Origin of the sequence: Nonomuraea sp. NPDC001636 (assembly GCF_040298265.1) — a bacterium.
Lineage (GTDB): Bacteria > Actinomycetota > Actinomycetes > Streptosporangiales > Streptosporangiaceae > Nonomuraea.
Genome location: NZ_JBEOZT010000012.1, coordinates 53,857 through 109,223 on the forward strand (window position 1 = coordinate 53,857; position 55,367 = coordinate 109,223).

56 protein-coding genes (2 of these 56 only partly in view) are annotated in these 55,367 nt (G+C 73.7%); 21 read left to right on the top strand and 35 right to left on the bottom strand.

The annotated features are described in order from the left end of the window. A protein-coding gene (locus ABT158_RS22940; protein WP_352356408.1) for a toll/interleukin-1 receptor domain-containing protein crosses the window boundary here: on the bottom strand, positions 1-94 show its 5' portion. The gene continues 2,648 nt to the left of window position 1, outside the view; only the first 94 of its 2,742 coding nucleotides appear in the window; it begins with the start codon at positions 92-94; its stop codon lies beyond the left edge, outside the window. Between the two features lie 140 nt (positions 95-234). On the opposite strand from ABT158_RS22940, the gene ABT158_RS22945 reads away from it, so the two are divergent. Further along, complete coding sequence (locus tag ABT158_RS22945; RefSeq protein ID WP_352356410.1) at positions 235-3,117, top strand: hypothetical protein; 2,883 nt, start codon at positions 235-237, stop codon at positions 3,115-3,117. A 53-nt stretch (positions 3,118-3,170) separates the two neighbouring features. Here ABT158_RS22945 and ABT158_RS22950 read toward each other — a convergent pair whose 3' ends face one another. The 18 genes from ABT158_RS22950 to ABT158_RS23035 all read right to left on the bottom strand — a co-directional run bounded on the left by ABT158_RS22950 (position 3,171) and on the right by ABT158_RS23035 (position 19,879). Next, positions 3,171-3,809 carry an NAD(P)-dependent oxidoreductase gene (locus tag ABT158_RS22950; protein WP_352356412.1) on the bottom strand — a complete coding sequence of 213 codons (639 nt, stop codon included), beginning with the start codon at positions 3,807-3,809 and terminating at the stop codon, positions 3,171-3,173. A gap of 65 nt (positions 3,810-3,874) precedes the next feature. Next, positions 3,875-4,273 carry a VOC family protein gene (locus ABT158_RS22955; RefSeq protein ID WP_352356414.1) on the bottom strand — a complete coding sequence of 133 codons (399 nt, stop codon included), beginning with the start codon at positions 4,271-4,273 and terminating at the stop codon, positions 3,875-3,877. Continuing rightward, positions 4,270-4,887 carry an SRPBCC family protein gene (locus tag ABT158_RS22960; RefSeq protein ID WP_352356416.1) on the bottom strand — a complete coding sequence of 206 codons (618 nt, stop codon included), beginning with the start codon at positions 4,885-4,887 and terminating at the stop codon, positions 4,270-4,272. Before ABT158_RS22960 ends, ABT158_RS22955 begins: the two co-directional genes overlap by 4 nt. After that, on the bottom strand, positions 4,874-5,212 hold the full coding sequence (locus ABT158_RS22965; RefSeq protein WP_352356418.1) for an ArsR/SmtB family transcription factor: 339 nt from the start codon (positions 5,210-5,212) through the stop codon (positions 4,874-4,876). The genes ABT158_RS22960 and ABT158_RS22965 overlap by 14 nt, the downstream gene beginning before the upstream one ends. A 32-nt stretch (positions 5,213-5,244) precedes the next feature. Further along, positions 5,245-7,284, bottom strand: coding sequence for a prolyl oligopeptidase family serine peptidase (locus tag ABT158_RS22970; RefSeq protein WP_352356420.1), 2,040 nt, complete (start codon positions 7,282-7,284; stop codon positions 5,245-5,247). A gap of 86 nt (positions 7,285-7,370) precedes the next feature. Then, a complete protein-coding gene (locus ABT158_RS22975; RefSeq protein WP_352356422.1) occupies positions 7,371-9,629 on the bottom strand; it encodes an exo-alpha-sialidase in 2,259 nt (752 codons plus the stop codon). 131 nt (positions 9,630-9,760) lie between these two features. Next, a complete protein-coding gene (locus tag ABT158_RS22980; RefSeq protein ID WP_352356424.1) occupies positions 9,761-10,366 on the bottom strand; it encodes an energy-coupling factor transporter transmembrane component T family protein in 606 nt (201 codons plus the stop codon). Then, complete coding sequence (locus ABT158_RS22985) at positions 10,363-11,037, bottom strand: energy-coupling factor ABC transporter ATP-binding protein (protein WP_352356426.1); 675 nt, start codon at positions 11,035-11,037, stop codon at positions 10,363-10,365. The genes ABT158_RS22980 and ABT158_RS22985 overlap by 4 nt, the downstream gene beginning before the upstream one ends. Continuing rightward, a complete protein-coding gene (locus ABT158_RS22990; protein ID WP_352356429.1) occupies positions 11,034-12,158 on the bottom strand; it encodes a thiolase family protein in 1,125 nt (374 codons plus the stop codon). Before ABT158_RS22990 ends, ABT158_RS22985 begins: the two co-directional genes overlap by 4 nt. A gap of 1 nt (position 12,159) precedes the next feature. Next, positions 12,160-13,500, bottom strand: a complete 1,341-nt coding sequence (locus ABT158_RS22995; RefSeq protein WP_352356431.1) for a class I adenylate-forming enzyme family protein — start codon at positions 13,498-13,500, stop codon at positions 12,160-12,162. Beyond that, complete coding sequence (locus ABT158_RS23000) at positions 13,500-14,093, bottom strand: biotin transporter BioY (protein ID WP_352356433.1); 594 nt, start codon at positions 14,091-14,093, stop codon at positions 13,500-13,502. Before ABT158_RS23000 ends, ABT158_RS22995 begins: the two co-directional genes overlap by 1 nt. 61 nt (positions 14,094-14,154) lie before the next feature. Next, positions 14,155-14,799: a DNA/RNA non-specific endonuclease gene (locus tag ABT158_RS23005; protein WP_352356435.1), complete on the bottom strand. Its 645-nt coding sequence runs from the start codon at positions 14,797-14,799 to the stop codon at positions 14,155-14,157. 175 nt (positions 14,800-14,974) lie between these two features. Beyond that, entirely contained in the window at positions 14,975-16,273 is a 1,299-nt protein-coding gene (locus ABT158_RS23010; protein ID WP_352356437.1) for an alpha-amylase family protein, read from the bottom strand. 78 nt (positions 16,274-16,351) lie between these two features. Further along, the gene (locus tag ABT158_RS23015; protein ID WP_352356439.1) at positions 16,352-16,882 is read right to left on the bottom strand and encodes a GNAT family N-acetyltransferase; all 531 of its coding nucleotides are present in this window, start codon (positions 16,880-16,882) and stop codon (positions 16,352-16,354) included. Positions 16,883-16,902: 20 nt separating this feature from the next. Then, complete coding sequence (locus ABT158_RS23020) at positions 16,903-17,463, bottom strand: helix-turn-helix domain-containing protein (RefSeq protein WP_352356441.1); 561 nt, start codon at positions 17,461-17,463, stop codon at positions 16,903-16,905. A gap of 29 nt (positions 17,464-17,492) precedes the next feature. After that, entirely contained in the window at positions 17,493-17,777 is a 285-nt protein-coding gene (locus ABT158_RS23025; RefSeq protein WP_352356443.1) for a DUF6204 family protein, read from the bottom strand. Between the two features lie 12 nt (positions 17,778-17,789). Next, complete coding sequence (locus ABT158_RS23030; protein ID WP_352356445.1) at positions 17,790-18,428, bottom strand: TetR/AcrR family transcriptional regulator; 639 nt, start codon at positions 18,426-18,428, stop codon at positions 17,790-17,792. 47 nt (positions 18,429-18,475) lie between these two features. Beyond that, a complete protein-coding gene (locus ABT158_RS23035) occupies positions 18,476-19,879 on the bottom strand; it encodes a LysR substrate-binding domain-containing protein (RefSeq protein ID WP_352356447.1) in 1,404 nt (467 codons plus the stop codon). A gap of 70 nt (positions 19,880-19,949) precedes the next feature. Between ABT158_RS23035 and ABT158_RS23040 the strand changes: the two genes are divergently transcribed. Beyond that, positions 19,950-20,321, top strand: a complete 372-nt coding sequence (locus ABT158_RS23040; protein ID WP_352356449.1) for a YybH family protein — start codon at positions 19,950-19,952, stop codon at positions 20,319-20,321. Here ABT158_RS23040 and ABT158_RS23045 read toward each other — a convergent pair. Beyond that, entirely contained in the window at positions 20,318-20,716 is a 399-nt protein-coding gene (locus tag ABT158_RS23045) for a sensor histidine kinase (protein ID WP_352356451.1), read from the bottom strand. The two genes, ABT158_RS23040 and ABT158_RS23045, sit on opposite strands and share 4 nt — an antisense overlap. Positions 20,717-20,860: 144 nt before the next feature. After that, positions 20,861-21,814, bottom strand: a complete 954-nt coding sequence (locus ABT158_RS23050; protein WP_352356453.1) for an SDR family NAD(P)-dependent oxidoreductase — start codon at positions 21,812-21,814, stop codon at positions 20,861-20,863. 65 nt (positions 21,815-21,879) lie between these two features. On the opposite strand from ABT158_RS23050, the gene ABT158_RS23055 reads away from it, so the two are divergent. The 6 genes from ABT158_RS23055 to ABT158_RS23080 all read left to right on the top strand — a co-directional run bounded on the left by ABT158_RS23055 (position 21,880) and on the right by ABT158_RS23080 (position 26,792). Beyond that, positions 21,880-22,455 (top strand): TetR/AcrR family transcriptional regulator, encoded by a 576-nt coding sequence (locus ABT158_RS23055; protein WP_352356455.1) that lies wholly within the window; start codon positions 21,880-21,882, stop codon positions 22,453-22,455. Between the two features lie 79 nt (positions 22,456-22,534). Further along, positions 22,535-23,458, top strand: coding sequence for an endonuclease/exonuclease/phosphatase family protein (locus ABT158_RS23060; protein WP_352356457.1), 924 nt, complete (start codon positions 22,535-22,537; stop codon positions 23,456-23,458). Positions 23,459-23,603: 145 nt separating this feature from the next. Beyond that, complete coding sequence (locus ABT158_RS23065) at positions 23,604-24,500, top strand: hypothetical protein (protein WP_352356459.1); 897 nt, start codon at positions 23,604-23,606, stop codon at positions 24,498-24,500. A 157-nt stretch (positions 24,501-24,657) separates the two neighbouring features. Then, positions 24,658-25,512 carry a hypothetical protein gene (locus ABT158_RS23070; protein WP_352356461.1) on the top strand — a complete coding sequence of 285 codons (855 nt, stop codon included), beginning with the start codon at positions 24,658-24,660 and terminating at the stop codon, positions 25,510-25,512. Continuing rightward, positions 25,509-26,432, top strand: a complete 924-nt coding sequence (locus ABT158_RS23075; RefSeq protein WP_352356463.1) for a hypothetical protein — start codon at positions 25,509-25,511, stop codon at positions 26,430-26,432. The genes ABT158_RS23070 and ABT158_RS23075 overlap by 4 nt, the downstream gene beginning before the upstream one ends. A gap of 63 nt (positions 26,433-26,495) precedes the next feature. Next, the gene (locus ABT158_RS23080) at positions 26,496-26,792 is read left to right on the top strand and encodes a hypothetical protein (RefSeq protein ID WP_352356465.1); all 297 of its coding nucleotides are present in this window, start codon (positions 26,496-26,498) and stop codon (positions 26,790-26,792) included. Positions 26,793-26,835: 43 nt separating this feature from the next. Here ABT158_RS23080 and ligA read toward each other — a convergent pair whose 3' ends face one another. From ligA to ABT158_RS23095, 3 genes are all read right to left on the bottom strand, one after another. Further along, the gene (gene ligA, locus ABT158_RS23085) at positions 26,836-28,911 is read right to left on the bottom strand and encodes an NAD-dependent DNA ligase LigA (RefSeq protein WP_352356467.1); all 2,076 of its coding nucleotides are present in this window, start codon (positions 28,909-28,911) and stop codon (positions 26,836-26,838) included. 70 nt (positions 28,912-28,981) lie between these two features. Continuing rightward, positions 28,982-32,125: an AfsR/SARP family transcriptional regulator gene (locus ABT158_RS23090; RefSeq protein WP_352356469.1), complete on the bottom strand. Its 3,144-nt coding sequence runs from the start codon at positions 32,123-32,125 to the stop codon at positions 28,982-28,984. 76 nt (positions 32,126-32,201) lie between these two features. Then, positions 32,202-33,014 carry an SDR family NAD(P)-dependent oxidoreductase gene (locus ABT158_RS23095; protein ID WP_352356471.1) on the bottom strand — a complete coding sequence of 271 codons (813 nt, stop codon included), beginning with the start codon at positions 33,012-33,014 and terminating at the stop codon, positions 32,202-32,204. Between the two features lie 121 nt (positions 33,015-33,135). On the opposite strand from ABT158_RS23095, the gene ABT158_RS23100 reads away from it, so the two are divergent. Beyond that, on the top strand, positions 33,136-33,738 hold the full coding sequence (locus ABT158_RS23100; protein WP_352356794.1) for a TetR/AcrR family transcriptional regulator: 603 nt from the start codon (positions 33,136-33,138) through the stop codon (positions 33,736-33,738). 22 nt (positions 33,739-33,760) lie between these two features. On the opposite strand, the gene ABT158_RS23105 is transcribed toward ABT158_RS23100, so the two are convergent. After that, complete coding sequence (locus ABT158_RS23105; RefSeq protein WP_352356473.1) at positions 33,761-34,654, bottom strand: alpha/beta fold hydrolase; 894 nt, start codon at positions 34,652-34,654, stop codon at positions 33,761-33,763. A 53-nt stretch (positions 34,655-34,707) separates the two neighbouring features. Between ABT158_RS23105 and ABT158_RS23110 the strand changes: the two genes are divergently transcribed. Further along, entirely contained in the window at positions 34,708-35,244 is a 537-nt protein-coding gene (locus ABT158_RS23110) for a helix-turn-helix domain-containing protein (protein ID WP_352356474.1), read from the top strand. A gap of 21 nt (positions 35,245-35,265) precedes the next feature. Here ABT158_RS23110 and ABT158_RS23115 read toward each other — a convergent pair whose 3' ends face one another. From ABT158_RS23115 to ABT158_RS23150, 8 genes are read right to left on the bottom strand one after another with little or no spacing between them, the layout of a single operon-like run. Further along, positions 35,266-36,126 (bottom strand): phosphotransferase family protein, encoded by an 861-nt coding sequence (locus tag ABT158_RS23115; RefSeq protein WP_352356476.1) that lies wholly within the window; start codon positions 36,124-36,126, stop codon positions 35,266-35,268. A gap of 59 nt (positions 36,127-36,185) precedes the next feature. Further along, the gene (locus tag ABT158_RS23120; RefSeq protein WP_352356479.1) at positions 36,186-37,172 is read right to left on the bottom strand and encodes a BadF/BadG/BcrA/BcrD ATPase family protein; all 987 of its coding nucleotides are present in this window, start codon (positions 37,170-37,172) and stop codon (positions 36,186-36,188) included. Next, a complete protein-coding gene (locus tag ABT158_RS23125) occupies positions 37,172-38,194 on the bottom strand; it encodes a hypothetical protein (protein ID WP_352356481.1) in 1,023 nt (340 codons plus the stop codon). Before ABT158_RS23125 ends, ABT158_RS23120 begins: the two co-directional genes overlap by 1 nt. Then, entirely contained in the window at positions 38,191-38,937 is a 747-nt protein-coding gene (locus ABT158_RS23130) for a sugar isomerase domain-containing protein (protein WP_352356483.1), read from the bottom strand. Before ABT158_RS23130 ends, ABT158_RS23125 begins: the two co-directional genes overlap by 4 nt. A 10-nt stretch (positions 38,938-38,947) precedes the next feature. Beyond that, positions 38,948-39,751, bottom strand: coding sequence for a carbohydrate ABC transporter permease (locus ABT158_RS23135; protein ID WP_352356485.1), 804 nt, complete (start codon positions 39,749-39,751; stop codon positions 38,948-38,950). After that, complete coding sequence (locus ABT158_RS23140) at positions 39,748-40,632, bottom strand: carbohydrate ABC transporter permease (protein WP_352356487.1); 885 nt, start codon at positions 40,630-40,632, stop codon at positions 39,748-39,750. Before ABT158_RS23140 ends, ABT158_RS23135 begins: the two co-directional genes overlap by 4 nt. Beyond that, positions 40,623-41,858 (bottom strand): ABC transporter substrate-binding protein, encoded by a 1,236-nt coding sequence (locus tag ABT158_RS23145; RefSeq protein ID WP_352356489.1) that lies wholly within the window; start codon positions 41,856-41,858, stop codon positions 40,623-40,625. The genes ABT158_RS23140 and ABT158_RS23145 overlap by 10 nt, the downstream gene beginning before the upstream one ends. A 9-nt stretch (positions 41,859-41,867) precedes the next feature. Continuing rightward, entirely contained in the window at positions 41,868-42,731 is an 864-nt protein-coding gene (locus ABT158_RS23150; RefSeq protein WP_352356491.1) for a MurR/RpiR family transcriptional regulator, read from the bottom strand. A gap of 112 nt (positions 42,732-42,843) precedes the next feature. Between ABT158_RS23150 and ABT158_RS23155 the strand changes: the two genes are divergently transcribed. The 4 genes from ABT158_RS23155 (at position 42,844) to ABT158_RS23170 (ending at position 47,578) form a co-directional block, all read left to right on the top strand. Further along, a complete protein-coding gene (locus ABT158_RS23155) occupies positions 42,844-44,484 on the top strand; it encodes a bifunctional metallophosphatase/5'-nucleotidase (RefSeq protein ID WP_352356493.1) in 1,641 nt (546 codons plus the stop codon). 189 nt (positions 44,485-44,673) lie between these two features. Next, a complete protein-coding gene (locus ABT158_RS23160; protein WP_352356495.1) occupies positions 44,674-45,843 on the top strand; it encodes a hypothetical protein in 1,170 nt (389 codons plus the stop codon). Beyond that, on the top strand, positions 45,840-46,976 hold the full coding sequence (locus ABT158_RS23165; protein WP_352356497.1) for a sensor histidine kinase: 1,137 nt from the start codon (positions 45,840-45,842) through the stop codon (positions 46,974-46,976). The genes ABT158_RS23160 and ABT158_RS23165 overlap by 4 nt, the downstream gene beginning before the upstream one ends. Continuing rightward, positions 46,973-47,578: a response regulator transcription factor gene (locus ABT158_RS23170; protein ID WP_352356499.1), complete on the top strand. Its 606-nt coding sequence runs from the start codon at positions 46,973-46,975 to the stop codon at positions 47,576-47,578. The genes ABT158_RS23165 and ABT158_RS23170 overlap by 4 nt, the downstream gene beginning before the upstream one ends. A gap of 25 nt (positions 47,579-47,603) precedes the next feature. On the opposite strand, the gene ABT158_RS23175 is transcribed toward ABT158_RS23170, so the two are convergent. Continuing rightward, the gene (locus tag ABT158_RS23175; RefSeq protein WP_352356501.1) at positions 47,604-48,713 is read right to left on the bottom strand and encodes an FAD-dependent monooxygenase; all 1,110 of its coding nucleotides are present in this window, start codon (positions 48,711-48,713) and stop codon (positions 47,604-47,606) included. Between the two features lie 93 nt (positions 48,714-48,806). Here ABT158_RS23175 and ABT158_RS23180 point away from each other — a divergent pair, with 93 nt between their 5' ends. After that, on the top strand, positions 48,807-49,394 hold the full coding sequence (locus ABT158_RS23180) for a TetR/AcrR family transcriptional regulator (protein ID WP_352356503.1): 588 nt from the start codon (positions 48,807-48,809) through the stop codon (positions 49,392-49,394). Here the strand turns inward: ABT158_RS23180 and bla are convergent. Next, entirely contained in the window at positions 49,387-50,322 is a 936-nt protein-coding gene (bla, locus tag ABT158_RS23185) for a class A beta-lactamase (RefSeq protein ID WP_352356505.1), read from the bottom strand. The two genes, ABT158_RS23180 and bla, sit on opposite strands and share 8 nt — an antisense overlap. 110 nt (positions 50,323-50,432) lie before the next feature. Here bla and ABT158_RS23190 point away from each other — a divergent pair, with 110 nt between their 5' ends. The 6 genes in view from ABT158_RS23190 to ABT158_RS23215 are tightly spaced (at most 60 nt apart) and all read left to right on the top strand, a layout consistent with a single transcriptional unit that may run on beyond the window. Then, positions 50,433-51,023 (top strand): TetR/AcrR family transcriptional regulator, encoded by a 591-nt coding sequence (locus ABT158_RS23190; protein WP_352356507.1) that lies wholly within the window; start codon positions 50,433-50,435, stop codon positions 51,021-51,023. Continuing rightward, positions 51,020-51,775, top strand: a complete 756-nt coding sequence (locus ABT158_RS23195) for an ABC transporter ATP-binding protein (RefSeq protein WP_352356509.1) — start codon at positions 51,020-51,022, stop codon at positions 51,773-51,775. The genes ABT158_RS23190 and ABT158_RS23195 overlap by 4 nt, the downstream gene beginning before the upstream one ends. Further along, entirely contained in the window at positions 51,760-53,517 is a 1,758-nt protein-coding gene (locus ABT158_RS23200; RefSeq protein WP_352356512.1) for a hypothetical protein, read from the top strand. Before ABT158_RS23195 ends, ABT158_RS23200 begins: the two co-directional genes overlap by 16 nt. A gap of 60 nt (positions 53,518-53,577) precedes the next feature. Continuing rightward, complete coding sequence (locus tag ABT158_RS23205; RefSeq protein WP_352356514.1) at positions 53,578-54,111, top strand: PadR family transcriptional regulator; 534 nt, start codon at positions 53,578-53,580, stop codon at positions 54,109-54,111. Continuing rightward, positions 54,108-54,836, top strand: a complete 729-nt coding sequence (locus ABT158_RS23210; protein ID WP_352356516.1) for an ABC transporter ATP-binding protein — start codon at positions 54,108-54,110, stop codon at positions 54,834-54,836. Before ABT158_RS23205 ends, ABT158_RS23210 begins: the two co-directional genes overlap by 4 nt. Before the next feature lie 5 nt (positions 54,837-54,841). Then, positions 54,842-55,367, top strand: the 5' portion of a protein-coding gene (locus ABT158_RS23215; RefSeq protein ID WP_352356518.1) for an FtsX-like permease family protein. It continues 1,277 nt past the right edge of the window; the window shows 526 of its 1,803 coding nt (coding positions 1-526); the start codon lies at positions 54,842-54,844; its stop codon lies beyond the right edge, outside the window.

Below are 55,367 nucleotides of genomic sequence, written 5' to 3' on the forward strand. Positions count from 1 at the left end.
GCAGAGCGGGACCGAGCAGCCCGTCGGCGGCCCGGCTGTAGGAGATGAAGGAGTCGTACGGAATCGGCGTCGAAGTCCCGCGGATGCCAGGCACGTTCACGATGATAGAGACGCGCGGCTTGAGTACCCGGTTACTCAAGCGCCCTGTTTCGCGCCTTCGCATACTGAGCTGGATGCACAGTCTGGAGGGGACGCGGAATGAGAAGCATTCGTGCGTTAGCCGCATCGTTACTGGTGCTGGCCTGGTTGGCGTATCTCGGTCCGAGCCCGGCCCAGGCGGCGACCGTGGAGGTCACCGTCAGCCTGTACCGGGTGGTCGAGCTGTCGTGCGACGAGGGCGCGGGCGAGTCCTGCGGCAACGACTACTACCCCAAATTCAAGATCGGGAACGAGGCCCTGTACGACGGCGAGGACGACTACTGCTGCGCCCACGGCCCCGACTTCCGGACCAACTGGGTCCACAAGGCCAAGGTCGACACCAGCCAGAATCCCGTCGACATCCACCTGGAACTGTGGGACCAGGACGACCTGAGCCAGAACAACGTCATCCACTGGGCCAAGAACGGCGATTACCTGGATCTCAAGTTCGACCTGGACACGTGCGTCTTCACCGGCGGCGGCCTGACCGCCGAACAGGGCGCCGGCGCCCTGACCCTGTCGGGGGAGAGCGAGACCACCGGCCCCGACTCGGCCCGCGGCTTCTTCACCATCACCACACCCGCCTGCATCACGCTGGCCAGGACCACGGGCGGCGCCGCCGACAGCGACGGCGACGGCATCATGAACGCCTGGGAGACGCCGGGCGTGGGCTACGACGTCAACAACGACAACCACGTCGACCTGGCCCTGGGCGACCCGCCGTACAACGCGCTGCCCTACCGCAAGGACCTGTTCGTCGAAGCGGACTACATGAAGGACAACGAGCCCGACTGGTTCGGGCTCGGCGACGTCGTGGACGCCTTCGCCAGAGCACCGGTCGACCCCTATCACCCCGACCCGGCCCATCCGGCGGCGACCAAATACCTGGGCGTCACTCTCCACGTGCTGAAGGACGAGGAACTGCCGAAGACGTCCAACATCCGGTTCGAGAGGTCCGATCCGGTACTCGTGGACTTCAACGAGCTGAAGAACGGCGAACCGGCCGGCCCCTGCACAGGACACTTCGGCACCCTCGCCGACCGCAACGACGGGAACTGCGCGAACATCCTGAAGGCCAAACGCGACGTGTACCGCTACATGATCTTCGCCGAGAGCTACCTCGAAGATCCCGACTCCTCGGGCAACTCCGAGTGGTACGCCGTCGGCCCGCAGGGCGGCAACGACTTCATCGTGACGCTCGGCACGTGGGGCGTCCAGGCGATCAACGACGTCGGCGGACTGAGGGCCGCCCAGGCCTCGACCTTCATGCACGAGCTCGGGCACACGCTCAGCCTGGGCCACGGCGGCGACGAGGAGGTCAACTGCAAACCCAATTACCTGAGCGTGATGAACTACGCGCTCCAGTTCCCCGACATCGACCTGACCCGGCCCATGGACTACAGCAGCACGGCCGCCGGCACCGCGCTCGGCACCACCGACGCCACCCGGCTCGTGGAGAAGCACCTGAACGAGAACCTCGGCGTGCGCGGAACGCCGCACCCCGACCGCTCCACCGTGTACGGGATCAAGGGCAAGCCCCACGTCGAGCCCGCCGGCAGCGGCCCGATCGACTGGAACGGGGAGAAGGGCAACACCGAGGGCGACATCCCCGCCGACCTCAACTACATCGAGTCCATCGGCCTGCCGGGCAAGGGGTGCAACATCCCCGATGACACCCAGACGCTGCACGGCTACGACGACTGGGCTCACCTGCAGTACAACCCCAGGCTCAACGCCGACGGCTTCAACGACGGGGTGCCGCGCAGCACGCTCCACGAGATGACGGAGGCGATGGTCCTGGCCCTGTCGCAGCAGGCCGACCTGAAGGTCACCAAGTCCGCCGACCAGGCCGAAGCCGACGGCGGGGACACCGTGACCTACACCGTGGACGTCACCGACCTCGGGCCGGGCAAGGCCACCGCCGTCTCGCTCGCCGACACGCTGCCCGACGGCACCACCCGGCAACGCCCGGTGCCCGACCTGAACAAGGACGACGTGCACACCGTCACGCCGAAGTTCGCCTACCAGGTGCCGTGCGACACGACCGACGGCACGGTGCTCACCAACACCGTCACGGTGACCGGGAAGGACACGAACGGCGTGCCCGACCCGTACACCAGCGACAACACCGCCCGCGCCACGACCACGGTGCGCGCCCCGGTGATGACGGTGAACGAGACGGCGACGGCCACGGTCAACGCCGGTGAGGCGATCACGTACACCCTCGCCTACGCGAACACCGGCGGTGGCGGCGCCTCCGACGCCGTCGTCACCGGCACGCTGCCCGCCGGCGTCTACTACAGCAAGGCGCTCGACCTGGGCGCCGGGCCGAAGCCGGACTCGGTCACGCTCAACGCCGACGGCACCAGGACGCTGGTCTGGAACGTGGGCGCCCTGCCCGCCAGGTCCGGCGAACGGACCATCGTCTTCACCGCGCGGCCGACGCTGCTGGCGACGGCGGGCACGGCGTACGCGGGCGAGGTGTCCGTGACCTACAAGAACACCGGCGGGGCGTGCACCTTCGACCCGGTCTCGGACTCGGCCACGACCACGGTCACGGCCGTTCCGCCCACCAGGGACCCGCTGTCCAAGGGCTACTGGAAGAACCATTCAGGACAGTGGACGGCCGAGTACCTGGCCCGCATCCAGGCCACCGACCAGCGCTACGACGGCGACCGGAGCGGCGCCCTGTCGGCGGCCGAGATCGACTCCGCCTTCCACGACGCCAACGGGCCCAAGACCGTGCTGCGCGAGCACGCCCTGGGCACGTACTTCAACCTGGCGACCAGGCGCGTCAACGCCGGGACGGCGATCGACTCGGCGACGACCAGGCGGCTGGGCCTGGGCACCGTACGCGCCGCGATGATCTACGCCCAGGAGACGATGGCGCTGCCGATCGACTCCGGCACCTCGGCTCGCTACAGCGACATCATCGGGGTGCTCGACGACGTCAACGCCAACAAGATCGAGGTGTACTGACCCGACCCGGACGGCCACCACGCGCGTCGCGTGGTGGCCGTCCGGGCCTCGCATCAGGTGGCCACCGAGACGACGTGCCCCGCCGAGGCCGGGTCGGCGGCCAGCTTCAGCATGCAGGCGGCCAGGTCGGCGCGGGTGGTGGAGCGGCCGCCGCGCAGGTTGAGGTCCAGGGCGGTGCGGTAGCGGCCGGTGGGCCCGCCGTCGAGCAGGCGGGAGGGGCGCACGATCGTCCAGTCCAGGCCCGAGGCGCGCAGCAGGCGCTCGGACTCGGCCAGGTCGGTGTAGGAGTTCTTCAGCAGCGGCCGCAGTATCAGGGGCTTGAGCACGTACCGGGTGAACGGGCCGTCACCGGCGTCGGCGACCATGCCCGCGGCGCTCACCAGCAGCACCCGCCGGGCCGGGACCCGCGCCATCGCCTGGAGGATCGAGCGCATGGCGGTGGTGTGCACGGTCGTCGGGCCGCGCCCGCGCGGGCCGAGCGCGATCAGCACGGCGTCCCCGCCCTTGACCGCCGACGCGACGGCCTGCGGGTCGGCCAGGTCGGCGGTCACGGTCTCGACCCGGTCGCGCAGCCCGGCCGGCAGCCGGGCGGCGTCGCGGACGACGGCGGTGACCTCGTGCCCCAGGTCGAGCGCCTGCCGGGCGAGCTCCAGCCCCGTGCGGCCGGTCGCACCGAAGATGACGAGCCTCATGTCGTGCCCTTCACGAGTAGGGTGGGTGAACACTTACTCACCCTACTCGCCGCCCGGGGTGACCCTCAGGCCAGGTTGAGCTGCCAGGAGACGCCGAAGCGGTCGTTGACCCAGCCGAACTTGGTGCTGAAGCCGTACGAGCCGATCGGCATCAGCGGCTGGCCGCCCTCCACCAGCGCCGCGTAGAGCCGGTCGATCTCCTCCTCGCTGTCGCACGCGACCCAGATCGACATCGAGGGGGTGAAGCCGAACGCGTGCCGCTCACTGCTGTCGATGCACATGTACTCCTGGCCGGCCAGGGTGAACGTGGCGTGCATGACGGTGCCCTCGGGCCCCGGCCCCTCCGGGCCGTAGTGGGAGACGGCCACCACCTTGGAGTCCTCGAACAGCGAGACGTAGAAGTTCATCGCCTCCTCGGCGTCGCGGTTCTGGAACATCAGGAACGTGGTGGTCTTCTGGCTCATGACTGGTCCTCCGTCGGTAGGTAGAAAGCGGTGGTGGCGGCGACCGCGGCGGCGGCGGTCCCGGGCGGCGCCCCGGCCTCCTCGAAGGCCGCGCCCCACGCCCGGCTGCTGGCCGTGATGTAGCGGCGGCCGTCGGCGGTCAGCTCGAAGCCGGACTTGTCGGGCATCGGCAGCCCGGCAAGATGCAGCCGCAGGCCCAGGAGTGCGAGGTCCCAGCCCACGCCGACCGCCCCTGGCCCGAACCGGCCCCACATCTCCGGCGGCACCTCGGCGGTGTGGCGCAGCTCGAACCGGGTGCCCCCGTCCTCGGCCGACAGGCGCACCTCGACCTCGGAGAAACCGGGGTCGGGCCCGAACAGCCAGCTCACCCTGAGGTAGGAGGGCGGCTCGCAGGCCAGGATCTCCCCGCCCGCGTTGCCCTCCAGCTGGTACGTGCCCCCCAGCCGCAGGTCGCCGGAGACCGGCATGAACCAGCGGGCTATGCGCTCACCGTCGGTGCAGGCGTCCCAGACGTCCGCCACCTCCGCGTCGTAGTGGCGGGTCAGGGTCACGGACTTGCGCTCGCCGTCCGTCAGCTCGCGCCTGATCCGGGATATCTCGTCAAGGCTGTCCATCGTGCTTCTTTCTTCTGCCCCGCGCCAGCTCGGTGGCCAGCGCGTCGAGGCGCTGCTCCCAGAAGCCGCGGAAACGGTCGAGCCAGAGGTCGACCTCCCGCAGCGGCGCGGGCTCCACGGCGTAGAGCCGTCGCGTGCCCTCGGCCCGCACACTGGCGAACCCGTTGTCGCGCAGCACCTTCAGGTGCTGGGAGACCGCCGGCTGTGAGACGCCGAACTCTCGCTGGATGACTGCGGTGACCTCGCCGGAGCTCTGCTCGCCGCCGGCCAGCAGCTCCAGGATCCGGCGGCGGACCGGATCTCCGAGGACGTCGAACGCGTGCACGACCTCAGTGTTTCAGGATCGACTTATATAAGTCAAACCTGGGATAGGTGGTGGCGGATGAAGTCCAGCTCCAGCAGCAGCAGGTTCTCGGCCACGTCCTCCTGGGGGGCCATGTGCGTCACGCCGCTCAGCGGCAGCACCGTGTGCGGACGGCCCGCGGCCAGCAGCGCCGCCGACAGGCGCAGCGTGTGGGCGGCGAAGACGTTGTCGTCGGCCAGGCCGTGCACCAGCATCAGCGGACGGGTCAGGCCGGGCGCGTCGGCCAGCAGCGAGCAGCGGTCGTAGGCCTCCGGATGCTCGTCGGGATGGCCCAGGTAGCGCTCCTGCCAATGGGTGTCGTACAGGCGGGGATCGGTCACCGGGGCGCCCGCCACGGCCACGTGGAAGACGTCGGGGTGACGCAGCACCGCCGCCGCCGACAGGTAACCGCCGTAGGACCAGCCGCGGATCGCCACCCGGCCCAGGTCCAGGTCGGGATGGCGGGCGGCGGCGGCCCGCAGCGCGTCGGCCTGGTCCTCCAGCGCGGCGCTCAGCTTGTCGAACCGGACCGCGCGCTCCCAGGCCGGCCCCCGGCCCGGCGTGCCCCGGCCGTCGGTCACCAGCACGGCGAAGCCCTGCTCGGCGAACCACTGCTCGATCGCGAAGCCGTCCAGGCCGCGCAGCACCCGAGCCGCCGTCGGCCCGGCGTACGGCGACAACAACACCGGCAACCGCCCCGACCCCGGCACGTGCCCGGACGGGAACAGGATCGCCGTACGCAGGTCGCGCTTGCCCAGCGACACCAGCTCCACCCGCGGCCGCAGCACCGGGACCGCGCCGTGCGAGGCGATCGTCCGGCCGCCCACGCTCACCCGCACCCCGTGCTCCTCCAGGGAGCGGCGCACCACGACCGTCGCCCCGCCCGCGCGCGTGCCGGTGTGCACGCCGGGCTCGGCGGTCACCCTGACCAGGCCCCCGGCCCTGGACCAGGTCCACAGGTGCCGTTCGGTGGGCTCCTCGCAGCAGTGGAGGAGCACGGTGTCGCCGTCGACGGCGAGCACCGCCAGCACCTGCAGGCCGGGCGGGGTCACCACGTCCTGGCCCACCATCAGGCGGCGGGTGTCGTCGCGGTCGACCGTCCAGACCAGCTCGCCCGCGGCCGTGCGCGACGGCACGCCGGGCACCAGCTCCAGCCAGGCGTCGTCGGTGTCCTCGCGCACCGGCGTGGTCGCCCCGGTGGCCGGATCGACCTCCAGGACGCGGGTGGTGCGCTGGTCGCGGCTCTGCACCAGCACCAGCAGGCCCTGGCCGGTCCACGACACCGCCGCCACGTACTCGAAGGCCGCGCGGTCCCACACCACCCGGGTGCGCCGCCCCTCCAGCGTGACCAGCCACAACGACACGTCGGCGTTGGCCGTGCCGGCCGGCGGGTAGGCCATGGTCCGCGGCGGGCGGCCCGGCTCGGCGGGCTCTGCCAGGCACCACTTCTGCACCGCGGCGTTGTCCACCCGGGCGGCCAGCAGGCGGCTGCCGTCGGGCGCCCACCAGTAGCCGCGGTGCCGGCCCATCGACTCGCCCGCCACGTGCTCGGGCAGCCCCCACGTCACGTCGGTGCCGTCGGGGACCAGCAGCGGCCGCTCCCCGACGTGCAGCGCGCCGCCGGAGACGAACGCGACGTGCTCGCCGGTGGGGTCCAGCCGCGGGTCGGAGCCGGTCAGGCCGAGCGCGGTCACCTCGCCGGTCAGCAGGTCGACGGTGTGCAGCGCGCCGTCGGCCGCGTAGACGGCCTTGGTGACGGCCGCGTCGGTGGCGTAGGCGACGATGCCGGAGGCGTGCTCACGGGTGCGCTCCCGGCGGGCGCGCTCGGCCTCCGACAGCCGCGCGCCGGACACGGGCGCGCCCGGCTCGGCCAGCAGGCGCTCCTCCCCCGTGGCCACGGTGAACGACCACAGCCGGTGCACCGGATCCTCGCCCGAGGACGACCGCAGGAAGATCACCCGCGCGCCGTCCGGCGAGATCGTGAAGTTCCGCGGGACGCCGTAGGTGAAGCGAGCCGTGCGGGCGTGCTGGCGGGGAAGCGTCAGGGGAGGCATGGCGCGATCATAGGCACGGCCCGTCGAGGCGGCGCAAGGCAGGCCACGGTGGCGGCGCGGGCACGCTCCCGCGCCGCCGCGCGAGGTCAGCGGTCCTCGAACCGCACGTCGTCGAACAGCGCCTCGTCGCCGGTCGGAGCGGTGCCCGCGCTGCTGAAGGCGTAGCCGTCCATCGAGGTCACGGCGGCCGTGCGGGGCAGCGTGGCGATCTGCCGGTCACCGGCGTACAGGGTGGCGGAGGAGGTGGTGGCCTCCAGGCGGATCCTGGTCCAGCCCTCGCCGACCGTCCCGGCGGGGGCCAGGGTCGTCCACTTCTTGGTGGCGGCGTCGTAGCGGCTGACCGCGCCGGCCCTGCTGATGCTCAGGTGGTAGGCCGACGTCGTCCCGCTGGTCACCGTGAACAGGAAGGAGTTGGTCACGCTGACCGGCTTGTAGCGGAACTCCAGGGTCTTGCGTGCGCTCGCGGTCGTGGTGCGGGCGGCCTTGGCCATGAGGGTGGTGGACTTGTCGGACAGGGTCAGCGCGCGGTCGGCGCCCACCTCGTACGGCGACACCCAGGCCGCCGACAGGCTCTGGTAGCCGCGCGGGCGCAGCCAGATCGGGTCGTTGTCGAAGGTGTCGGTCGTGGAGGAGAGCTCGACCTCGTTGAGCATCGCGCAGCTCGGGCCGATCTCGGCGTCGCAGTCCGGCGTGGCCTCGACGACGATCTTGACGTGCCGGCCGGTGGCGTTCACCGGCTGGTGGCGCAGCGCGTAGTCGGTGCGCCCGGTGACCGTGGCCACCGGGCGGCCCCAGTCGGCGCCGTCCTTGGAGACGTAGACACTGGCCGAGGCCGGGTGCCCCGGGCGCAGGCTGAGGCCGATCCGGTTGAAGGTCTGCTCGCGGTCCAGGTGCAGGACGTACTCGCCGGGGCCCTGGGAGACGGCGCTGGACCAGTACGCGGTGCTGCCGTCGAAGGCGCCGTCGGGGCGCACCCGCGGCCGCCGGGCGTCGGCCCAGGTCATGTTCGTCTCGACGGTCAGCTCGCCGGCGCGCTGCTTGGCGGCCAGGTCGATCCGGCCCGCGCCGGGTGCCAGGACGTCCAGGTGGCGGCGCTTGACGGCGTACCAGCCGCCGTTCTCGAACTTGCCGCTCGCCGGGCAGGCGGTCTCGTTCAGCGTGCCGTCGGCCTTGACGCCCGGCAGCTTGCAGTTGTCGAAGAGCTGGACCAGCCGGTTGGCGCCGACGGCGGCCAGCGCCGTGTAGCCGGACGAGCCGTGCGTGTCGTAGACGCCGTCGCGGTTGTGGTAGGTCACGCGCTGCTGCGTCCAGGAGTCGCCGCGGCCGTCGGGGGAGATCGCCAGCCAGTCGTCCGGACGGCCCGCGCTGAGCACCAGCACGCCGTTGGGCATGAGCAGCAGGCGCGGGGCCACGCCGCGCACCGTGCAGCTCTGGCCGGACAGCTGCAGGTCGCGCACCGCCGACCAGGTGCGGCCCTCGTCGGTCGAACGGCTCCAGGCCAGCGTGGAGTAGGTGCCGCCGTCCTTGCGCAGGACCGCCAGCAGGCTGCCGTCGGCGGTCTGCTCGATGGCCGTCTCGTTGTACGTCGCCTCCCCGGCCGGGCGGGCGATGACGCCGCGGCGGGCGAAGGTCCGGCCGCCGTCGGCGCTGGCGTACAGCTCGGCCTGGTTCTTCCCGCCGGTGGCGGTGTAGCGGGCGTAGACGGTCACCAGGACGGTCCCGTCGGCCAGCTGGATCGGCACGCCGTGCGCCACGCCGCCGCCGACCAGCTCGTCCGGGCTGGTGAAGGTGGCCTTGGCGGTGTCCCAGGTCTGGCCGAGGTCGGTGGAGGTGTGCACGTCCAGCTCGTTGGTGTGGGCGTCGACCTTCGACAGGTAGTAGGCGGTGCCGAACAGGCGGCCGTCGTGCAACTGCACCGGCGCCTCGCGCAGCGGCGTGCTGCGCGCCGGGCCGAAGGTCAGGCCGCCGTCGTCGGAGACGGCCATGCCGCTGGTCTGGGCCATGACCGCGTCCACGTTGGTGGACCAGGTGGCGATCAGCTTCTGGCCGGGCGTGCCGTCGGGCCGGACCACGTCGATCGCGGTGAGGTTGGGGAAGCCGGCGTAGTCGCGGCGCTGGGCCGCCGTCGGCTCCTTGGCCGCCGGGCGCGGGCTGGGGTAGACCCAGTCCACGAAGGCGTCGCTGCCCGATCCGGCCAGGTAGCCCTCACGCGGCCCCGACTCCTGTGCGGTGAGGGCGGGCGTGTCGGGAATCGAGCAGTACGCGGCCGCGTGCGCCGTCCCCTGCAGGACGACGGGAAGGGGGGCCAGCAGGCAGGCGGCGAGCAGCGCTCTGGTGGGCAGCACGGGGGAAGGACTCCTTGCGCAACGAACGATCGACGTCCGTTTTGTCGTTTATTTACGCAAGAAGGCTATATTTGACTAAAAGTGGAGGTGTAAGTTGTAACTGCCTTATGTCCGCTTTGTGATGAAGTGGGTCAGTCGTCGAGCCCGCGGGCCGACAGGGCCTCGCCCAGCGCGTCCGCGTGCCGCAGAGCGCCCACCACCAGCGGCACCGCGAACGCCCGCACGCTGCGCTCGACCCCCCGCGCCCGCTGCGCCTCCCTGATCCGCACCGCCAGCGACGCCACCACCGGCACGCTGCGCACGGTGAGCGAGAGCAGCAACGACAGCCGGAACGGGTCCAGCCCCACGAACCTGACCGGCGACAGGACGCGCTCCAGCGCCGCCAGCATGTCCGCCGTCCGCGTGGTCAGCGTCACCAGCCCCGCCAGCGCCACGGCCAGCACCACCCGCAACGTCGAGGACACCGCCGCGTCCAGGTCCGCGAACACCAGTTGCAGCACGAACAGCATGACCGCGAACCAGCGCACCGGCCGCACCTGCGCCCACGCCGCCCGTCCACCCACCCGCGCCGACGCGTACAGCGCCGCCGCCACGACCGCCGCCCCCGCCAGCGCCACCGGCGGCCGCACCAGCACCAGCGCCGTGCACGACACCGCCAGCCCCGCCAGCTTGACCCCCGGCGGCAGCCGGTGCAGCCACGAGCCGCCCGGCACGTACGCCCCGGTGAGCCCGTTCACGCCATCAGCTCGGTGTAGTGGCCGATCGCCTCGGCCGGCGTGCCGTCGGCGACCACCCGGCCCTCGTCGAGCACCAGCACCCGGTCGAACCCGGCCAGCAGCGGCAGGTCGTGCGTCACCGCCACCACCTGCTGCGGCATCTCCCGCAACAACGCGGCCACCTGCCGCGAATGGCGCAGGTCGAGCAGCGTCGTGGGCTCGTCCATGACCAGGATGTCGGGTTCGAGCACCATGACCGCGCACAGGGCCAGCAACTGCTTCTGGCCGCCGGACAGGTGGTGGGCGGGATGGTCGGCGTGCCCGTCCAGGCCGTGCCGGGCCAGCACGTCGTGCACCCGGCGCTCGACCTCCTCGCGCGGCAGGCCCTTGCGGCGCAGGGAGAAGGCGACGTCCTCGGCCACGGTCGGCATGACGATCTGCGCGTCGGGGTCGGTGAACAGGAACCCCACCCGCCGCCTGATCCGCGCGGCCTGCCGGCGGGTGTCCAGGCCGAGCACGGTGACCTCGCCCGAGGTGGGCACCGCCAGGCCGTTGATCAGCCGGGCCAGCGTGCTCTTGCCCGAGCCGTTCGCGCCCACCACGCCCACCCGGCGCTCGGTCAGGCTCGCGGTGACGCCGCGCAGCACGTCGCGGCTGCCCAGCTGGACGTGCACGTCGGCGAACTCGATCACGCGACCACCTCGAACAGCGCGGCCACGCCCAGCCCGCCGCCCACCGCCGCGGCCGCCAGCCCCAGCGTGCCCGCGGGCGCCCCGGCCCGTACCAGCCTGGAGAAGAGCCTGGTCACCACCACCGCGCCGGTCGCGCCCCACGGATGGCCGAGCGCCAGCGCGCCGCCGCCGGCGCACACCCGATCGCGGTCGGCCTCCAGCGGGTCGAGGCCGAGCGCGTCGGTGACGGCCAGCACCTGCGCCGCGAACGCCTCCACGATCTCCACCGCGGCCACCCGTCCCATGTCCACCCCCGCACGTGCCAGCACCCGGCGGACCGCGGGCACCGGCCCCCACCCGGGCAGCGCCGGATCGCACCCGACGACGGACCCGGCCAACAGCCGCAACCCCGGCAGGCCGGCCCGCTCGGGCGCCAGCGCCACGGCGGCCGCGCCGTCGCTGACCGGGGAGGAATTACCGGCGGTCACTGTACCGCCCGGCACGAACGCCGCGGGCAGCCGGGCCAGCGACGCCGCCCGCAGCGCCCTGGGGCGCTGGTCCTCCGCCCGGCCGCCGACCGGCACGATCTCCTGGTCGAAGGCGCCCGCCGCGCGGGCGGCCAGCGCCTTGGCGTGGCTGAGGCGGGCGTAGTCGTCCTGGCGGGCGCGGCTGATGCCGTACGCGCCGGCCAGGGCCTCGGCGGCCGGGCCCATGTCGGGGTCGGGATGGCCCTCGGGGGCGAACGGCGCCCGGTCGTAGGGACGGTCCGCGCCCCGCGGCATGCGCAGCGGCGCGGTCGAGGCGCTCTCGGCTCCCCCGGCGATCACCAGGTCCATCTCCCCCGCGGCCACCGCCTGCCCGGCCACCAGGATCGCGGCCAGCCCGCTGCCGCACTGCCGGTCGACGGTCAGGCCGGGCACGCCGTGGCCGAGCCCGGCGGCCAGCGCCGAGACCCGGGCCACGTTCCCGCCGGGGCCCATGCAGTTGCCGAGCACCACGTCGTCCACCGGCCGGCCGGCCTCGGCGGCCACCGCCTCGATGACGGGGGCGGCCAGCCGGTGGACGGTCACGTCCTTGAAGGCGTGCCCGGCCGTGCCGATCGGCGTACGGCGGGCCGCCACGACGACGGGTCGTCCGCCCACGTCAGACCAGCCTCCGGAGCTCGGGGTCGCCGCCGGCCAGCCGGTCGGCCACCAGGCCGCGGGCCGGTTTGCCCGACCCGGTGCGCGGCAGGACGGGCACGGCGTACCAGCGGCGGGGCCGCTGCGCCACGTCCAGCCCGCTGCGCGCGACGGCCTCCAGCAGCGCGCGCGGCGGCGGCGAGGCGCCCTCGACCACCGCGGTCACCACCGAGCCGAGCGACGGGTGCGGCGACCCGATCACCACGATGTCCCCCACCCCCGGCACGTTCCGCAGCACCGCCTCGACGTCCTCGGGCACGACGGTCGCGCCGCCGGTCTGGATCGCGCCGTCGCCGCGCCCGCGCACCCGCAGCACCTGCCCGGCCCGGTACGGCTCGGCCAGGTCGCCGACCGTCATCCAGCCCCCGCCGTCGCGGCGCAGCGGACCCCGCGCGCCGCCCAGATAGCCGTCGGCCAGCCACGGCGAGCGCGCCCACACCTCGCCCAGCGCGCGCCCCGGCTCGGCCCTGACCTCGATCTCAACCTCCGGGAACGCCCGCAGCCCGCCCCCGTCGGGGTCGAAGGCCACGAACGACAGCTCGGTCGCGCCGTAATAGGACATCACCCGCACCCCCGCCCGTCCGGCCAGGTCCCGGGCCTGCCCGGACAGCAGCGCGCCGCCGACGACGGCCGTACGCAGGCGGGGCGCCTGCTCCAGCACCTCGGGCAGCCGGTGGGGCACCAGATGGATCGCGGTCGCCGCGCGCAGCGACGCCGCCGTGGGCCGCCCGCCCGGCACGACGGCGGTCGCGCCGACGGCCAGCGTGTGCACGGCAGCGAAGGCGTACAGGGAGGAGACCAGCGGGCCGGGCACCAGGACGACGTCGGCCGGCCCGATGCCGGTCAGCTCGGTCAGGTGCGGGAAGGACCGCGTCCAGGACGCACGGGTGCGCGCCACCGCGCGCGGCCGGCCCGTGCTGCCGGAGGTGAAGCACGCCCACGCCCGGTCGCCGGGACGGGGCTCGGGCACGAGGGGCGCGCCCGGCGCGGACGCCAGCGGCTCGTCGATCCGCAGATCGGCGCCGGCCGCCCCGGCCACCCGCGCCCACCGCTCCGGGCTCCAGGCCGGATCGCCCACCAGCGGCGTCACCCCCGCCAGATCGGCCGCCAGCACCGCGATCAGCAGCTCGACCGGGTCATGCAGGGCGATGGCGGCCAGCTCGCCGCGCCCGCGCAGCTGCCGCGCGCCGCCCTGGACGCGTCCGGCCAGCTCGCCGTAGGTCAGCGAGCCGTCCGGGCCGCGCAGCGCGACCCGGGACGGGCCCTCGGCGGCGTGCCGCAGGACGTGCCCGGCGACCGGCATCAGCGCACCCGTTCGCGGTGGACGGCCGGAACGGCGTCGGGATAGGCGCGCTGCGTGCCCCTGGCCACCAGCGCGGCCACCACCGCCTTGAGCGCGTCGCCCGGCAGGAACACCGCGCTGAGGGCCAGCGCCTTGGCCGGCGGCAGCCCGGTGACCAGCGCCTGCACCGGCACGCCGACCAGGTAGACCACCCCGATCCCGCCCACCGCGCACGCCACCAGCAGCCGCAGGACGCTCGGCGTCCGGCCCGCCCGCTCCACCAGTAGCCCGGTGACCGCGGCCCCGGGGACCCAGCCGAGCAGGAACCCGGCGGAGGCGGCGGTGAACACGCCGAGCCCGCCGCGCCCGCCCGCCAGCAGCGGCAGCCCGGCCGCGACCAGCACCAGCAGCACGACCACCGCCAGCGCCCCCCGCCGGCTGCCGAGGATGGCCCCGGCCAGCATGACGCCGAGCGTCTGGAGAGTGATCGGCACCGCGTTGCCGAAAACGTTGACCGCGCCCGGCGCGCCCAGCACCGCGATCAGCGCGGCGAACACCGCGATCCTGGCCAGGTCACCGGTGGGGAACCGCCGCCGTCTTCCTGCGTTCGTCATGAGGACGATCCCACACCAGAACGGGTCGATCCCGCATGCAGGGTTCCCACAACACCGGCGGCTACGCCTTGTCAGAGGCGCTCATGCAGTGCGCCGTCCGGAACGCGTTGGTGATCTTCGTGTGCCAGGAGTCCAGCTCGCGGGCCGACAGGGTGGCGTTCGGGAAGGTGACCGTGACCCGCCGGGACACCCCGGAGATCGTCGCCGCCATGGAGACGTGGATGCGGTCGGGGATCACCGTCGTGCCGTCGGGGTAGTGCACCTCGACGCGGTAGTCGGCCACCGCGCCGCCCTTGGCCTCCAGGCAGGCGCGGGCGCCGTTCTCGACGCGGAGCATCAGGCCCTGGTTGATCTGCCTGCCGCGCATGGGGACCAGGTTGTAGCGCAGGCTGGCGCCGGAGAAGGAGGAGGCGATGAGATGGCCGCCCTGCCAGTCGCCGCTGCCGCCCCAGTTGCCGACGGTGGCCTCGCACCCGCTGCGCGCGGCCGCCTTCCTGGCCAGTTGGGGGGCCAGGGCCTGGGCGGGGCGCCCGGCGCCGTCGGTGGTGTAGGTGCGGGAGCCGTCCTTGTAGGTGTGGTTCCTGGCCAGGTGCTGGATGCAGGCGGCGGCGTCGGTGCCGGTGCTGGGACCGGTCGCCTGGGCGGGGGCGGTCAGGGTGGCGGCCGTCAGCGCGGCGGCGCACAGGACAGGGGGGAGCCGGGTCATGGGCATGAGAAGGCATTCCTCTCGCGGGGGACGCACGACGGGCCCGCGCCGGCAGGCTGCTTCGCCCTGTCGGCGAGCGCGTCGGCTTTGTCGCGATAGTGATGCCCCGGCGACGTTGTAGCGGAACGTTGCCAGAACGCTACTTTTCGTAGTGATTACAGGTAGGTCGCCCTGTTCAGGGCTCGACGACGGCCCAGCCGTGCGAAGGCAGGGTGAGCAGCGAGCCGTCCAGGACGCCGTCCCCGGCGGCCAGGCTCCCGGAGAACGGCAGCGTGACCTGCGACGGCTCGTCGGCGGTGCTCAGCGCCACGGCCAGCGCCTGATCGCCGGAGCGGCTCTCGTAGGCGTAGAGCTGGTTGGACAGGACCAGGTCGGTGGTGTGGGCGCGGCACAGCCACCGGTGGCGGCGGCGCACCGCGACGAGCCGCTTGTGCAGGTCGAGGACCGGCAGGCCGGTCGGCGGCATCTCCAGCGGGGAGGCGGGGAAGGCCGGGCGCACGGCGTCGTCACCGCCCTCGCGCTCCTCCTTGACGCCGCGCAGGGCGTACTCGTCGCCGGCGTACAGCGAGGGCGTGCCGGCCACCGTCATCAGCACGGCCAGGGCGTGCGGCAGGTGACGCTCGTCGGCCAGGCGGCTGGCCAGGCGGGTGACGTCGTGGTTGCCGACGAACGTCATCGGCGCGAAGGACTCGGCGAAGGCGGTGTGGCGCTTGAGCGTCCAGGCCAGCTCGAAGGCGTTGCGGTCGTTGAGCGAGCTCCAGATCGCCTTCCACAGCTCGTACTGGGTGACCGCGTCGACGCCGGTCTCGGCCACGAACGCGGCGTAGTCGCCGTGGATGACCTCCCCCACCACGTACGCCTCGGGCCGTCCGCGGCGCACCTGAGGCAGCACCCGCGCCCAGAACTCCGGCGGCACGGCGTAGGCGGCGTCCAGCCGCCAGCCGTCGGCGCCGCGGTCGAGCCAGTGGGCCATCACCGCCGCGACGTGCTCGGCGACGGCCGGCTCCGCGTGGTCGAGCGCGACCAGCGACTGGTGCCCCTCGAAGTCGTCGTGCGCCGGAGCGCCGCCGCCGGCCGGCCAGCGCAGCCGGAACCAGCGCGCGGCCGCCGAGCCCGGCCCCTCGCGCAGCGCCTGCTGGAAACGTGGGAAGCCCTGGCCCACGTGGTTGAAGACGCCGTCGAGGAGCACCCGCAGCCCGCGCTCGTGCGCGGCCGACACCAGCGCGTCGAAGTCGCCGTCGTCGCCCAGGCGCGGATCGACGCGGAAGTGGTCGAGGGTGTCGTAGCCGTGGGTCTCGGCGGCGAAGATCGGGCCGAGCTGCAGCCCGTCGGCGCCCAGCGCGGCGGCGTGGTCGAGCCACGGCGTCAGGCCCGCGAGCCGGTGGGTGACCCGCGGCACGGCGGCCCGCTCGGCGCCCAGGAAGCCCAGCGGATAGACGTGCCAGAAGATCGCCTGCTCTGCCCAGGACGGCACGTCAACCCCCCGATGAAGATCCGAAGCTCATTCTAGGCAGGGCCCCGCCGGGAGCCGCCCGCCGGGGCCCCGACCGGCTCAGGCGTGAGCCTGGAGGCGCTTGTAGAAGAAGCTGCAGTCGAGCAGGGTGCCGTCGGGGGCGCCGGCGTAGCCGGGCACGACGCCGTAGCGGGTCCAGCCGCCGGTGAGGTAGACGTGCTCGGCGGCGCTGCCGGTCTCGGTGTCGAGCACCAGCAGGCCGGCCCCGGCCGCGACGGCGCCGTCCTCGGCGGCGGCCAGCAGGAGGCGCGACAGGCCGCGCCCGCGCGCCTTGCGGTGCACCAGGAGCTTGACCAGCTCGGCCCGGTGCCGCGAGTTGGGCTTGCGGGCCAGCACCAGGCTGACCGTGCCGGCCAGGAAGCCGTCGGCGTCGCGGCAGGCCCACACCGCCATGCCGCCCTCGGCCACCGCCGCCGTCTGCTCCTGCCACCAGGCCGCGGCCTCTTCCGGGCCGAACGGCTTGAGGAAGCCGACCGAGGCGCCGCCGTCGACGGCGTCGGCCAGCAGCACGGCCAGCTCCTCGACGCCGCCGGCGAACTCCTGCGCGGACATGCGGGTGACGGTGTGCACGGCAGGGCTCCTTCGGGTGCTCACGGCAGGACGACGAGCAGGGCGTAACGGACCGGCGAGGGCCCCGGGCAGCGGAAGCGCGACCGCCCCCACAGGCGGAACCGCAGGCAGTCGCCCGCCTCCAGCCGGTGGACGCGGCCGTCGGCGGTGATCTCCACGACGCCCTCCAGCACCCAGACGTGCTGTTCGAGCCCGGGGACCGGCGGCTCGTCGTAGGCGATGTCCGCGCCCGGCCGCAGCCGCCCCTCGACGACCTCGCCGCGCAGCCCCGGATGCGGCGGCGAGACGGAACGTCGCTCGAAGCCCGAGCTCTCGTCCCGCCACACCGCCTGGGACGCCGCCCGCACCACCTGCGCGGGCTCCGGCTCCACCTCGGCCAGCAGGCGCGACATCGTGCGCCCGTAGACCGCGCAGAGTTTGTTGAGCAGGGCGGCGGTGGGGCTGATCTCGCCGCGCTCCAGCCGGGACAACGTCGAACGGCTGATGCCGGCGCGCCCGGCCAGGTCGTCGAGCGACCAGTCGCGCTCGACGCGCAGCTCGGCGAGCCGCCCGGCCAGCCGCTCGTCCAAATCCTGTCCCATATCCGGGACCATATCCCAGATACGGGAAATCAGCGACGGCCCTTCCGGCGGATCCTGATGTCCCGCATGTCGGTCACCGCGATCTGCAGCACCCGGTACGGCACCCCGTACGCCTCCAGCGCCGCGACCGCCCGCCCGGTGGCCTCGTGCTCACCGTCGTCCGGCCCGGCGGGCACCTGGCAGCGGAAGGTGAACGACGACACGGTGCCGTCGTGGGTGAACGTGCCCGCCTCGGTGAACGCCGTGTCGTGCGCCGCCAGCACCGCGGCCCGCCCCTCCTCGTCGATCCCGTCGAACGTGCCGCGGATGGTCACCCGGAACAACGCTCAGCCCTCCCGTACGGCATAGGTCAGCAAGGGCTCGCCGAACAGGCCCTCGGTCACGTCCAGCAGCTCCAGCACGGCCGCGGCGATGGCGTCGGGCCGCTCACCGGCCGCCACCCGCCTGCCGACTTCGGCGTACACCAGCGAGTGCAGGCAGCCGATCTGCCAGGCGACGGCCCGCGGCAGCGGATCGCCCGGCCCGGCCCCCGTCTCCGCGGCCAGCGCGTCGGCGAGCGCGTCGGTCATCTGCCGGCCCAGCTCCTCCAGGCGCGCCCGCAGCGTGGGAGCGGCCAGCATCATCTCCAGCACCTGGCCGAACCCCGCCGTCAGCCCCAGGCTGCGCTCGCGCCCGCGCACCTCCTCGCGCAGGCGGGCCAGCACCGCCCGCGCCGCCGACACGCCCGGCGCGCGTTCGCGCACGATGTCGGCCAGCCGCTGCGGCGAGGCCTCCTCGGGCGGCAGCACGAGATCTTCCTTGGCGGTGAAGTAGTTGTAGAGCGTGTTCACCGACACCTCCGCCGCCGCGGCGATCTCGGCGATCGTGACCTGGTCGAAGCCGCGGTCGACGAACAGCCCGATCGCCACGTCGGAGAGGTGCCGGCGGGTCTTGCGCTTCTTGCGCTCGCGAAGCCCTTCGGTCATGGCAGGACTCTACTGCAAAAATGAAGTGGATTGCAGTTTTGGGCGCGTCACCGGGATTCGACGTCGGCGGCGAACCGGTCCCACGCCGCCTGGCGGGTGATGCCGAGCGCCTCGCCGATCCTGGCCCACGTCACGTTGCGGGCGCGCAGGATGGCCACCCAGGCGCGCAGGTCGCGTTCGGCCTGCTCAAGGGTGAGCGCCTGGCGGGGCAGGGAAGCCAGCACGTCGTCGTCGGACATGCCGGACACATACTGGTCGTCCGGGGCGGGGCCCCAGTGGACGCGCGACCCGCCGTCGCCGGCCGGCGCGGGCTCGCCCTCCGCCTTGCGGAGCTCGGCCTGGACGATCTGCTGGCTCAGGTCGACGCAGGCGTCGCAGATGTAGACGCCCGGCCCGGCGACGACCTTCCTGGCTTTCTCGTGCGGGGTGCCGCAGAACGAACACCTCGTCGCCAGCTGCGCGACGGGCGTGATCTCCCGGATGCTCTCGTTGCGTGTCATCATGCTGTCAGCCTTCCCTTGACGCGGCGCCGTGTCAAGGGAAGGCTGACGGCCATCGGGCTCGCCGTCGAGGCCGCCGGCGAACGCGCGGCGGGCGTGCGGCAGCAGCGCCCGCACCGCCGGGCCGCCGCCCTCCCGCCAGACCAGGGCGAGCAGCGCGGGCGTGCGCACGTCGTCGATGAGCAGCGCGGTGAGCCGGTCGCGGTGGAGCGCGGCCATCGACTCGCTGAGGATCGCCACGCCGAGGCCGCGGACGGCCAGGCCGGCGATGGCGTCGGCGGCGCCGGCCTGCAGCGCGATCGGCGGCCGCAGCCCCTGGGCCGCGCACGCCTCGTCGAACACCGCCCGCAGCCCCGTGCCGCGCGGCATGCACACGATCGGGTGCTCGCCCAGGTCGCGCAGGGCGAGCCGCCCCCGCCCGGCCAGCGGATGCTCCGGCGGGACGGCCGCGACCAGCCGCTCGCTGACGATCGTCAACGACTCCAGGCCCTCGGGGACGCCGTTCGCGACGCCGATGAGCGCCAGGTCGAGAGCGCCGCCCCGGACCCCCTCGACCAGCTTGTCGGAGTTGTCCTCCAGCAGCGTCAGCTCCACGCCCGGATGCGCCCGGCGGAAGGCGGCCAGCGCGTCGAACAGGGGCGTGACCGTGCAGCCGAGCACCATGCCGACCGTCAGCGTGCCGCGGATGAGGTCGGTCACCTCGCCCACCGCCTGGCCCACCGCACCGGCGGCGGCCAGCGCGGCGCGGGCGTGTTCGAGCGCCGCCTTGCCCGCGACGGTGAGCGTGGCCACCCGGGCCGACCGGTCGAACAACTCGGCGCCGAGCTCGCGTTCGAGCTGCCGGATCTGGGCGCTGACGCCCGACTGGCTGATGTGCACCCGCTCGGCCGCGCGGGTGAAACTGCGCTCCTCGGCCACCGCGACGAAGTACTCCAGCTGCCTCAGTTCCATAACCTCAGATTGTAGTGCCCATCACAACCATCTGTTGGACTTCTGGAGCGAAGGGCGGCAGGCTGGCACCATGACCGCATACGAGAAGGCCATGCAGCCCGAGGACATCACCCGCCTGTTCGTCGAGCGTTCCAACGCCGGCGACGCGGCCGGCGTCGCAGCGCTCTACGAGGAGGACGCCGTGCTGGCCTACCCGCCCGGCAGCCGGACCGTCGGACGGGCCGCCATCCAGGCACTGTGGGAGAAGGTGCTGGCCGGCCGCCCGCGCTTCGAGCCGGAGCAGCCGCTGCCGACGCTGGTCAGCGGCGACCTCGCCCTCACCTCGACCCCGCCCAAGGACGGCTCGGGCGCCCGCGCCCAGGTCGTGCGGCGTCAGCCCGACGGGAGCTGGCTGCGCGTGCTCGACCAGCCCGAGTTCGTCCGGCCCGGCGAGCGCGCCTAAGCCGGGACGGCGCCGCTGACGGTGGTGCCCTCGCCGGGCACGCCGCGCACCGACAGACGCCCGCCCAGCTCGGCGAACGCCTCGCGCATCCGGCCGACGCCGCCGCCCGGAGCCGTGGAGGCGAAGCCGCGGCCGTTGTCGCTGATCGTCAGGCGCAGGCCCTGGGGCCCGGCGGTCACGGCGAGCGAGGCGGTGCTCGCGCCGCTGTGGGCCTCGACGTTGGCCAGCGCCTCCGCCGCGACCGCCAGCACGGCCCGCCGCCACGCCGCCGCCACGGGACCGGCGGGCAGCGCCCAGATCTCCAGGGTGATCCCCGTGCGCTCGGACCACCGGCCGCACAGGCTCTCCAGCTCGCCGGCCAGAGCCGGCCTGGTCTTGTCCATGATGCCCGTCATCGCATCTCCTCCGGACGCCCTTCCCCTTGAACGGGTGGGACTGCCCTGAGCATGGCGGTCGGGGCGTTGAGCCGTCGTTGAGCCCTCACCCGGGCACGATCGTCGAAGCGTAGCACCACGGCGTCGGCGACGCGGGGACGCCGGTCACCCGGAAGGCGTGCGGCCGGGCGCGAAGGGGTCCAGGCCGGTCAGGGCGGTGCTGGCGGCCCACAGGCGGGCCGCGAGCTCGGGGTCGGCCAGGTGCCCGCGCACCGGTTCGCGGGCCGGCAGGCCGCGCATCCCCAGCACCCTGGGCCCCCACAGCTCACCCCCGCGGACGGACGGATCCAGCACGGCCCGCACCGCCGGCCACGCCGCGGCCTCCTTGCCCTGCAGCAGCAGCCCGGCAGGCAGGCCGCGCAGCCGCTCACCGGCGGTGCGCGGCCGGACCGGCCGCGAGGGCGTCAGGGAGTCGAGCGCGCCGCCGGGATGGGTGACCACGCTCGCCGTGGTGGCGCCCGCGGCGCGCAGGCGGCGGTCCAGCTCGAAGCCGAAGATCATCTGCGCCAGCTTCGAGCGCGCGTACACCCGCTTGGGGCGGATGTCGCCGCGGCTCTGCAGGTCGTCCAGGTCGAGGGTCTCGGACCTGGCGGTGAGGCTGCCGGTGGTCACGACCCGGGCGGCGGGGGCGGCGGCCAGCAGCGGCGCCAGGTGCGCGACCAGCGCGAAGTGGCCCAGATGGTTGGTGGCGAACATCAGCTCGTGGCCGTCCTTCGTCTCGCGCCGCGGCGGGTGGTCGAGCAGCACGCCGGCGTTGCACACGACGGCGTCCAGGCTCGGCAGCCCCAGCGCCGCGACGACGGCCCCGACCGAGGCGAGGTCGGCCAGGTCGAGCGGCACCTGCCGGACGCGCGCGCCGGGGACCCGGCTGCGGATGGACAGCGCCGCGGTCTCCGCCCTGGCGGGGTCGCGGCTGCCCAGGATCACGGTGGCGCCGGTGCCGGCGAGCTGCTCGGCCACGAAGTAGCCGATACCGGCGTTGCCGCCGGTGACCAGGAAGTGCCTGCCCTGTGCGGACGGCAGGCGCCGGACGTCCCAGGGCGCGGTGGAGGAGGACACGGGAGCGCTCATTTCTGTAGTCGCTATGAATTCAGAATCATTCTAGTTTTTGCTACGATGAGAGCATGACGACAGGACGCCGCGAACGCAAGAAGGCGCAGACCCGCAAGGCCCTGGCCGAGGCCGCGGTGCGGCTGTTCGCCGAGCACGGCTACGACGGCGTCACCGTCGCCCGGGTCGCCGACGAGGCCGACGTCTCCATCGCAACCCTGTTCGCGCACGTGCCCGACGGCAAAGACGCGCTGATCTTCGACGACGGCGACGAACGGCACGTCTGGCTGGCCGCCGCCGTCCGCGAGCGGCCCGCCGGGCAGAGCGTGCTGGCGGCCCTGCGGAACTGCCTGGCCGAGCGGGGGCCGTTCGCCGGCGACCTGCCGCCCGAGCAGCGGCGCAAACGCGACCTGATCGTGGGCACGCCCGCCCTGCGGGAGTACTCGCGCCGCCTCTGGATCGCCGCCGAGGGCCCGCTGGCCGAGGCGCTCGCGGCAGAGACCGGGCGCGACCCGGCCGACATGACCGTGCGCGCGCTGGCCCGCTACGTGCTGGAGATCCCCGAGCTGGCCGGCGCCGAGCCCGACCCGCGCGCCGCCCTCGACGCCGTCTTCGACCTCCTGGAGTCCGGCTGGTCGGAGCGCGCCTGACGGCGGCGGGGCGTTGACGCGGCGCACCCGGCTCTGGTCCGCTGTACGTCACTGATCATCGACTTCGGGGAGCGAGCCCGTGTGGTTTCCCAGGCGCCTGGCCGCTGTGATCGTCTCGTCGGTCCTGGCCGTCTCGGCCGTGCCCGGCGCGGCCCGAGCCGCCACGCCCGTCACCGTCTGGCACTGGAACGCGGCCGGCAACACGCTGAACCACGGCTCGACCGGCAACGGCATGGTCCGGGCCGCCGTGGGCTCGATCGTGGCGCGGGGCGCGACCCTCGTCTCGTTCAACGAGCTGTGCGCGAGCCAGTACCAGGCGCTGGTCACCGGCCTGCGGGAGGCCGGCTGGCCCGCTGACGGCGGCAACTTCGCCCGGTTCGTCGCCACCTACCCCGCCCAGACCGGCGGGCCGTGCGGCGGCGGCGAGTACGGCAACGCCCTGTTCAGCAAGCAGCCCCTGGGGGCCGCCGAGCGGATCACCCTGCCCGACGACGGCAAGACCGAGAAGCGGAAGATGCTCTGCGCTCCCCTGCAGTCCCGCCCCGGCCTGCGGTTCTGCGTCACCCACACCACCTACGTGGACGCCTACCGCGCCGCCCAGCTCGACGCCGTGCTGACCAGGCTGGAGGCGTACCACGCGGCCGGTGACACCGTGGTCGTCGCGGGCGACTTCAACCTGCCGCCCGACGCCGCCCGCCTGAACGGCTACTACTCCCCCACCGTGAACACCCCCAACAACGGCGGCAACACCGGCCGCTACCACGAGCTCGACGACGCCGACGCGGGCAACTGCCCCGGCTACGGCGAGCTGACCGTCAGCACGCCGGACGGCAAGGGCCCCTGCGGCTCGGGGACGAAGCTCGACATGATCTTCGCCAGGGCCGACCGGATCAGCGGCGCCTACGCGGCCGACTCGCTCGCCCCCGCGACCACGTGCACCGGTAACCCGGGCGGCCTGTGCTCCGATCACCGCGTGCTGGTCGGGACCGTCACCCTGTCGTGAGCACGGGCGTGGCCCGCCCCGGGGAGCACGGGGCGGGCCACGGTCCCGGGCCTGCTGACAGGGGCCTGTCAAACAGCGGCCATCCACCTTGTCGGGCAGGTCGTGCGGGCGCACAGTCAAGGCACATCACCGCCCAGGAGGATGGATGAACGGAAGACCTGCCCCCCACCGTCACGCCACGACCGCGGTAAGACGTCTCTTATCCGCTGGTCTGGCCGTGTTCGCCGCCGCCTTCCTCGTCGCGACCCCCGCCGGGGCCCTGGCGCTGCCGACGGCCAAGGAGCTCGTGTCGAACCTCGACCTCGACTGCTTCAAGACCACGACGTACCAGCCGCCGGCCGTCGCGCTGACGCTGAAGCACATCAACCCGGTGCTCGCCAACCAGCCGCCCGTGCAGGTCACGCTCGGCCCGCGTGAGCAGCTGTGCGTGCCGGTGGCCAAGAACAACGTCATCCCGCCGTCTCCCGCGCTCGACTTCGTCAGGTACGTCGACCTGTCCTGCTACCGGGTGAGCGGCCCGCAGATCAACCTGCCCCTGTCGCTGCGCCACCTCAACCCCGTCCTGCAGGGCCTGCCGGGCCTCAGCGTCACGCTGGGCTCGCCCGAGCAGCTGTGCGTGCCGGTCAGCAAGAACGGCGTCGTCCCGCCGCCGGACATCCTGAACGTCGTCTCGCACATCGACCTGCTGTGCTACGGGCACACGCCGAACCCGTCGATGAACAAGGCGCTGAACCTCACCCAGCTCAACCCCGTCCTGGTCAACCAGATCCCGCCCAGGACCGTGCAGGTGGCCGCCGCCCGTCAGCTCTGCGTCCCGGTGCAGAAGGGCGGCGACCAGATCCCGGCGGACGCGTTCGCCCTCGTCCGCTGGGTCGACCTGGAGAAGTTCGACGTCTCCAGCCCGGCGACCCCGATCGTGTCGCTGACGCTGAAGCACCTGAACCCGGTGCTGGCGAACCTGCCCGTCGAGGAGCTGAGGCTCACCGGCGCCTCGCAGCTCGCCGTGCCCGTCTCCAAGAACGGCGCGGTGCCGCCGGCCTGACACACCCGGCCGGGCCGCGACCACCGGCCCGGCCGCCTTCCCGCCCCGATCCCGGACAAAGGATTTCCCAGCTTCGGGTCGTCCGAGAGTGGCGTCCGCCTGGCAGCGGTATGACCTGTTTCCGACGGGTCGTGGAGTATTCGGGGGAACGGTGGGGATGTCCTGGCGGGCGGTGGTGACGGTGCTCGCCGCCGTGGTGCTGACCGGCGGTTGCGGCGGCGGCAGCGGTCCGGACGGTCCAGACGGTTCGGGGGCGGGCGAGGCCGGACCCGGCGCGCCCAGGCAGGCCCGGCCCGTCATCACGCCGGACGCCCCGATCGTCCCCGACGACGCCGGCGACCTCCCCGACCCCACCATGCAGGTCGGACTGGACTGCCAGAAGATCCTCCAGGGCCGGGACTTCGCCGGACCGGCGGCGCAGAAGATCGACCAGGTGGCCGCCGACCCCCGCAGCTCCGACAGCGAGAAGGCGGTGGCCAACGCCTGCGGCTCGGTGATCAAGGCGAACAGCGGGAAGTGGCACGAGTCGATCAAGCAGGCCGACACCGCCAACGGTCTCCGTGCGAAGATCCCCGAACAGCTGCGCAGCCCGATGCTCGCCATGCTCGACCAGGCGGAACTCGTCAGCGCCGCCGCGCTGGGCGAACGCGACAGGGTCCGGCAGGTCATCGCCCGCATCGAGCGGGAGGGCGGCCAGGTCCCGGACGGCTACCTCAGGAACGCGTGCGCGGTGGTCTCCGGCACGCAAACCCTCCCGGAGTGCGCGACGCTCACCGCCCCGCCCGGCTCCTCGCAGCCCTCGTCCCAGCCTTCTTCCGGGCCCTCCTCCGGGCCCTCCTCCGGGCCTTCGCCGGGGCCCTCGCAGCCGTCGGAGCCCGCCGGGCCCTCGCCGGGCGAGCCGTCCTCCGGGTCGCCCGGCGAGCCCCCGGACACCGGCGGCGGGACCGGGCCGCCCGGCGACCACCCCGAGCCGTCGCCGGAGGAGACCGGCCCGGCGCCGGCCCCGTCGTGACCGCCCCACCGCCCGCCGCCGAACCCCCGCACGACGACCCGGACGGCGACGGCGGCACCGGCCAGGACGTGTCCCGCCTGTGGCGGATCCTCGCCCATGTCGTGACGCCGACCACCTTCATCGCCGCCATCATGGTGTACTTCGGGGCGGTCCGTACCAACACCATGTACGCCCGCCTCGGCGTGGACCAGAGCATGCTGGGCCTGTCCCTGCAGGACTACGCGCTGCGCAGCGTCACGCTGGCGGCCGAGCCGCTGATCCTCGTCCTGGTGGCGGCCCTGGTCGCGCCGCCGGTGCACACGTGGCTGACCCGGTCCGCCGAGCGGCATCGTTCCGTCGCCAGGTGGGCGGTCAGGGGCATGGCCGTCCTCGGGGTGGCGGGGGCCGCGGCGGGCATCGCGAGCCTGGCCGGATGGCGGCCGCTGCCGCCCTACGCCATGCCCCTCTGCCTGGGCCTGGGCGTCTTCCTGCTGGTCTACGGCTCCTCCCTGCGGCAGCGGCTCGACCGGCGTCCCACGCCCTCCACCACCGACCAGCTCGTCCGGCGCACGCTCTGCATGGCGCTCCTGCTGTTCCTGCTGCTGTGGGGGATCACCCTCTTCGCGCAGTCACGCGGAGCGCGGGAGGCCGACCGGACGCTGGCCGACATGCGCAGGCTGCCGAGCACGGTGGTCTACGCGGCGCGGCGCCTGAACCTGGAGGGGCCGGGCATCACCGAGACCGCCCTGCCCGACCCCGGCGCGATGTACCGCTACCGCTACACCGGCCTGCGCCTGCTGATCAACTCCAACCAGCGGTACTTCCTCCTGCCCGCCTGCTGGATGTCCGACCTGTCGGCGCGGGCGATCGCCCTGCCCGCCGACGACTCGCTGCGCCTGGAGTTCGGCGTGTTCCGGCTGCCCCCCGACTGCCCGCACTGACCCGCCGTTCCGCCCCGCCCGCGGGCGGTTGCGGTTCGCCGGGCCGCGGGTTTCACTGATCCTGTGCCTCGATTACGGCCACGTTGGCAGTACCTCCTGTTCGCCCTGGCCTGGCTGGCCGGCGGCCTCTTCTGCGCCTTCATCGGAGGTACGGCCGCGGAGAACGGCGTCTCCTGGCTGGACCACGCGATGCCCTACCCCGGTGGTGTGTGCCTGGGGTTGGGGCTCGTCATGCTCGGACGGGCGGGTCTCGTCGGCCGGCTCCGCAAGAGCATGTGGCGGGTCCCGCCGCCGGAGCTCGACCAGCCGAAGGGGCGGACCGCGGGAGCCGGGAAGGCGCGGGACCGGTCCCGCGGCTGAAGCCGTCCCGCTGACCGGCCACCACGCCCGCACGGCGTTCGGGCTACGGCAGGGAGGCGACGAGCTCGGCGAACTCCTCCGGCGTCACGATCCGCACGCCCAGGCTCTCGGCCTTGGCCCGCTTGGAACCGGCCTTCTCCCCGGCCACCAGCAACGACGTCTTGGCCGAGACGCTGGAGGACGCCTTGCCGCCGGCCCGCTCGATCAGCTCGTTCATCTGGTTGCGGCTCAACGCCTCCAGCGCGCCGCTCATCGCGCCGGTCACCACGACCGACATCCCGGCCAGCGGCAGCCCGGACCCGCCGCCGCTCTCCGGGGCGCCGGGCTCGGCGGGGGGCGTCCAGCCCGGCTCGGCCATGTTGACGCCCGCCTGGACCAGCTTGTCGATCAGCGGCCCGACCTCGACCAGCTCGGCCACCACGACCGGCGCCTTCTCCGGGCCGATGCCCTCGACCGCCTGGATCGCCGCGGCGTCGGCGGCCCGGATGGCCTCCATCGAACCGAAGTGGCGGGCGATGCGGCGGCTCATCGACCGTCCGGTGCCGCGGACGCCGAGCGCCGCGAACACCCGGCTCAGCGGCCGGCTCTTGACCTGTTCGAAGGCGGCCAGCAGGTTGTCGGTGCTGGTCTCGCCCATGCGCTCCAGGCTGAGCAGCTGCTCGCGGGTCAGGAAGAACAGGTCGGCGAAGTCGGCGATCAGACCGGCGTCCAGCAGCTGCTTGATGCGGTTCTCGGCCAGGCCCTCGATGTCGAGCTGGTCGCGTCCGGCGGCGTAGACGATGGAGGCGATCGCCCGGCAGGCCCGCCCGCGCACGCACCGCCACCGTTCCTGCGAGCTGTCGATGGCGTCGCCGCAGGACGGGCAGACCTGCGGGATCGGGATCGGCTGCTCCTCGCCGGTGCGCAGGTGCACCACCGGCGACTCCACGCGCGGGATCACGTCGCCCGCCTTGTAGACCACCACGCTGTCGCCCAGCATCAGGCCGCGCCGGGTGATGTCGGCGACGTTGTGCAGGGTGGCGTAGGTGACGACGCTGCCGTCGAGCTCGACCGGCTCCAGCACGGCGCGCGGGGCGATGATCCCGGTGCGGCCGGTGTTCCACTCCACCCCGACCAGCTTGGTGATCTTCTCGGTGGCGGGCAGCTTGTAGGCGGTCGCCCAGCGCGGCGCGCGCGAGCTGAACCCGGCCTCGGCCTGGTCGGCGGCCAGGTCACACTTGATCACGATGCCGTCGATGCCGAACGGCAGCCCGGCGCGGGCCGCGGCGATCTCGCCGACGCGCTCCTGCACCCGCTCCAGCGTGTCGGTGACGATCCCGGCGACCGCGGTGGCGGCCGTGGTCTGCACGCCCTGACCGGCCACCCACTCCATGACCTGGCTGTGCGGCAGCTCGCGCAGCCGCGTCGCCAGCTCGGAGTCGTCGCCGGGCGCGGGCAGCGCGCCGTAGCCGAAGAACGTCAGCTCGCACACGTACGGCCGGTCCTGGGCGCGCAGCGTGCCGGCGGCGGCGCTGCGCGGGTTGGCGAACGTGGTGCCGTCGTGGGCCGAGCGCTTGGCGCACGCCTCCTCGAACTGCGACGTCGTCATCATGACCTCGCCGCGCAGCTCCACCGTGACCGGCTCGGCCAGCCGCTCGGGCAGGCCGACGATGGTGCCGACGGCGTGCGAGACGTCCTCGCCCGCGGTGCCGTCGCCCCGGGTGACGAGCTGGGCCAGCCGGCCGCCGCGGTAGCGGGCCGAGATGGCCAGGCCGTCGAGCTTGGGCTCGACGCTCCACGCCGTGACCGGACGGCCCAGCCTGCGCTCGACCGAGGCGGCCCAGTCGGCGAGCTGCTCGGCGCCGAACACGTTGTCCAGGCTCAGCATCGGCACGGTGTGCGGCACGTCCCCCACGACCGCGCCGCCCGCGACCTTGCCCGTCGGCGAGGTCGGCAGCACCTGCTCGGGATGGGCCTCCTCGTACGCCTGGATGCCGCGCACCAGCCGGTCGTAGGCGTCGTCGTCGAGGGTGGAGGTGCCGTCGGCGTAGTAGGCGGCGGCGGAGTCCACGGCGAGCTGCACGGCCTCGGCGTAGGCCGTGTCATCAGCGAGGACGGTGAAAGGGGGCGTCTCGGTCATGCCATAACAATGCCGTCCGCAACCGACAATTCCGAACCAACGGCTCCGGCCGGGTGACCTCGCCCGTTGTTCAGCGGGCGAGGGTGAGCTCGGCCAGTTCGCGGAAGTCGCGGCGGCGGCCGTCGAGGTCCGCCGCGGCGAACGCGGTCTCGCCGAGGCGCTCGCGCGCCTGGGTGGCGATGCGGGCGGCGTCCGGCAGCGAGCGGTCCGGCGTGCCGCGCACCGCCTCGCTGGCCGCGAGCAGCCGGACGGCCTGCTCGTCCTGGCCCTCGCGCAGCGCGACGTCGGCGATCCCGACCAGCGCCTCGGCGATGGTCGGCGGGAACATGTTCTCCACGGCCGCGTCGAACGCCCTGCGCCGGTACGCGCGGGCCTGCTCGACGTCCTCGGCGAGGTAGCCGTTCAGGTCCATGATCGTGGAGCGGACCGAGGCGACCATCTCGTCGTTCGACAGCGCCGCCTGGACGGTGGCCAGGTGCTCGCGCGCCCGGTCCGGCTCGCCGCGCCAGCGCGCCAGCTTCGCCTGCCCGAGCGCCAGCTCGGCGAGGGAGTCCGGCCAGACGATCCCGTCGGCGTGCCGCTGGGCCTCGGCCATGGCGGCGGCGCTGGCCCGCTCGTCGCCGAGCAGCCACTGGAGCTGGGCCTGCCGGGCCCACACGCCCACGACGTCCTCGGTCGCGCCCACCTCGGTCAGCGCCACGGCGCCTTCCGCGTAGTACTCGCAGGCACGGGCGAACTCGCCGCGCATGGCGAGCCGATCGGCCAGGAAGGTCAGCGCCAGGGAGGTGCCCATGCGGTCGCCCAGCGCGCGGAACTCGGCGAGCGCGGTCTCGGCGTCGAGATCGACGTCGGTCTCGTCGCCGCCGAGCGTGAGCCGGAACCGGCCGCCGGCCAGCCTGCCCTGCGCCCGCACCCAGGGGTCGGCGTCGGCGATCAGCGGCTCGAACGCGGGCAGGAACGCCGCCGGGCCCTGCAGCGTGCGCTCCAGCAGCGCGGCGAACCCGAGCAGCGGCCGCCGCGACCCGCTGCTCAGCGCCAGCCGGTGAGCCTCCTGGATCCACTCCCGCGCCTGGAACTGGTCGCCGCCCACGCCGGACGTCACGAACATGGTCACCATGAGGTACGCCATCGCCCGCACCTCGTCGGGCACCTCGCCCTCCAGCCCGGACGCGGCGATGCTCAGCTCGGCGCCCTCGGCCCGGTGGCCGCTGAGGAACCAGTAGTAGCCGGCCGCCCCGACCAGCCGCATCGCCTCGTACGCCCACCCCTCGGCGATCGCCCCGCGCAGGGCCGTGATGATGTTGTCGTGCTCGGCGTCGAGCACCGCCAGCCACTCCAGCTGCTCGGCCCGGCGCAGGTGCGGGTCGGCGGTCTCGGCCAGCTCGGTGAAGTGGGCCAGGTGCGCCCGCCGCGCCGCCTCGGACTCCCCGGCCTCGGCCAGCCGCTGGGCCGCGTACTCCCTGATGGTGTTGAGCATCCGGTAGCGCGGGGCGCCCTCGTCGTCGGCCAGCAGCAGAGACTTCTCGGTCAGCGCGGTCAGCACGTCGAAGACCAGCTCACCGGCGGACGCCTCGTCGCCGCACACGCGTTCGGCCGCCTCCAGGCTCGCCCCGCCGGAGAACACCGACATCCGGCGCAGCACGCCGCGCTCGGCCTCGCTCAGCAGGTCCCAGCTCCAGTCGACGACCGCGCGCAGCGTCCGGTGCCGGGCGAGCGCCGTACGGCTGCCGCTGGTCAGCAGGCGGAACCGGTCGTCGAGACGGCGGGCGAGCTGGTCGACCGACATCGTGCGCAGCCGGGCCGCGGCCAGCTCGATCGCCAGCGGGTTGCCGTCGAGCGCCCGGCAGATCCGCGCCATGGCCGCGAGGGTGGGGGCGTCGGAGCCGATGTCCTTGCGCACCAGGTCCGCACGGTCGCGCAGCAGCCGCACCGCGGGCGAGGACCCGCTCTCGGCCGGCGAGGAGCCCTCGGCGGGCAGCGTGAGCGGCTCGACCTGCCACAACACCTCGCCGGTGATGCCGAGCGGCTCGCGGCTCGTGGCCAGGACGCGCAGGCCGCGGCACTCGCCCAGCAGCCGGTCCGCGAACGATGCGGCGGCCTCGATGACGTGCTCGCAGTTGTCCAGGATGAGCAGGATCGAGCGGTCGCGGATGGCGGTGATGAGCCGGTCCATCGGGTCGCCGCCGCGCCCGCCGCCGAGCATGCCCTGGTCGCGCAGGCCGATCGTGGTCAGGGCGGCCTGCGCCAGCTCGCCGCCGGCCCGGACCGGGGCCAGCTCGACCAGCCAGGCGCCGTCGGGCAGCTCGGGGAGCATCGTACGGGCGGTCTCGGTGGCCAGCCGCGTCTTGCCGGAGCCGCCCGCCCCCGTCAGGGTGACCAGACGGTACCTGGTGGCCAGGTCGGCGACCGATGAGACGTCGTCGTGCCGGCCGACGAAGCTCGTCAGCTCGGCGCGCAGGTTGGTCCTGCGGTTGTCCGTCCGCTCCCCCACCTCGCCGCGGAGGAGCGCGGTGTGCAGCTCCGCCAGCTCGGCCGACGGGTCGGCGCCCAGCTCGTCGGCCAGCCGCTCGCGGGTGCGCTGGTAGAGGGTCAGCGCCTCGTTCCCGCGGCCCGCCTCGGCCAGCGCCCGCATCAGCGCCGCCACGAACCCCTCGCGCAGCGGGTACGCGGCCACCAGCCCGGTCAGCTCGGTGACCAGCTCCGCGCCCCGGCCGAGCCGCAGGTCGGCGTCGATGCGGTCGCCGAGCGCGGCGACGTGGAGGTCGTCGAGCCGGGTGATCACGGCGTCGAAGGCGTCGCTGTCCTGCATCGCGATGTCGGCCATGGGGGCGCCGCGCCACAGCTCCAGGGCACTGCGCAGCAGGTCGGCACGGGCGGCGGGCGCGGCGCCGCGGGCCTGGACGATCAGCTGCTCGAAGCGGCACACGTCCACCGCCTCGCGCGGCACGGCCAGCCGGTAGCCGCCGGAGTCGGCCTCGATCACGCCGTCGGGCAGCACCCTGCGCAGCCTGGACACCAGCGCCTGCAGGGCGTTGACCTCGTCGGCGGGCGGCCGCTCCCCCCAGATCCAGTCGATCAGCCGCGCGCGCGTGACGATCCGGCCGGGCTCCAGGGCGAGCGCAGCGAGCAGCGCGCGCAGCCGGACACCAGGGACCTCGACCACGGCCCCTTGGGCGTTCCGGACCTCGAAGGGCCCCAGCAATCCGACTCGCACACCGCAATTGTGCCGGAACCAGGACAACGCCTGGCCCATCCCCGCCCGTCCGCCCCCTGGAACCGGTCCCCCGAGGTCAGCCGTCGGCCTTGCGGCTGAGGTGTTCCCAGGCGCGGTACTCCGCGGTGCGGGCCTCGTCCATCTGCTGGACGAGGTCGTACGAGCGGCTGCCGACGATCAGCCGGCGCGGCGGCTCGGGCAGGTCCACGAGCTCCATGACGACGGGCGCGGCGTTGCTCGGCGGCGGGCCGGCGTCCTCGCCCCACATGGCGGCCAGCTCGGCCCGCAGCCCGTCGTAGACCGGATCGGGCTCGGTGGCCGTGGTGCCCATCGTGAACAGGCCGGTGTCGTAGCCGCCCATCTGCAGGTTGGTGACCTTGACGCCGAACGGCGCGAGCTCCATGGCCAGCGCCTGGGTGACCGAGTCGAGCGCCGACTTGCCCGCCGCGTACAGGCCGACCGAGGCCATGCCGCCGCCCGCGCCCATCGAGGTGACCTGGAGGATGTGCCCCGACCCCTGGGCCCGCAGGTACGGCACGACCGCCTGGGTGACCCAGATCGCGCCGAACAGGTTGACGTCGAAGTGCGCCCTGATCTGCTCCTCCGTGGCCTCCTCCAGCATGCCGAAGAGCATGCCGCCGGCGTTGTTGACCACGACGTCGAGCCTGCCGAACGCGGCCACCGCCTGGTCCACGCCCTCGCGCACCGCGGCGCGGTCGGAGACGTCGAGCGGCAGCCGGACGAGCGAGCCCGGGTGCCGGGCCTCCAGCTCGGCCAGCGGGCCGATGTCGCGGGCGGCGGCCACGACCCGGTCGCCCCGGTCCAGGGTCGCTTCGGTGAACGCCCTGCCCAGCCCCCGGGACGCACCCGTGACGAACCATACGCGCATGCGCTCTCGCCTCCTTCTTCGCTCAAGACGAGACGGTCCGTCTCGCCGCATGTCCGCCAGTGTGCCAGCAAGGACCGGTGACTTGTCAAGACGGACCGTCTCGTCTCGTTGATGGGCTATGATGGGCGGCGTGAAGCAGCCCGATCCCGCGCGCCGCAGCGAGCGCTCCCGGCAGGCGATCCTCCAGGCCGCCAGGGAACTGGTGTCCGAGGTGGGTTACGCCAAGGTCTCCGTCGAGGCGATCGCCGCGCGGGCCGGCGTCGGCAAGCAGACGATCTACCGGTGGTGGCGGTCCAAGGGGGCCGTGGTCTTCGACTCCTTCCTCGCGCTGAGCGAGGGCGGGAACGGCGATCAAGGCGTGACGCTGCCCGACACGGGCGACATCGAGGCCGACCTGAAGGCCGTCATGCGGGCCACCGTGGCGGAGTTCGCCGACCCCGCCTTCGAGGCGCCGATCCGGGCGCTCAACCTGGAGATCGTCGCCGACCCCGAGCTGGCCGCCCAATACCGCGAGAAGCTGGCCGGCCCGGTCGACGAGGCCAAGAAGGCCCGCCTGCGCAGCGCCCAGCAGGCCGGCCAGCTAGCTCCCGACGCCGACCTCGACCTCGCGCTCGAACTGCTCTACGCCCCCCTCTATCAGCGCTGGCTCCTGCGCTCCGGCCCGCTCACCCCGCAGTACGCCGACGCGCTGGTAGACCTGGCGCTCAAGGCCCTGCGCCCCTGAGCCGCGGCCGGGTCGCCGAGTCTCACAAGGCCCGCAGCAGGTCGGCCAGCGCCTGGAGCACGGCGTCGCGCCGTTCCTCGTGCAGCCAGCCGTGCCCGGCGTCCTCCAGCACCCGGTGCTCGCCGCGCGGGAAGGAGGCGGCCAGCTCGGCGTGCAGGGCGAGCTTGCCGGCGTTGATCTCCCGCAGCACGTCCTCCGGCCAGAGCTGGGACTGGGTGGCGTCCGCCCCCATGGCCGACAGCACGATCACCGGCACGTCGGGCGCCGGCGGCGCGGCCCTGAACTCCGCGGAGACCTCGTCGTAGAGGTTGCGGCCCTCCAGCCAGCCGGCGCGCCAGGCGGTCAGGTGGTGGTCGACCAGGGCCTCGCGCACGCCGTCCGGCCAGGCGGCCAGCAGCCGCTCGACGGCCGGGCGGGCGGCGTCGAGCTGCTCCGGCGTCGGCTCCGGGAGCGCCTGCTCGCGCATCCGGTCGAGCATCTCGCGCGCCTGCCGGGGCGCGCGGGCGGCCATGTCCTCGTGGAAGGGGTCGAGCAGCAGCAGCGCCGCGACGTCGCCGGGGAAGCGGCGGGCGTAGTGGCGCGCGTACGCGCCGCCCAGGGAGTGTCCGGCCAGCACGTACGGGCCGCGCACCCCCGCCGCCGCCAGCGCCGCGCGCAGTTCGTCGGTCACCTCGGCCGCGGTGCGGGGCAGCTCGACCGGCTCGCTCCAGCCGGTGCCCGCGCGGTCGTAGAGCACGCTGGTCGTCAGCTCGGCGGCGCGGTCGTGCACGTTGAGATAGTCCAGGCCGACGGCGCCGGCGCCGGGCAGGAACACCACGGGCGGGCCGCCGGAGCCCGAGCGGTGCAGCATGATCCGGCGGCCGCCGACGTCGTGCAGGCGGCCCAGCGGAGGGGCGTCCAGGGCGTGGTGGGTCATGATTCGTCCTTTCTCAGCTTTGAGAAAGGTAGCAGGTGTGAGATCGTACGTCCATGGACACGGTGGACCTGCTTCTGCACCCCGTACGGCTGCGCATCGTGCACGCCATGGCGGGCGGCCGCACGCTCACCACCTCCGACCTGTGCGACCTGCTGCCCGACGTCTCCAAGGCCACCGTCTACCGGCACGTCGGCCTGCTGGCCGAGGGCGGCCTGCTCGACGTGGAGGGCGAGCAGCGCGTACGCGGGGCCGTCGAGCGGCGCTACCGGCTGCGCCCGGCGCGGGCGGCCATCGACGCCGACACCGCCGCCTCGGCCTCGCGGGAGGACCACCGCCGCGCGTTCGCCGTGGCCATGGCGGCCCTGCTGGCCGAGTTCGGCGCCTACCTCGACCGCGACCAGGCCGATCCGGCCGCCGACCTGGTCGGCTACCGGCAGCACGCCATCTGGCTCAGCCCCGACGAACGCGCCGCGCTGATCGCCGACCTGCGCGCCGCGCTGCTGCCCAGGATCGCCAACCCGCCCACGCCCGAGCGCACCCGCCACCTGATCAGCCCGATCCTGTTCCCGGCCGAGGAGCCGTCCGCCTGAGCCCCGTTCCCCCGGACGAGTTCAGCGGTAGCCGGTCAGGCCGTCCGCAAGCTGTTCCTCGTCGCCGTCCCGATGCGCGGACAGGGCCTGCTGCAGGGCGAAGGACGCGCGGATCACGGCGACGCGGGCGGCCGTCGTGCCGTCCGACCAGCCTCCCAGCCTCAGCACCCGATCCAGGAAAGGCGTGCCGTACCCGGCCCCGACGGCCGCCAGGTCCTCGGCGGGATCGCCGAGCGTCACCTCGTCCCAGTCGATCACCCCGCTGAGCACCGGCAGCCCGTCGGCGTGCTCCCACAGGACGTTCTCCGCGCCGAGGTCACCGTGCACCACGGCGTCGGTGAGGTCGGGAAGGCCGTCGAGCGCCGCGAGCTCCCGCTCGGCCCGCTGACGTCCGCGCGCGGACATGAGCCCGAACAGCTCGGCGCGGACGCCCGCCGCGAAGTGCCGCCATCGATCCCGCGGCGCCGGCAGCGCCGCCCGCACGTCGTCCTGCGCGCCGATCCTGGCCAGTTCGCGCAGCAGCGTGACGTACTGCGCCGCCGCGGCCTCGGCCACCCGGGGATCTTCGAGTTCGCCGGCCTCCAGCGGGTCCCCGGGAACGCGGCTCAGGACCAGGAACCGCGGCTCGTCCGGGCCGGGAGCACCGGCCTCCGGCAACGGCCGGGGCGTGCGGAAGCCCAGGTCGAACCCGGCGAGCAGGCGCAGGACGGCGGCCCGCTGCGGCAGCCGGGCGGCCGCGGCCTCGGTGCGCGGCAGGCACACGACCCGATCCGCGCCGATCACCACCTGGTGGGACTGCCCTTGGCGAACGGTGAGCCGCTCCGCCTCGACGCCCGGCAGCAGCCGGCTCAGCAGAGCACGATTCGTCTGCGCAACCTGCATGAGATGCGGACCGTCCTTTCCGTGGCACGGGCACGGTGCCCGCCGCCCCGGTCACCGTACTAGCGGGGCGGCGCAAGGGCCGTGAAGCGTTCGTGGGCGGCCCGGTCGCCCAGCCGGTCGAGGGCGGCCAGCCAGCACGCCCCGGCCGTGGCGTCGCGGGCGGTCGTCACCCGCCGCCCGGCCAGCCGGGGCAGGACGGCGGCGCGCACCGGGCCGTCCGCGGTCAGCACCCCGCCCGCCAGCACCAGCGGTCCGTCGCCGGGCAGCCGGGCCGCCGTCGCGGTCAGCCGCCGGGCGGCCTCGGCGACGATGCCGGCCGCGCACTCGTCCCCGGCGGCGGCGGCCCGCGACACCAGCGGCGCGGCGGCGGCCACGAGCATCCGGTCAGCCTGGGCCAGCCGGACGATCCGGTCCGCCCGCCGCCGCGGCTCCCCCGTCACCCCGAAGTGCGCGCCCACCAGCTCGACCAGCGGCCCGTACGGCAGCCCGGCGCCCGGAGCGCGACCCACGCGTCCCTCGGGACGGCCGTCATCCACGGCGTCGCCGGGCCGGTCCAGGGCGCGGACGGCCGCGCGCACCCCCGCCCGGCCGATCCAGAACCCCCCGCCCTCGTCGCCCAGCAGCCAGCCGAGCCCGTCGGCCACCGCGGTCACCGCCCGGGCGTGGAAGCGGGCCGCCGCGGCGCCCGTCCCGGCCAGCAGCAGCGTGCCGGACGGCGCGGCGGTCCCGGCCGCGTAGGCGATCTCCACGTCGCCGACCATGCGCGGCGGCGCGGCGATGCCGCACTCGGCCCACGTCCGGCCCAGCGTCGCGGCGAAGGCGTCGTCGCCGCCCGCGACGCCGGCCACCGAGGCGGCCACCAGCGCGGGGTCCAGGCCGTCGAGCGCGCGGCGCAGGGCCTGCCCGATCGCCAGGCGGGCCGCCGCGGGCCCGTGCGCGGCCGGGTTGCCGGGGCCGGCGGTGCCGTGCCCCAGCCTGGCGCCGTCCGCCGCGTGCACGGCGGCGCGGGTGGTGGTGCCGCCGGCGTCCACCCCGGCGAAGAGCATCACCGGACCAGCCGCGCCGCGCCGGGCGCCAGCGTGAGGGTGGCCCCACACGCTTGGTAGGAGCCGGTCGCCGGGTCGAACGCCTGCGTGATCCCGTCGAGCGTGACCTCCGCCGGCCGGTCGAAGCGGGCGTTGCAGACCAGCCGCCGCTCACCGTAGTGGCCGACCAGGACGTCGCCGGCGTGCTCGGCCGACGTCCACCCGGTCAGCTCGGCCGCCACCGGGCGCAGCCAGCGGGTGTTGAGGTCGCGCACGACGCCGTAGCGCTCGGTCGGCACGCCGTCACCGCCGATGAGCGCCGGCTGGAAGCCCTCGCCGCGCGCCGGGTCGGGCGTCCAGTAGGTGAAGTACTGGATGCCGGTGTACCCGTAGGCCAGGGCGGTGTTGACCTGCCAGGCCAGCTCGGCGGCCGACGGCTCGCGGTGGCCGTCGTAGGCCAGCGTCTGGACGTACATCCAGGCCGGCAGCCCGGCCCTGCGGGCGTGCTCGCGCACGGTGGCCAGGTCGGCGAAGTAGCCCTCGTCGAACCCGCCGGTCAGTAACGGGTACCGGTCGAACGACAGCACGTCCGGCCGGACGACCCGGGCGAACTCCCCCACGTACGCGTCGTAGGGGCCGGTGGCGTGGCTCGGCAGCAGGTTGGCGTAGGCGAACGCGCCGGCCGCCCGCGCGGCGGCGACCCCGGCCGCCAGCCGCGGGAACTGCTCGGCCACCGGCTCGTCCATCAGGCTGAGGCCGCGGAAGGAGCGGAACGGGCGGTAGTCCTCGACGACCTGGGCGATCAGCGGCGCCGGGTCCACGTCCAGATCGCGCATGAGCACGTCCACCCGCGGGTCGGAGGCGACCAGCACGCCGAGCCCGGCCTCCTCGGCGCGGGCCAGGGCGTGCCGCAGGATGACCCGGTCGCTCAGGTAGTTGCCGGTGATGACCAGGTCGATCCCGGCCTCGGCGATCTCCCGGTAGCGGGCGGCCGTCGTCTCGTGCGGCGGGGGCGGCCAGAAGGCGGCGATCGTCAGGCTCACAGCGCCCCCGTCCTGATCCGGCCGGCGTAGCGGGCCACCAGGGCGTCGTTGTGCGCGTCGGAGCCGGGGATGTTGGCCGACAGGTAGACCGGCGGGACCGTGCCGTCCGCCTGGAGCTCGCCGATCGCCTCGGCCACCATGAGCTGCACGATCAGCGCCGAGGTGATGGAGGAGATGCCGCAGACCGGGCCGTGCTCGGCCGGCAGGACGGCGTCGCCGTACGGGGCCAGGTTGTCGATCACGATGTCGGCCAGCTCGAACAGCCGCTCCCCCGACGGATGCCGCGAGGTGATGGCGGTCGAGTGGGCCAGCGAGGTGATCGCGACGAGCGGCAGGCCGCGCTCCTTGACCAGCCGGGCCATCTCCACGGTCGAGCCGTTGCCGCCGGAGTTGGAGGCGATCACGAACGCGTCGGCGTCCTCCACCGTGTGCAGGGCCAGCACCTGGTGGGCGGTGGCCGGGTCGCGCTCGGCCAGCGGGTCGAAGTCGCCGGGATCGGCCGAGCCCAGCACCACCGGGTCGCGCAGGGTCAGCCGGTTGGTCGGGATGAGCCCGCCCGCGCGCCCCGCCACCTCCAGCGCCACCGCCTCCGAATGTCCCGTGCCGTAGGCGTGCAGGACGCCTCCTGCGCGCACGGTCGCCGCGACCAGCGAGCCCGCGCGCCTGATGGCGGGCAGCTGCTCGTCCATCAGCCGGTCCAGCCGCGAGCGCGTCTCGTCGGCGAAGGCCATCACAAGATCCATCAAACTGTCCTCAACGGTTCATGCCGGCGGTGAGCCCGGCGACGATCTGGCGCGTGGCCAGGATGAAGAGCACGACCAGGGGGATCGTCGTCATCACCAGGCCGGCGAAGAGCGTGCCCCAGTCGTTCTGGAACTGGCCGAAGAAGTGGGTGAGACCGACCGGCAGGGTCAGCTTGCTCTCGTCCCGCATCAGGACCAGGGGGTAGAAGAAGTCATTCCAGATCGGCACGAACTGGAAGACCACCACGGTCGCCAGCGCGGGCCGTACCAGCGGCAGCAGCACGTGCCAGAAGGTGGCGAACGGGCCCGCGCCGTCCAGGGCGGCGGCCTCGTCGAGCTCGTGCGGGAGCTGGCGGAAGAACGCGGTCAGCACGAACACGTTGAACGGCACCGACCCGGCCGCGTAGACCAGCACCAGCCCGGCCAGCGAGTCCACCAGGCCCATGCTCTCCAGCAGGTAGAACAGCGGCAGCACGCCCAGGTGGGCGGGCAGCGTCATGCCCGAGACGAAGTAGGCGGCGAACAGCCCGCGCCCCCGGAACTCCCGGCGCCCCAGCGGGTACGCCGCCAGCAACGACACCACCGCGCCCAGCAGCACCGAGCAGACCACGACGATCGCCGAGTTCACCACGTACGTGGAGAAGGAGGCGTCGGTCCAGGCCTTGGCGTAGTTGCCGAGCCCGCTGGGCCAGCCGAGCGGCTGGTCGAAGATCTCGCTGGTCGGCCGGAGCGAGCTGAGCAGCATGACCAGCAGCGGCGACATGGAGAAGACGGCGTAGCCCCACAGCAGGACCCGGATCGCCACGGCCTTCACGGCTTCCTCCTCAGGACCCGTTCGAGCAGCAGCGTCGAGCCGAAGATGAAGGTGAACATGAAGACCGCCAGCGCCGAGGACGTGCCCAGCGCGTTGACGTCGCCCGAGGCGAAGGCGGTCCGGTAGAACAGCAGGCCGAGCACGTCGGTCGCGCCCGCGGGGGCGCCGTTGGAGCCGCCCAAGGCGTAGACCAGGGCGAAGGTGCCCATGCTGCCGATGAAGCTGAGGATGGTCACGGTGGCCATGGCCGGCTTGAGCAGCGGCAGCGTGACGCGCCAGAACACCTGCCAGGAGCCGGCGCCGTCGGTCCTGGCGGCCTCGGCGTACTCCTGCGGGATGCCGCCGAGTGCGGCGCTGAACAGCAGCATCGGGAAGCCCACCCACTGCCAGCTGGTGATCAGGATGACGGTCGGCAGCGCGGTGCCGGGGTCGCCCAGCCACGGCATCGCCAGGCCCATCGGCTTGAGCAGCGCGTTGACCGGGCCGAAGGCCGGGCTGAGCAGCAGGGTCCACAGGTAGCCGATGACCAGCGGGTTGACCAGGTACGGCAGCGCGAACATGGTCTGCAGGGCCCGCTTGCCGCGCCGTACGCGGAACAGCGCCAGCGCGAAGGCCAGGCCCAGCGTGTTCTGCACCAGCATGGTGCCGGCGAAGAGCAGGAAGTTGTGCCCCAGCGCCGGCAGCAGCTGGTCCAGGAAGGCGCCCGACAGCAGGTACGCGTAGTTGTCCAGCCCGGCCGGCTGGTCGCGCAGGGTGCCCTTCCAGGAGAAGAAGCTGTAGGTCAGCCCGGTGAACAGCGGATAGACCACGAACGCCGAGTACAGGAGGAAGGCGGGGACCAGGAACAGGTACGACGATCCCCGCCGTGCGGCTAGAGCCATGTGGCCACGCTCTTGTCGAGCTGCTCGGCGGCCTCCTTGGCGCTGATGCGGCCCAGCAGCATCTCCTGCAACGCCTTGGAGAACACGGTGGCCGACGTCGGGTTGCCGTAGGCGAACTCGTTCATGAAGTAGGTGCCGCCACGCCGGGCGAAGGTGGCGGAGACCTCGTTGAGCAGCGGGTCCTTGGGGGTGACGCCGGGCACGGCGGAGAAGATGCGCAAGGTGTCGGTGTAGAGCTGGCCGTAGTCCTTGGAGGCGAGCCACGCGGCGAACTTCAGCGCCTCGGCCTTGTGCCTGGTCTTGACGTTGACGCCGTACGAGCCGTCGGTGAAGCCGGGTATGACGCCCTCCCCCTCGGGCGTGGGCGGGGTGAAGACGCCCAGGTCGACGTCCTTGGCGTGCTCGCCGAAGAAGTTCAGCTCCCACAGGCCGCCGGGGAACATGGCCGCCTTGCCGGAGGAGAACAGGATCTGCGCGTCGGTGTAGGAGACGCCGGCCACGTCGTCGGGGAAGTACGGCTTGAGCTTGTTGAGCTGGTCGATGCCCTCGACGAAGCGCGGGTCGGCGAACTTCTTGCGCTTGGCCTTGACGTCGGCGATGAACGCGTCGCCGCCCCAGTGGGCGGTGCCGAAGATGCCGGCCACGATCGGCAGCATCCAGTCGTCCTTGCCGCCGAAGGCGAACGGCACGATGCCCTTGGCCTTCAGCTTCTCGGCGGCGGCGATCATGTCGGCGTACGTCTTCGGCGGGGTGAGGCCGTTGTCGGCGAAGATCTTCTTGTTGTAGATCACCTGGAGGGTCTGGACGGCGAACGGCACGCCGTAGACCTTGCCGTCCTTGTCGCCCTTGGCGTAGCGCAGGACCTTCTCGTCGTAGGCGGCCAGGCCGGGCACGTCCTTGGTGTCGAGCGGGAGCAGCCGTCCGGCCTCGACCAGCGGCTGGAGGTTGGCGCCGGCGCGCAGCCAGGCCAGGTCGGGGCCGCTGTCGCCGGCCAGGCCGGTGGACAGGATGGTGTCGTACTCGGAGGCCGTGGTGAACGAGCGGGCGTCCACGTCGACGCCGGGGTGGAGCTTCTCGTACTCGGCGAACATCTTGTCGTAGTTCGCCTCCGGGCCCCAGCCCCAGACCGACAGGGTGATCTTGCCGGAATCGGCACTCGTCGTGGCGGAAGGGGCGCAGGCGGTGACCGCCATCGCCAAGGCGACAGCGGCGGCGGCAAGACGCATGGGGAACTCCTAGCGTGGGGGCAGGCGGTGCTTGCTGACCGCGTCGGTGGCCGCGGTGAGCAACTGGTTGCTGGTCTCGTGGGTGCGCTGGACGACGCCGATGTAGAGGCAGTCCAGGACGAGCATCTGGGTGTGCCGGGCGGCCACGCCGCCGGCGCGGAAGGGGGTGTCCTGCGCGGCGGTGGTCAGCACGATGTCGGCCACCTCGGCCAGCGGGCTGCGCGGGAAGTTGGTGACCGCGACGGTGGTGGCGCCGCGCCGCTTGGCGATGGCCAGCGGCTCGACCACTTCGGCCGTGGTGCCCGAGTGGGAGATCCCGAGCGCCACGTCGTCGCGGTCGCGGGCGTTGGCGCTGCAGACGGCGCTGTGCACGTCGGTCCACAGCGCCCCGGGGCGGCCGATGGCGTGCAGGCGCAGGTGCAGGTCCATGGCCACGCCCGCGCTGCCGGCGACCGCGAAGAAGTCGATGAACCGGGCCCGTACCAGGGCCTCGACCGCCCGGTCCACGGCCTGAAGGTCAAGCTGGGCCGCCGTCTCCTCCATGGCGCGCAGGTCGCTGGCCAGCAGGCTGCGCAGCACCAGGCTCGCGGGGTCGTCCGGGGAGAAGGCGATCAGGCCCTGCTCGCGCGGGGCGGCGTCGTTGCGGCCCAGTTCGGCGGCGAGCGCCAGCCTGAGCTCGGGGTAGCCGGCCAGGCCGAGCTGCCGGCAGAAGCGGGTGACGGTGGTGAGCGAGGTGCCGCACCGCTCCGCCAGCTCACCGATGGTCGAGGCGGCCACGGCGGCGGGCTCGGCGAGGATCGTCTCGGCGATGCGCCGGTGGGTGGCCGTGAGGGTGGGCTCGATCCCTCGGATTCTGGCCAGGATCGGTGACATGGGAGGAACCCTCCCGCTTCCCGCAAGGTATGTCAATAGTTCACATTCGACGTCCAATGTTAGAAAATTTCCCTCTTGTGTGACTCGATGGGACTATGTCACTTTCGTGGCCATGCGCAACCTCCTCATGGCGCTGGTGCTCGGCAGCACCAGCCTGCTGCCCGCCCGCGCCGACGCCGTGGACATCCAGTTACTGGCCTTCAACGACTTCCACTCCGGCTTCCCGACCAGCTTCGCCATGACGCCGTCCGGGCCGGTCGAGGCGGGCGGGGCCGAGTACCTGGCCGCCCACATGGACCGGCTCCAGCGCGACAACCCCGACGGCACGCTGCGGCTCTCGGCCGGCGACAACTACTCCTCCAGCACCATGAACGCCACCGCCCTGCACGACGAGCCGGGCATCCAGGCGCTCAACCTGATGCGCCTGGACGCCTCCAGCGTCGGCAACCACGAGTTCGACGAGGGCCTCGCCGAGTTCCGCCGGATGGAGAACGGCGGCTGCCACCCGATCGACGGGTGCGCGCTGCCCGGCTTCAAGGGCGCCGCGTTCCCCTACCTGGGCGCCAACATCGTCGACACCACCACCGGCAAGCCCGCGCTGACGCCCTACATCGTCAAGGAGGTCAAGGGCGTCAAGGTCGGCATCATCGGCGTCGACTACAAGAACGCGCTCAACGAGGCCCCCGGCCCCACCAAGCCGCTGGAGGGCCGCGACGAGGCCGAGGCGGTCAACACCTACACGGCCGAGCTCAAGGCCAAGGGGGTGCGCACGATCGTCGTCCTGATCCACCAGGGCGGCGGGCAGACCGGCGGCGGCCTGCCCAACGAGTGCAACAACCTGGCCGGGCCGATCAAGGACATCGTGCAGCGGTTCGACCCCGAGGTCGACGCCGTGATCTCCGGGCACACGCACAACCCGTACAACTGCGTGGTCAACGGCATCCCGGTCACGCAGACCTCCGCCCACACGCGCGAGCTCACCAAGGTCGTCCTGACCGTCGACCGGGCGACCGGCAACCCGACCTCCGCCAAGGCCGAGAACATCACCGTCACCCACGACATCAAGCCCGACGCCCGGATCGCCGCCCTGCGCCGCCGCACCGACGAGCAGGCGCAGAAGCTGCTCGACCGGCCGGTCGGCCTGCTCGCCCGCGACCTGACCGCCCAGCGCAACGCCGCCGGCGAGTCCACCGTCGGCCACGCCCTGGCCGACGCCCGCCTGTTCGCCACCTCCGCCGCCGAGAACGGCGGCGCCCAGATCGCCGTCCAGCCGCCCTACGGCGGCGGCATCGGCGGCGACCTGATCGTCAACCCCACCGGCAACGAGATGTCGAACCTGGTGACGCACGGCAAGGCGCTGCGCGTACAGCCGTTCGGCAACATGCTCGTCACCATGACGCTCACCGGCGCCCAGCTCGAACGGCTGCTGGAGCAGCAGTGGTGCGGCCAGAGCACCGCGCGCGTGCTCGGCGTCTCGCAGGGACTCACCTACACCTACGACAACGCCAGACCCGCCTGCGACCGCGTCGACCCGGCGAGCATCAAGCTCAACGGCGCCGTCGTCGACCCCGCCGCGAAGTACCGCCTGACCGCCAACTCCTTCGTCGCGACCGGCGGCGACGGCTTCTCGGTGCTGACCGAGGGCACCGAGCGGGTGGAGAAGGTCCGCGACATCGAGGCGTTCGAGTCCTACATCCGGGCCAAGAGCCCACTGCCCGCCCCGGCCCTGAACCGGGTCACCCGGGTGAACTAACCGCCTTGCTCCCGCCCGCCATGCTCCCGGCGGACCACGGCCCGGCCATCCGGGAGGCGGGTTGAACCCGGACGAACCTGCCGCGAATCTCACGGGCTGACCGATGACATCTGCATCTGTTCGCCGCCGTCCTCCGGGGTGCAGGCTGAGGCCCTCGACATCCCCCGAGGAAGGCGGCGACGACCCCTCATGACCCTGCCGCTCACCCTGGTCCGGCCCCGGCGGCCGGGCCGGGCCGCCGTCCGGCCGGGCGGCCTACCCTGGTCACCCGGGGAACGTCGACGGGTGGTGGGCAGGGTGGCGGGCAGGGCGGAGTTCTGGCGGTCCGGCCGGGTCGTCCGGGTGGCGCCGGTCGTCGCCGTCGTGTGCAGCGCCCTGCTGCCGCTGCTGCAGGTGACGCTGTCGTTCGGCTACGAGGGCAACGACAGCCGCACCGGGCTGTGGAGCCTGGCCGCGACCGCGGCCTACCTCCCCCTGCACCTGCGCCACGTCTGGCACGCCGCGCACGCCCGCCGTCCGCCGGCCGGTCGCTGGACGTTCGCGGTCATGGCCGTCGTCGTGCTCGGCGTGACGCCCCTGGCCGGGAACATGTGGCCGCGGGCGTACGCGGGGCTCGTGGTGTCGGCCGTGCTGGTGCTGCCGGCGCCGTGGTCGTACCTGGTCTGGGTGACCCTGGTGGCGGCGGCCGCGCCGGTGGCGCTGCTGCTGGGCCTGCCGTGGCAGGTGGCGTCGTGGCCGGCGTTCTCGGTGCTGTGCGGCAGCGGGGCGTTGCTGCTGCTCGTCTGGCTCGCCGCGGCGCTGACCCGGCTGCAGGCGGCCAGGGAGGCGCTGGCCCAGCAGGCGGTCGCGCAGGAGCGGCGGCGCATCGACGACGACCTGCGCCGCACGCTCGGCGGCGCGCTGGAGTCGATCGCCGCCCGCGGCGAACGCGCGGCGGCGGCCCTGACCCCCGGCGGCGCTCCTGGCGGTACCCCCGGCAGCGCTCCTGGCGGCACCCCCGGCCCCTCCCCCGGGCTGGCGGCGGAGCTCGGGCGGATCGCCGACGACTCGCGCCGCACGCTGGCCGAGGCCAGACGGCGGGTGCGCGGCTACCGGCAGCCGTCGCTGCGGGCCGAGCTGGAGACGGCCGCCACGCTGCTGTCGGCGGCGGGCCTGCCGACCCGCCTGGAACTGCCCAGGCAGGGCGTCCCCGAGACGATCCCGCCCGGCCCGCGGGCGGCCCTGCGCGCCGTCGTCACCCGCCTGCTGCGCGCCGACGGCGTGCGCGCCTGCACGATCGCCGCCACCGTCGCGGACGGCCGGGTGCTGCTGGAGGTCCGCGCCGACGACGTGACCGAGACGATCGAGGTGCCGGCATGACCGCGCAGATCCCGCCGGCCTGGGTGCTGCGGCATCCGCACCGGCCGTTCGTCGCGCTGCACGTCCCGCTGGCCGCGCAGGTGCCGGTCTACATCGGCATGGGCATGGAGGGGCCGTCCGGGGACCCCGTCCTGGCGGGCCTGGGCGTCCTGGTGGCCCTCGCGCTCCAGCTCCGCCACAGCCTGGCCGCCTCCCGCGGCGTGCGCCCGGCGGGCTGGCCGTGGACCCTGGCGGCGCTCCTGTTGCTGGCGAACCTGCCCCTGTGGTGGCTGGCCACGCAGTGGGAGGGCGTGACCGTCTTCGCCCTGGCCTCGATCGTCATGCTGCTGCGCGGCCCCGCGCGGGCGGTGGCCGCCGTCGCGCAGGTCCTGCACCCCGCCGCGCTGGAGGTGGCGCAGATGCTGCACGACGGCGACACGGTCCCGCACGCCCTCCTGCTGGCCGTCTACCCCGTGCTCGGCGTGGCCGTGTTCGGCGGGGCGCTGGTCGCCGGGGCCCGCCTGGTGCTGCTGCTGGAGGAGCTGGAGGCCACCCGGGCCGAGCTGGCCGCGGCCGCGGTAGGCGAGGAACGGGTGCGGGTCTCGCGCGACCTGCACGACCTGCTTGGCCAGAGCCTGTCGGCCATCTCCCTCAAGGGCGACCTGGCCCTGCGGCTGCTCGTCAAGGACGCCGGCGCGGCCCGTGCCGAGATCGAGAGCCTGACCGGAGTCGCCCGCGACGCCCTCAGGGACGTCCGCGCGATCACCCGCGACGAGCTGGCCGTGTCGCTGCGCACCGAGATCGACGGCGCGGCGGCCCTGCTCGGCGCGGCCGGGGTCGGCACCCGGCTCGACGTGGCCGCGCTGCCGTCGCTGTCGGGTCCGGCCCACGACGCGCTGGCGTGGGCCATCCGCGAGGGCACCACCAACCTGCTGCGGCACAGCGAGGCCACGACCTGCGCGATCACCGTGGCCCGCGGCGGCGGCAGGGTACGGTTGGAGATCGTCAACGACGGCGTGCGCGGTGTCGGGGGGCCAGGGTCGGGGCTCGCCGGGGTGACCGAACGCGCCCGCGCGGCGTCCGGCTCGTCGTCCACCGCCGTCCACGACGGCCGTTTCCGGTTGTCGGTCGAGGTTCCCGAGGAAGGCCCGTGATCCGCGTACTGATCGCCGAGGACATGCACATGATCCGCTCGGCCCTGGTCGCCCTGCTCTCGCTGGAGGACGACATGGAGGTCGTGGCCGAGATCGAGCGCGGCGACGAGGTGCTGTCCGCCGCCCTCCGGGTGCGCCCGGACGTCGCGGTGCTCGACATCGACATGCCCGGCCTGGACGGCCTGTCGGCCGCCGAGCAGCTGTCGCAGCGGCTGCCGGACTGCCGCACACTTGTGCTCACCGGGCTCAGCCAGCCGGGGAACCTGCTGCGCGCGCTGAAGGTGCACGCGCGGGGGTTCATCGTCAAGGACGCCCCCGCCCAGACCCTGACCGACGGCATCCGGCGCATCGCCCGCGGCGAACGGGTGATCGACCCCGAGCTGGTCGCCGCCGCCCTGGAGACCGGCAGCAGCCCGCTCACCGCCCGGGAGACCGAGGTGCTGCGCGCCGCCGCGTCCGGCATCCGCACCGCGCAGATCGCCACCCAGCTCTCGTTGTCGCAGGCCACCGTGCGCAACTACCTGTCGAACGCGATCAGCAAGGTCGGCGGGCGCAACCGCATCGACGCCATCCGCATCTCCCGCGACGCGGGCTGGCTCTGAGCCGCCGGGGTCTTCGGCCACGGCCTCAGACCGCGTACTCCTTGAGCGGGACCGCGTCGTCGACGTCGTCCGGCATGGGCTCGTCCGGCGCGCCGAAGAACCAGCGGGCCGCGGCCCGGCCGTGCCGCTGGTTGCGCTCGACGTAGTCGCGCATCCGGTGCTCGTAGGCGGCCAGGCCCGTGGCGTGGTCGGGGGCCTCGGCCAGCTCCCCGGCCAGCACGTACGCGCCGATCAGGGCCTGTGAGGTGCCGCGGCCGGAGGTCGGCGCCGCGCAGTGGGCCGCGTCGCCCAGCAGCGTGACCCGGCCGTTCGTCCAGGTGTCCATGACGACCTGGCCGGAGGAGTCGAAGAAGAACTCCTCGGCCTCCCGCATGGCCGTCAGCAGCCGGGGCACCTGCCAGCCCGCTCCCGCGTAGTGCTCGGCCACCAGGCGTTCCTGCTGGGCGCGGTCGCGCCGGTCGTAGGCCAGGTCGTCGGCGGCGAACGACAGGCCGACCCGCAGCTCGGTGTTGCCGTGGGCGGTGAAGGCCAGGGCGCTGCGGCCGGGGGTGTTGTGCATCAGGCCCGCGTCCCGCAGGTCCAGGATGTTGCCGGTGGTGAACAGCGCGCCGTAGATGCCGAGATTGCGCACGTAACGCGACTCGGGGCCGAAGGCGAGCGCGCGCACCTTGGAGTGCATCCCATCGGCGCCGACCACCAGGTCGAACGTGCGCGGCGCGGCCTTGTCGAAGCGCACCCGCACCTCGGCCGCGTCCTGGTCGAGCGCGGTGACGGTGTCGTCGAACAGGTACTCGACGGTGTCGCGGGTGGCCTCGTAAAGGACCTTCGTGACGTCGGACTTGAGCACCTCCAGCTCGCCGGAGATCGCGCTCGCGGGCAGCACGGCCAGCGCGTCGCCGGCCTCGTCGACCAGCGTCATGGAGGTCATCGTGGTCGCGTGCCGGCGCATCTCGGCCAGCAGGCCCATGCGGTCCAGCACGTCCAGGGCCGAGCCGCGGAAGTCGATGGCCGCGCCGCCGCCGCGCGGGGCCGGGGCGCGCTCGACGATCGTGACCTGGTGGCCGTGACGGTGCAGCCAGTAGGCGAGGGCGGGGCCGGCGACGCTGCCGCCGGAGATCAGGATGCGCATTGCCATGTCCTCTTTCGTCGGTGAACGCTCCACACCGTACGCAGATTTGGGCAAACGCGCAAGACGGGCGTCTAAGGCATCCGTGCTAGGCTTCGGGCCATGGGAAATCGCGAAGACCTGCTGGCCGGGGCGCGGCGCTGCCTGGAGGAGAAGGGCTGGGGGCGCACCACCGTCCGCGACATCGCCACGGCCTCGGGCGTGAGCATGGCCGCCATCGGCTACCACTTCGGCTCGCGTGAGGCGCTGCTCAACGCGGCCCTGATCGAGGCCATGGGCGAATGGGGAGAGAAGGTCGGCGCGGCGCTGGCCGCCCTCGACGACCCCGGCAGGTCACCCGCCGAGAGCTTCGAGGCGCTGTGGGCGCAGCTGATCGGCTCGATCAACGAGCACCGCACGTTGTGGCTGGCCAACCTGGAGGCGCTGGTCCAGGCCGAGCACTCGCCGGAGCTGCGCGAGCAGCTCGTGGCCGGTCAGCGCGAGGGGCGGCGGGGCATGGCCGCGCAGCTCACCGGGGTGCCGGAGGAGGAGATCGGCGACGGCGAGGTGCGCGCCGTCGGCTCGGTGCAGCTCGCGCTGCTGTTCGGGGTGATGGCCCAGTGGCTCAACGACCCGCAGGCCGCGCCCTCGGCCGCCGACATGATCGAGGGGCTGCGAACCGTCACCACCCGGTTCGGGCTGGTCAGGTGAGCGAGGCGACGATCACCCGGGTGGCCTCGGCGATCAGCGCCTTCCTGGGCGGCGTGCCGTAGCCGGGGCGGTCGGTCATGACGGCCACCACCATCGGCGCCGCGCCGGGCGGCCACACCACGGCGATGTCGTTGGCCCTGCCGTAGTTGCCGGTCCCGGTCTTGTGCGCCAGCTTCCAGCCTTTGGGCAGGCCGGCCCTGACGCGCGCCGCACCGGTGGTCGTCCGCAGCAGCCAGTCTTCGAGCAGCGCGCGCTTGGCCGGGGGCAGCACGTCGCCGAGCAGGATCTCCCGGTAGTCGGCGGCGATCGCGCGCGGGGTGGTGGTGTCGCGCGGGTTCTTCGGGCCCATCCTGTTGAGCTCGGGCTCGTAGTGGTCGATGCGGCTGACCCGGTCGCCCAGCCCGCGCAGGAAGGCGGTGAGCCGGGCCGGCCCGCCGGCGTCGCGCATCAGCAGGTTGCCCGCGGTGCCGTCGCTGTGCCGGATGGCGGCGTCGCAGAGCTGCCGGACGGTCATGCCGGTGGCGACGTGCCGCCGGGTGATCGGCGAGATGGAGTCGATGTCGGCCCAGGTGTAGGTGACGCGGTCGTCCAGGTGGCCGAGCGGGTTGCGGTGCAGGACCGCCGCCGCGGCCAGGGCCTTGAAGGTGGAGCAGAACGCGAAGCGCTCGTCGGCGCGGTGGGCCAGCGTGGCGCCGGTGCCGGTGGCCAGCGCGTACACGCCGAGGCGGGCGCCGTGCCGGCGTTCGAGCGCGGCCAGGCGCGCCGCCGCCGACGGCCTCGCACTGGGCGCGGGCGACGCGGACGGGGACGGGGTCCCCGCAGGCCGGGCGGGCGGCTCGGCCGTACGGCGGACGTCGGCGCCGAAGGCCGTCAGCGGCAGCAGGGCCGCCACCGTCACCAGGGCACGCCGCGATGGCTCGTCGGACATATGGTGCTCCCCGCTTCCCCCGACCGGTGATCTTCCCGCCACCACCCTAGGCGTGCCGCCCAGGTCAGGCTGCTTTGCCAACCGTTGAATGACCGTTTAATATCCTGAACGTGCCATCAGGAGAGCGGACGTTCGTCGAGGAGACCCGGCGGGCCCAGATCATCGACTGCGCCGTCGAGGCTCTGGCGACGCTCGGATACCAGCAGGCGTCGATGGCGAAGATCGCCAAACTGGCCGGCATCACGCCGGGCCTGATCGCCTACTACTTCGGCAGCAAGGACGAGCTGATCGAGGCGGTCGTCGCGCACGCGGTCAAGCTCGCCACCGACCTGATGGTGCCGCGCATCCTGGCGCAGACCACCGCCACCGACGGGCTGCGCGTCTACTTCGAGACCAACCTCGAATTCATGCGGGTGCACCGCAAACCCCTGCTGGCGCTGGTCGAGATCATCACCCACGACCACGACGGGCCCTACGCGGGCCAGCAGGGCACCGCGATCGACGACATCGAGAAGCTGCTGGCGTGGGGCCAGCAGACCGGCGAGTTCCGGCAGTTCGAGCTGCGGCCGATGGCGATCGCGATCCGCGGCGCCATCGACGCCGTGCCGAGCTACGTGCTGAAGGACCCCGACTACGACCTCAGCACCCTCGCCGCCGAACTGGCCACCATCTTCACCCTCGCCACCAGGAGAACTTCATGACGCCGGCGCTCGAGATCAACGGGCTGACCAAGAGATTCGGTGACAAGGTCGCCGTCGACGCGATCCACCTCACCGTCCCCCAGGGGTCGTTCTTCGGGCTCGTCGGCCAGAACGGCGCCGGCAAGACCACCACCCTGTCCATGGCCGTCGGCCTGCTGCGCCCCGACGCGGGCGGCGCCACGATCCTCGGCCAGGACGTCTGGTCGGCGCCGGAGCAGGCCAAGGCCCTGGTCGGGGTGCTGCCCGACGGCATGGCCATGCCCGAGCGGCTGACCGGCCGCGAAGTGCTCACCTACCTCGGCCTGCTGCGCGGCCTGCCCAAGGACGAGGTGGCCCGGCGCGCCGACGAGCTGCTGGCCGTGCTGGAACTGGACGGCGCCGGCACCACGCTGGTCATCGAGTACTCCACCGGCATGCGCAAGAAGATCGGGCTGGCCACCGCGCTGCTGCACGCGCCCCGGCTGCTCGTGCTGGACGAGCCGTTCGAGGCGGTCGACCCGGTCTCGGCCGCCACGATCAAGCGGATCCTGCGCGGGTTCGTCGCGAACGGCGGCTCGATCGTGCTCTCCAGCCACGTCATGGCCCTGGTGGAGCAGCTCTGCGACCGGGTCGCGGTGATCGACAAGGGCACGGTGGCCGCGGCCGGCACCCTCGACGAGGTGCGCGGCGGCCGCTCGCTGGAGGACACCTTCGTCGCCCTCGTCGGCAACGACGACACCGGCGTAAAGGAGCTGTCGTGGCTGTCGCGCTGACCCCGCCGAACACCGCCGACATCTTGGCCACCATGGTCCGGATGAAGGTCGCGCTGCTGCGCCACGCCTTCCAGGGCACCCGGGCCCAGACCGCGGGCACGGGCGCCGCGCTGGGCGCGCTGCTCGCCGCCGGGACGATCTACCTGGCCGTCGCCGACCCCGAGCTGCTGGCCGCCGCCTACGCGGTGTGGCTGCTGGGCTGGGTGCTCGGCCCCGTCTTCATGGGCGGCGGCGACGAGACATTGCGGCCGGAGTACTTCACGATGCTCGGCCTGCCGCCGCGCCGCCTGGCGTCCGGGCTGCTGGTGGCGGCCTTCGTCGGCGTCGCGCCGCTGGTCAGCCTGACCGCGCTGCTCGGCCTGCCGATCGCGGGCGCGCGGCTCGGGCCGGCCGGCGCCCTGGTCGCCGTGCCCGCGATGGTGTTGCAGCTGGCCGTGTTCGTGCTGCTGTCGAAGCTCGCGGTGGCGCTGGTCGGGCAGGCGCTGCGCTCCCGGGCGGGCGCGATCGCCTCCGGCGTGCTCAACGGCGCGATCCTGGCGGTGCTCGGCCAGATCTGGATCTTCTTCGTGGCCTTCGGCCGGACCGGCATGCCGTCGTTCGTCCGGTATCTGCCCTCCGGGTGGGGGCTGCTGGCCGTCCAGGGCGACTGGTGGGCGCTGGCCGCCCTGGCGATCCTGGCCGTGCTGCTGCTCGGCGCGTGGGCGGTGCTGCTGGGGCGGCGTGCGGGGGCGACGCAGCGGTCCGGGCGCACCCGTCGTCCGATGACGGCCGCCACCGCCAACGGCGCGATCGTCGCCAAGGAGCTGCGCACCTGGTCGCGTGACCTGGTGCGCAGCCACCAGCTCACGTTCGCGCTGTCGTACGCCGTCTGCTTCGCCGCGGTCCCGCTGGTCGTCGGCTGGAACGGCATGCTGCCCTACGCGGGCCCGATCTTCGTCGTGATGGCCGCGGCCATGGCCGCCAACCAGTACGGCGCCGACGGCACCGCGCTCTGGCTGACCCTGATGACCCCCGGCGCGAGCGACGTGCGCGGCCGGCAGCTGGCGTGGCTGACGGCGCAGACGCCGGTGGCGGCCCTGCTGACCGTGGCGTTCACCGCGGTCACCGGCGGTCCGTGGCCGCTGGTCCTGGCGCTGCTGGCGGCCCTGCTGGGCGGCGCGGCCGGCCTGGTGCCGCTGATCTCGGTGTACGGGCTGGTGCCCGGCACCGACCCGCACCGCCGCGCCGGCAACCCGCTGCGCACCAGCGAGGACGACGGCGGCCTGACCGGGCTGGCCTACCTGACCCTCGCCCTGGTGGCCCTCACCGGGCTGCCCGCGGCGCTGGTCGCCCTCCGGTACGGCTGGGCCGGGGTCGCCGTCGGCGTCCTGACGGGGGCGCTGTGCGTCTGGGGCCTCGGCCTGCTCGCCGAACGCCGCCTGCGCGCGCAGGGCCCCGAGCTGCTGGACCTGATGCGCACCGGCCGCAGGCAGCGGCCCGCCGTCGCCTCCCGCTTCGACCGGCTGTCCAACACGCAGCGCATGATCACCTGGTGGTGCTTCGGCCTCGGCGCGATCCCGCTGGTGCCCCAGGGCATCCTCGCGGCCGTCTTCGTCTCCAACGACATGCTGCGCCACTCCTGGTTCCTGGCCACGTACCTGCCGTCGGGGCTGCGCTACCCGGTCGCCGCCGGGTTCGTCCTGCTCGGCCTGGCGATGTACGGCCTGGGCCTGTGGATGATCAGGCCGCGCCCGTCCCAGTAGGTTTTGACACCCCCTACGGCTAACCGCTATCTATTGGCTAACCGTTAGGGGGGTGGGGCCGTGCAGGACGCGGTGCTGGCGATGCTCGCCAAGGAGCCGTCGCACGGCTACGACCTGCGCGCCCGCCTGCGGCACAGCCTCGGCCCGCTGGGCGAGTCGATGAACCCCGGCCAGATCTACGTGACCCTGGCCAGGCTGGAGAAGGCCGGGCTCGTCGCCTGCGAACGGGCCGACGGCCTCCCCGAGCGGCCCGACCGCAAGATCTACGCGCTGACCCCCGACGGCCAGCGCCGGGTGGCCGCCTGGCTCGCCGAGGTCGGCTGGCCGAAACCGGACCTGGCCGAGTTCCATCTCAAACTCGCCGCCGCGGCCGCGGCCCGGCTGGCCGACCCGGTCGAGCTGGTCGCGGCGCAGCGCCGCGAGCTGCTGCGCCGCCTGCGCGAGGTCCAGCGGGCGGCGCTGGACGAACCGCCCGGATCACCCGCCGGCCTGCTGCTGGAAGGGGTCGTGCTGCGGTTGCGGGCCGACCTGCGCTGGCTGGACGCCTGCGAGCGCACCTGGTCCGGGGCCGAAGACGAAGACGAGGGCGCATGAACGTGTTACGGGCCCACGGCCTGGTGAAGACGCACGGCCAGGGGCAGAGCCGGGTCCGCGCGGTGGACGAGGTCGACCTGGAGGTCCCCCAGGGTCAGACGCTGGCGGTGACCGGCCCGAGCGGCTGCGGGAAGTCCACCCTGCTGCACCTGCTGGGCGGCCTGGAACGGCCCACCGGCGGAGAGGTGTGGCTGGCCGGCCGGCGCGTCGACACGCTGAGCGAGCGGGCCCTGGCCCGCCTGCGGCGCCGGTCCGTCGGGTTCGTCTTCCAGGCGTTCCACCTGGTGGAGGAGCTGTCGGCGGCCGAGAACGTCGAGCTGCCCGCGCTGCTGGCCGGCCGCTCGCGCCGCCAGGCCAGGCGGCGCGCGCACGCGCTGCTGGACCGGGTCGGGCTCGCCGCCCGCGCCCGGCACCTGCCCTCGCACCTGTCCGGCGGCCAGCGCCAGCGCGTCGCCGTCGCCCGCGCGCTGGTCAACGAGCCGCTGGTGGTGCTGGCCGACGAGCCCACCGGCAACCTCGACACCGCCGCCGCCCTCGACGTGCTGAGGATCTTCGGCGAGCTGCGTTCCGCCGGGCAGACCCTCGTGATCGTCACGCACGACGAGCGGGTGGCGGCCACCGCCGACCGGCTGGTCTCGATGCGCGACGGCATGTTCGTCGACGACACCCACCTGGCCGCCGCCCGCCCGCGGGGGCTGGGCGGCCTGATCGGGCTGGAGGACTGACCGTCATGGGCACCGTCGTGGGCACAGTCGTGCTCGTCACCCGGCTGGTGCTGGCCGACGTGCGGCGGCACCGCGTCCAGGCCGCGATGCTGCTGCTCGCGGTGACCGTGGCCACCGCGACGATGGCTCTGGGCCTGTCCCTGGGCGACGCCGGCCGCTCCCTGTACGAGCAGACCCGCGCGGCCACCGCCGGGCCGGACGTGGTGGCGCTGTCCGGCGGCTCGGGCCGCGCGGCCACCTCCGCCCTGGCCTCGCTGGCGGACGCCCCCGAGGTGGTCGCCCACCACGGCCCCTACCGCATCGTCTACGCCGACCTCACTGTGCGCGGCTCGACGTCGTCCCAGGTGGTGGTGCACGGCTTCGCCGAGCGGCCCGGCCCGGTCAACCGGCCGCTGGTGACCTCGGGCCGGTGGGTGCGCCCCGGCGGCGCCGTCCTCGAACGCGGCTTCGCCACCGCCCTGGGCGTCGGCGTCGGCGACCGGGTCACCATCGCCGGCCGGGCGTACCCCGTCGTCGGGATCGCCGTCACCG

What these genes read in the sequence shown, in the direction of transcription:
- ABT158_RS23065 (WP_352356459.1), top strand. Translation starts at nt 23,604, where the DNA reads ATGAACGGAAGACCTGCCCCCCACCGTCACGCCACGACCGCGGTAAGA.
- ABT158_RS23095 (WP_352356471.1), bottom strand. Translation starts at nt 33,014, where the DNA reads ATGCGCGTATGGTTCGTCACGGGTGCGTCCCGGGGGCTGGGCAGGGCG.
- ABT158_RS23160 (WP_352356495.1), top strand. Translation starts at nt 44,674, where the DNA reads ATGACCCTGCCGCTCACCCTGGTCCGGCCCCGGCGGCCGGGCCGGGCC.
- ABT158_RS23120 (WP_352356479.1), bottom strand. Translation starts at nt 37,172, where the DNA reads ATGCTCTTCGCCGGGGTGGACGCCGGCGGCACCACCACCCGCGCCGCC.
- ABT158_RS23145 (WP_352356489.1), bottom strand. Translation starts at nt 41,858, where the DNA reads ATGCGTCTTGCCGCCGCCGCTGTCGCCTTGGCGATGGCGGTCACCGCC.
- ABT158_RS23020 (WP_352356441.1), bottom strand. Translation starts at nt 17,463, where the DNA reads ATGGGACAGGATTTGGACGAGCGGCTGGCCGGGCGGCTCGCCGAGCTG.
- ABT158_RS23110 (WP_352356474.1), top strand. Translation starts at nt 34,708, where the DNA reads ATGGACACGGTGGACCTGCTTCTGCACCCCGTACGGCTGCGCATCGTG.
- ABT158_RS22960 (WP_352356416.1), bottom strand. Translation starts at nt 4,887, where the DNA reads ATGGACAGCCTTGACGAGATATCCCGGATCAGGCGCGAGCTGACGGAC.
- ABT158_RS23130 (WP_352356483.1), bottom strand. Translation starts at nt 38,937, where the DNA reads ATGGATCTTGTGATGGCCTTCGCCGACGAGACGCGCTCGCGGCTGGAC.
- ABT158_RS23155 (WP_352356493.1), top strand. Translation starts at nt 42,844, where the DNA reads ATGCGCAACCTCCTCATGGCGCTGGTGCTCGGCAGCACCAGCCTGCTG.
- ABT158_RS23005 (WP_352356435.1), bottom strand. Translation starts at nt 14,799, where the DNA reads ATGACCCGGCTCCCCCCTGTCCTGTGCGCCGCCGCGCTGACGGCCGCC.
- ligA (WP_352356467.1), bottom strand. Translation starts at nt 28,911, where the DNA reads ATGACCGAGACGCCCCCTTTCACCGTCCTCGCTGATGACACGGCCTAC.
- ABT158_RS23105 (WP_352356473.1), bottom strand. Translation starts at nt 34,654, where the DNA reads ATGACCCACCACGCCCTGGACGCCCCTCCGCTGGGCCGCCTGCACGAC.
- ABT158_RS23165 (WP_352356497.1), top strand. Translation starts at nt 45,840, where the DNA reads ATGACCGCGCAGATCCCGCCGGCCTGGGTGCTGCGGCATCCGCACCGG.
- ABT158_RS23100 (WP_352356794.1), top strand. Translation starts at nt 33,136, where the DNA reads ATGGGCGGCGTGAAGCAGCCCGATCCCGCGCGCCGCAGCGAGCGCTCC.
- ABT158_RS23210 (WP_352356516.1), top strand. Translation starts at nt 54,108, where the DNA reads ATGAACGTGTTACGGGCCCACGGCCTGGTGAAGACGCACGGCCAGGGG.
- ABT158_RS23035 (WP_352356447.1), bottom strand. Translation starts at nt 19,879, where the DNA reads ATGGAACTGAGGCAGCTGGAGTACTTCGTCGCGGTGGCCGAGGAGCGC.
- ABT158_RS23030 (WP_352356445.1), bottom strand. Translation starts at nt 18,428, where the DNA reads ATGACCGAAGGGCTTCGCGAGCGCAAGAAGCGCAAGACCCGCCGGCAC.
- ABT158_RS22955 (WP_352356414.1), bottom strand. Translation starts at nt 4,273, where the DNA reads ATGAGCCAGAAGACCACCACGTTCCTGATGTTCCAGAACCGCGACGCC.
- ABT158_RS22995 (WP_352356431.1), bottom strand. Translation starts at nt 13,500, where the DNA reads ATGCCGGTCGCCGGGCACGTCCTGCGGCACGCCGCCGAGGGCCCGTCC.
- ABT158_RS23000 (WP_352356433.1), bottom strand. Translation starts at nt 14,093, where the DNA reads ATGACGAACGCAGGAAGACGGCGGCGGTTCCCCACCGGTGACCTGGCC.
- ABT158_RS23195 (WP_352356509.1), top strand. Translation starts at nt 51,020, where the DNA reads ATGACGCCGGCGCTCGAGATCAACGGGCTGACCAAGAGATTCGGTGAC.
- ABT158_RS23115 (WP_352356476.1), bottom strand. Translation starts at nt 36,126, where the DNA reads ATGCAGGTTGCGCAGACGAATCGTGCTCTGCTGAGCCGGCTGCTGCCG.
- bla (WP_352356505.1), bottom strand. Translation starts at nt 50,322, where the DNA reads ATGTCCGACGAGCCATCGCGGCGTGCCCTGGTGACGGTGGCGGCCCTG.
- ABT158_RS23180 (WP_352356503.1), top strand. Translation starts at nt 48,807, where the DNA reads ATGGGAAATCGCGAAGACCTGCTGGCCGGGGCGCGGCGCTGCCTGGAG.
- ABT158_RS23040 (WP_352356449.1), top strand. Translation starts at nt 19,950, where the DNA reads ATGACCGCATACGAGAAGGCCATGCAGCCCGAGGACATCACCCGCCTG.
- ABT158_RS23055 (WP_352356455.1), top strand. Translation starts at nt 21,880, where the DNA reads ATGACGACAGGACGCCGCGAACGCAAGAAGGCGCAGACCCGCAAGGCC.
- ABT158_RS22950 (WP_352356412.1), bottom strand. Translation starts at nt 3,809, where the DNA reads ATGAGGCTCGTCATCTTCGGTGCGACCGGCCGCACGGGGCTGGAGCTC.
- ABT158_RS23175 (WP_352356501.1), bottom strand. Translation starts at nt 48,713, where the DNA reads ATGGCAATGCGCATCCTGATCTCCGGCGGCAGCGTCGCCGGCCCCGCC.
- ABT158_RS23150 (WP_352356491.1), bottom strand. Translation starts at nt 42,731, where the DNA reads ATGTCACCGATCCTGGCCAGAATCCGAGGGATCGAGCCCACCCTCACG.
- ABT158_RS23070 (WP_352356461.1), top strand. Translation starts at nt 24,658, where the DNA reads ATGTCCTGGCGGGCGGTGGTGACGGTGCTCGCCGCCGTGGTGCTGACC.
- ABT158_RS22970 (WP_352356420.1), bottom strand. Translation starts at nt 7,284, where the DNA reads ATGCCTCCCCTGACGCTTCCCCGCCAGCACGCCCGCACGGCTCGCTTC.
- ABT158_RS23140 (WP_352356487.1), bottom strand. Translation starts at nt 40,632, where the DNA reads ATGGCTCTAGCCGCACGGCGGGGATCGTCGTACCTGTTCCTGGTCCCC.
- ABT158_RS23045 (WP_352356451.1), bottom strand. Translation starts at nt 20,716, where the DNA reads ATGACGGGCATCATGGACAAGACCAGGCCGGCTCTGGCCGGCGAGCTG.